We start from the raw sequence: 56,091 nt of genomic DNA, 5'->3' as shown, positions 1-56,091 counted from the left end.
TTCCTGAGCACGGTTCTCCAGCCCGGAAAATAACGTTCCATCATGCAGACATGAAAGGGGGGCCGGATCACACGATCCGGCCCCCCTTGTTTTTGTAAGGCTTGCCTGAAATCAGACGGCGATATCGTCGAACAGGCCTACGCCGCATCGTACGGCCATGGCCTGCCGGTAGGCTTCAACCTCCGGCGGATACACGACACCACGGATCAGCGACATGCTGTGCAGATGCGCATAAAGATGAATGTCATCCGTGGAGAGTTCACCATTCACGGCCTCGGGCGAACGGATGAACGGCGCCAGTTCCTTCAGCATCGCATTCAGCTGCGTGAGTTCATCGGTCCTGTCCTCCAGCAGGGCGCTGAACGAACCCACGGACGGCTCCTTGCGCCGGATGAAGCCAGCACGCGCGGATGTCGTCGCGAATTCCGGCAGAGGAGCCGCCGCAGCGCGGGGCAGGAACAGGCGATAGAGCGGCGTTCCCGCCTTCTTCAGCCAGGCCGCGATCTCGGGGCGGGTCTCCCCCGTCAGGACAGGAGTTCCGATCGCATCGATATGGGCGACGATATCCATGCTCTCGGGCATGAAGGTCCCGTTTTCCTCAAGGATGGGCACAACCTTGCGGCCGACCATGCGAACCGGGCCATCAACATCGTCATTGAGCAGGATGCGCTGCTCATACGGGATGTTCTTGAGCCCGAAGATCATCCGCGCCTTGGTGCAGAACGGGCAGTGTTCATAGATGTAAAGGATATGGGGTGCGCTCATGCTGCCCTCCTGTGTCTGGTGGATCATTTCTGCGGAACAGGACGCCTTTTCAGGCTTCCCCGACCGAGGAAGAAAGAAGAAGCGGGTCAAAATCTATGGCGGCGAGCGCCTGACGCCATTTTTTCGCGTGGTCGGTCCCGAACACGATCTCGTCAGTCGCAGGAGCCACGAACCAGGAACTGTCACGCAGAATTTCCTGTTCAAGCTGCCCGGGCGCCCAGGCCGCATGTCCAAGCGCCATCATCGCCTGTTTCGGCCCCTGTCCGGACGCGATCTCGCGCAGAATGTCCAGACTGGCGGTCAGGGTGGTGTGACCATCAACGTCCAGACTGCCCTCCCCGGCCCAGTCCGCCGAGTGCAGGACAAATCCCCGCGCATGTTCGACCGGCCCACCCATGCAGACACCAATCCGGCGTTCGGGAGGGCTCGGTTCGATTCCCAGCTGGGCAAACAGATCATCCAGCCCCGGCTGGGACAGGCGCTTATTAACGATCAGCCCCATCGCGCCATCCTGCTCCGAATGGGCGCAGAGATAGATCACCGTCCGCTCAAAGAACGTCTCCGCCAGTGCAGGCGCGGCCACGAGCAGTTTTCCCGTAAGACCGAGTTCCATGAGACCGGCGTCTGTCAGGTTGTCATTCCGTCCGTCGAGTGTTTTCTTCATGCCTGCCAACATGGGTGCATCCCTTCCTGTATTGCAAGCGTTTGCCTTCAGGAGTGTTAATGACATCCAATGTCACTGACCTGGGTATCCCGTGCCGCCCCTGCCGGGTGCGGACTGTCCGTCTGGAGATTGCCATGCCTCTCACCGTCCTCGTCACCGGCGCCACCGCAGGCTTCGGTCACGCCATCGCAACGCGCCTTGTGCGCGAAGGTCACCGTGTCATCGCGACCGGCCGCCGCAAGGAACGTCTGGAAGCTCTCAAGGATGAACTGGGCGAGAGCGTCCTCCCCTTCACGCTCGACATGACCGACCGTGAGGCCCTGCGCGCCCTGCCCGCCGCCCTGCCCGAGGAGTGGCAGGACATCGACGTGCTGGTGAACAATGCCGGTCTGGCACTCGGCATGGAGCCGGCGCAGGACGCCGAGCCCGATAACTGGGAATCGATGATCGCAACCAACGTCTCGGGCGTCGTGGAACTGACGCGCGCCCTTCTGCCGGGCATGGTTCAGCGTAATACGGGCTACATTATCGCACTGGGCAGCACGGCCGGGACCTATCCCTACACCGGCGGGAACGTCTATGGCGCGACCAAGGCCTTCGTACACCAGTTCACCCAGAACCTGCGCACGGATCTGCTTGGTACCCGCATCCGCGTGACGAATATCGAGCCCGGCCTGTGTGGCGGCAGCGAGTTCAGCAATGTGCGTCTGGGCGACGATGCCAAAGCGGCCGCCGTTTACAAGGACACGACGCCCCTGACGCCCGAGGATATCGCCGGGACTGTCTCGTGGCTCATCGGCCTGCCCTGGCACGTGAACGTCAATTATCTGGAAATGATGCCGGTCTGTCAGGCATCGGGGGGACTTGCGGTGAACCGTCATGTCGGCTGAAACCGGGCTTCCTTCCCAACTTCGCATCACGGACGGAAAGAAGTTCCGTCTGTCCTCCATCTCTACGAACGACAAGCTCGGCCGCCAGAAGAACTCATCCCGCACCCGCATCCGTGACTGCGTGGACAGGATGTCCGTCCTGCAGCAGCGGCTGGCGGCCTATGCCACCCACGGCATTCTGGTTGTGCTTCAGGGCATGGACACCGCCGGAAAGGATGGCGCGATCCGTCATGCCTTCTCCGGCCTGAATCCGCAGGGTGTGCATGTCACGTCTTTCAAGGCGCCTGTCGGGATCTCAACGCGTCATGATGATCTGTGGCGCATCCATCTTGCCGTGCCGTCGCGCGGTGAGATCGGCATTTTCAACCGCAGTCATTACGAAGATGTCCTCGTGGAACGCGTGCATCCGGAGATGGTGCGTGCCCGCGGTCTCAATCCCGATCTGCCGGGATTCTGGGATCACCGTCTGGGCGATCTGCGCAATTTCGAGAGCTATCTGCGGCGACAGAACATCCTCGTCCTCAAGCTGTTCCTGCATATTTCGCCAGAAGAGCAGCGACAGCGCCTGCTCAAGCGGCTGGACCATCCGGAGAAACGCTGGAAGTTCAGCCCGTCGGATCTGAAGGAGCGCGAGTTCTGGCCGCATTATACCGCAGCCTATGAAGAAGCCATCCGCGCGACCGCAACGCCGGACGCCCCCTGGATCGTCATTCCGGCGGACCATAAATGGCTCGCCCGCGTACTCGTGGCCGAAGCCCTGCTGGATACGCTGGAAAGCCTTCACCTCAAGGAGCCGGAACAGAAAATGTCCGATGCGCTCAAGGACGCCCAGCAGGCCCTGCTCAAAGGCGCGGCCAAGACCGTCTGATCCTGATCATGTCGCTTCTCTCCCGTCTCAGGCGCCTGTTCTCTCCACCGGCCGGGTCCTCCGGTCTGGCGGAGATCGCACGCAGCACGACTGTTCTCGAAACCTGTCCCATCCGACCGGTTTCCGCGCCCTGCGCCTCTGCCCTGAGCCATCCGGAACGCAACCCGTTCCGGGACTGGGAGAGCATGCCGGTTACGATCCGTCAGTTCACCCTGCGCGACATCGTGCTGGACCAGCCGCTGATGACGCTGCTGCATGCAGGCCATCCGGTCGCTGACACCGCCTATGTTCAGGATCCGGAGGCCGTGCGGAACCTGCGGCTGCGTCCTGCGGACGTCATCCGCTGCGCGCCTTTCAAGGGCATGACCGCAAGCTGTGTCGATCACTGGGCCTCGAACTTCTATCACTGGGTCGCTCATACGATCCCGACCCTGCATGTCCTGTCCCGGGCAGGCAGGCCCATCCGCCTCGTCCTGCCCGAACATATGCATCCGTGGCAGTTCGAGACGCTTGAGCTTTTTGGCCTGACCGGGGACGCCCATATCCGTCTGCAGCAAGGGCGGCAGTACGCCTTCAGTGCCCTCGACTACATCACCTTCGTCAATGGCAGCGCCGATTTCGCCGTCTCGGACCTGTCCCGCGATGCATATTCGCGGCTGCGTCAGGCCGCAGGTGCCACAACGCCATCTGCCGGACGACGGCTCTATATCGAGCGTGGCAGTTCGGCCAACCGGCACGTTCCCAACGAAGCCGAACTGGCGGGAGCGCTCGAAAAAATCGGCTTTGAACGCGTGCATCCCGAAACGCTGTCGCTATCCGAACAGATCCGCCTGTTCAGCGACGCCGGGATGGTTATGGGGATGCTGGGGGCCGGCATGGCCAATATCGCCTGGTGCCAGCCGGGAACGCTCGTTTACGAACTCGTCCCGTCCCATCACATCAACCCCTGCTTTGCCGCCATGGCGACACAGGGGGGGCTGAAATACTGGGCGGATGTGTTCGAGACAGGGGCGGCGCGGGAAAACCACACGGACGAGGCCGCCATCCCGCTTCCGGTCGCAGACATCCTCGACCGGGTCCGGGAGCTGGTGGCCCTCCTGCCCGACGCCTGAAACAACAAACCCCGCCGGAGACCTGCTCCGACGGGGTTCTGCGTTTCAGATCCTGAAAGACGGATCAGGAACGGCGCTTGCGGCTCGAACCGTCACCGCGCGGGCCATCACCGGCTGCGGGCTTCGGACGACCATAGCCCGAACCACCGCGGCCCTTGTAGCCGCCGCCGGCACCACCGCGCGGACCGCCCTTGAAACCACCGCCCGAACGGCCACCGCCGCCAAAGCGCTTGCCTTCACCGGGGTTACGACCACGGGGACCCATGCCACCGGCAGGAGCTTCGGACGGCTCGATCGTCACTTCGTCGGCTTCCGCACCGGCGAGGCAGGACTTGAAGCGGGCTACGCTTTCATCGGCGATCTGGAAGTAGGTCTGTTCCTGATCGATGCGGATGCTACCGATCTCGCGCTTCTGCACACCACCCAGACGGCAGATCAGCGGGATCAGCCACTTCGGATCAGCGCGTTCAGTGCGACCAACGCCCATCTTGAACCACTCGCCGGACATGGTGTGTTCTTCGCGCGGTGCACGCTCGCCACGCTCCGTACGGCGCGGAGCCTCGACGGACATCGGGCGGATCTGCTCAACCTTCGGCAGACGCGCCCGATACAGACCGACCAGTGCCGCTGCGAGCTTGGTGGCGTCGTACGTCTCGACCAACTGGTTGACCAGCTCGTCGGACATGTCGTCCACGGCGTTCGTCAGGATCGGATCGTGCATCAGCCGAGTCTTGTCCTGCTCGGCAATGGCATCAGCCGTGGGAACGGCTTCCCACTCGGCCTGGATCTTCGCCATCTGAAGCAGACGCTCGGCCCGGCGACGCTGGTTCAGCGGAACCATCAGCACGCTGGTGCCCTTGCGCCCCGCACGGCCCGTACGGCCCGAACGGTGCAGCAGGGTTTCGGCAGCCGTCGGGATGCTGGCATGAATCACGAGATTCAGGGCCGGAACGTCAATACCGCGGGCCGCAACGTCCGTCGCAACACAGACGCGGGCCTGACCGGAGCGCAGGCTCTCGATCGCACGGCTACGCTCGTTCTGGCCCATCTCGCCGGAAATGGCGACGGACGCAAAACCACGCTCAAGCAGCGTCGCCTGAACCTGATTGACCATCATGCGGGTGTTGCAGAACACCATGGCCGTCGGGCTTTCGTAGAAACGAAGCACGTTGACGAGCGAGCGCTCGATTTCCTGCGGCTGCGTGATGACGCAGCGATAGGTGATGTCGGAATGCTGCTTTGCACCCGACACCGTGTCGATGCGCTCGGCATTCTTCTGATAGCGGCGCGCCAGAGAGGCAATCTCGCGAGCGATCGTCGCGGAGAACAGCAGCGTGCGACGCTCGGTCGGAGCGGCATCGAGCAGCTTCTCGAGCTCGTCACGGAAGCCCATGTCCAGCATTTCGTCGGCTTCATCAAGGATGACACAACGAAGGGCGGACAGGTCGAGGGAGCCACGCGACAGATGGTCGCACAGACGGCCCGGCGTGCCGACAACGATATGGACGCCGCGATTCAGTTCGCGGGCTTCACTGCGGGCATCGGTGCCGCCAATGCAGCTCGCGATGCGGGCGCCGGTTTCGGCATAGAGCCATTTGAGTTCGGACTGGACCTGAAGCGCCAGCTCACGCGTCGGCGCGATCACAAGCGCCATGGGCTGAGGGGACGGCGGAAGGCGATCGGCATCTCCGAGCAGGGTCGGAGCGATGGCCAGGCCGAAGGCGACGGTCTTGCCCGACCCCGTCTGCGCGGAAACCAGCAGGTCGCGCTCGTCCAGCCCCGGCTGCAGAACTGCTTCCTGAACAGGAGTCAGCTGTTCGTAGCCACGTGCCTCAAGGGCGCGCTTAAGGGCAGGATGGGTATCGGGAAAAGGCATATTTTATGAACACTCGGCAAACGTCACGCCGACGACAGGATGCGGCGGCTGGAATGCCGCTGCATAAAGACTTCCAGCCGAAAATGCCAGAAAGAACGTATGGAAGGCTTTTTCTTGTTCTTCCCGTTCCATCCGGCACGCGGAATACAGTCCGTGCCCTGTTCAGTTCCTCGGCCTGCGCCCGATCACCGCATGCACCGTATCGCGCCATGCCGTGAGATCCTCGGGGGGGACAACCTCCCCCGTATCCAGCTCGGCCAGCCCGGCGCGGGACATCAGCACACTGGCCAGGCGGACCCGATCGGCCGGCTCAAGCGCCTGCCAGATCGCGACAGCCTTCACCGCATGGAACTGGTCGGAAAACGTCAGGATCAGCGGTGCACCGGGCTTGAGGACACGCACGACTTCCGTCAGCACGGCCAGCGGCTGCGTCAGATAGGCCAGCCCGTCGCACAGCGTCACGGCATCGAAGCTGTCATCCTCGAAAGGCAGCGTCGTGACCTCGTTGAGATCCTGCACGATCCGCTCGCCCAGAACGGAATTGGAATCCAGAGCACCCTTGGAGATTCCGAGCCCGACTACCCGCTGGAACGTCGCTTCCTCGGGATAATGGCTGAGCGCGCCTGCCATCAGATCCAGCACCGCACCGCCAACCGGCAGGGCCGTCTGATACAGGGCCGTCACGGCCGTTCGCGCGCCCATATCCATCAGCGAATCCGGCACGCGCTGGGCGTAGAAAATCGTGTCGGGCTCGCTGTTGGCGCGCGTGAACGCCGCTGCGTGCATTCCTTCAAGCTGTTCCGGGCCGCTCATGTCCACTCCTTCTGATCCAGCAGCCGAAATGAGGGCATGTTCTCCGTGCGTCAACCCGCAGGATGCTTTATGAGAAGCGCCATCATGACCCTCTCCTTCACGAAAATGCACGGTCTGGGCAACGATTTCGTCGTGATCGACGGCCGCCAGAACGATCCCGCCCTCGACACCGCGACGATCCGCCATCTGTGCGACCGGCGCTTCGGAATCGGCTGCGATCAGCTTGTCCTGCTGACAATGCCGACGCTGTCAGGGGCCGACGTGCATGTCCGTTTCTTCAATCCGGACGGTTCGGAAGCCGGAGCCTGCGGCAATGCGTCGCGTTGCGTGGCGAAGTTCGTCGGCGGCGCTCCGACGCTCCAGACGGCGGCCGGCCTTCTCCCCACGGCACAGGATGGCGATCTCTTCACGGTCAATATGGGCACTCCCCGGCTGGACTGGCAGGACGTGCCGCTATCCCGCGCCTGTGACACGCTGCATCTGCCGCTGCATGATGCGGCAGCCTGCTCGATGGGAAATCCACACGCCACGCTGTTCGGTGACGCCTCCCGCGCGGAGGCGCTGGGTCCGGACCTCGAACGGGATCCCCTCTTCCCGGAACGCGCCAATATCGGTTTCGCGCAGATCCTCTCCGCGACACGTATGCGTTTGCGCGTCTGGGAACGCGGCGCAGGACTGACGCTCGCCTGTGGGTCTGGAGCCTGTGCCGCCGTCGTAAATGCCGTCCGCCGCGGCCTGACGGAACGGACCTGCATGGTCACGATGGATGGCGGAGACCTGCGCATCACATGGCGTGAAGACGGCCATGTCCTCATGACAGGCCCCGCCGTCACGGTCTTTCACGGGACGACCGCGTGACTGCTTCTGTCCTGACATTCGGCTGCCGCCTCAATGCTCATGAGAGCGACGGCATGGCCCATCACGCGCGCGGCCAGGACGACACGATCATCGTTAACACCTGTGCCGTGACGACTACGGCCGAGCGACAGGCCCGGCAGGCCATCCGCCGCGCGCATCGCGAAAATCCGGACGCAAAAATCGTTGTGACAGGCTGCGCTTCCGATATCGCCCCTGACCGCTGGGCCGCGCTGCCGGGCGTTGTTCGTGTGGTGCCCAACGAAGACAAACTCAAACCCGCCATCTGGGGTGACACCAGTGTCGGTCTCCCGCCGTCCCGCCACGCGCGCGCCCTCCTGCAGGTCCAGCAGGGCTGCGACCACCGCTGCACCTTTTGCATCATCCCTTATGGCCGCGGAGACTCCCGCTCCACCCCCGTTGAGGACGCCATCGCGCGCGCCGAAGCGCTTGTCGAAGCCGGGCATCAGGAAATCGTCCTGACCGGCGTGGATATCGCCTCATGGCAGGGGTCAGAGGGCAAGGGGCTGGGCGCGTTGTGTCGCGAACTGCTGCACCGCGTGGACGGCGTGCGGCGACTGCGCCTGTCTTCCATCGACCCTGTCCTTCTTGATGCGCAAACCGGCGATGCGGATTTATGGTGGCTTCTGGAAAACGAGCCCCGCCTGATGCCGCATCTGCACCTGTCCCTGCAGGCAGGATCGGATCTTATTCTCAAGCGCATGAAGCGCCGCCATGATACGGCCGGGGTCGCCGCAACGCTGCGCCGCGTCCGCTCCATACGCCCGGAGACAGGCGTTGGTGCCGATCTGATCGCGGGCTTTCCCACGGAAACGGATGCCCTCTTTGAGGAAACCCGCGCCTTTATCGAAGAACAGCAGATTCCTTTTCTGCACGTTTTTCCTTACAGCGAACGCCCCGGAACACCCGCTGCCCGAATGCCGGCCGTCCCCAATGCCGAGCGCCAGAAACGCGCGGCCTGTCTGCGCGACATTGGCGAGGCAAACCGTGATCGTTTCCTGCAGCGCCTCATCGGCACCGAGTTCGATATTCTGGCCGAGACGCCGGATCGCGGCCATTCGCCGGAATTTGCCGCCGTACGCCTGACCGGAACCGCCCCTGCGCCCATCCGGGGCAGTTTTGTACCCGTTCGCGCCACGGGGCTGGAAAACGGGACACTTCTGGCTGAAATCCGCAGCTGAAACGCGCTCAGATCTCCCTATGCCCTTGACGTTCGGCCCGACCTGTCCGAACTCCCATGCATGGCTGGATTTTTCTCACGACTCAAACAGGGTCTTTCGCGGTCGAGTTCGCGTCTCGGCGCCGTTTTCACGCATCGCAAGCTGGATGAAACAGCTCTTGAAGAGCTCGAGGACGAGCTGATCGCCGCCGATCTCGGACCGGCCGTGGCCGAGCGTGTCATCGAGAACTTCCGCAGTACGCGCTTTGGCAAGGATGTCACCAGCGACGAAATCCGCGAGACCCTCGCGACCGAGATCGCCCGCGTCCTTGAGCCCGTTGCCATTCCCTTCGAGCCCGACCCGAAGAAGAAACCCCATGTTGTGCTCGTCGTGGGCGTCAACGGTGTCGGCAAAACCACGACCATCGGCAAGATGGCCCGTCATTACACGGAAGAAGGCGAATCCGTGATGCTGGTGGCTGGCGATACGTTCCGTGCCGCTGCCGTCGAACAGCTTGAAGTCTGGGGCAAGCGCGCCAACGTGCCCGTCATCGCTGGCAAGCATGGCGCCGATGCTGCGGGTCTGGCCTATGACGGCCTCAAGCGCGCAACCGAAGCCGGAACCGACCTGCTCCTGATCGACACTGCCGGGCGCCTGCACAACAAGGGCGCACTAATGGAGGAGCTGGCCAAGATCATCCGTGTCATGCGGAAATTCGATGAAACAGCGCCTCATTCCGTCCTGCTGGTTCTGGATGCAACGACCGGACAGAACGCAATAGAACAGGTGCGGGTCTTCCGTGAACTGGTGAATGTAACCGGACTGATCGTGACCAAACTGGATGGTTCCGCCCGCGGTGGAATTGTGGTGGCCCTCGCGGAGCAGTTCAAACTGCCGGTTCACATGGTCGGTGTCGGGGAACAGGCCGAGGATCTGCGTCCTTTCTCGGCTCAGGAATACGCAAAGGGTCTGGTGGGAGGCTCCAACGATCTGGCAGCCAGACTAATGGAAACCTCAACCGACGAAGCGCCTTCCACGTAAGGCTCCAAATCCTGCGGCCTGCAGATCAGGTCGCAGGCGCATCCTCATCCGAGGACATCCATTCCTCCTGAAGATACGCGATACGTTTTTCAATGGATTTACGCTCGCGTCGCGCGATTTCCGCGTTCCAAAGCCGGCCGCTAATGGCCGATGCTTCCGCCACGAGCCAGGCTGCCCCAGCCGCAAGCCAGTCCAGCGCCAGAGTCACGGGCTGCGTGATCTGCGCGATACACGTCTCCCAGTCCCCGTTTGCGGCCCAGGCCTCGTGCAAAGGATGCACCATGGCAGCGCCGACATAGAACAGCACAATCATGATCCGCTGACCATCAGCATTGGGATCAACAAGCTTCAGGGCGACCAGAGGAAGCAGCAGAACACCTGCAACCAGCAAACTCCCGGGAACATACGAGAGCAAAAGCCCGATGATGATCCCGTGCCACCAGCGGAACCCGGGGGCCCGGAGCGATCCCGGGTCTGCCTGTCTAACGGACGTCATGCGTCTTCCTCACTGACAGAACTCCAGCCAGATACTCACCATTGCCACGGCGATGCCCGTCAGAAGTGAAAAGAATTCTCCCGAATTGCGTGCTTCACGATCATTGGCCGCCCTGCGCTCGGGCGCTTCATCGAGAACACGCATCAGATTGCTGATTTCCGCTTCGGCTTCCTGGGCCTGGCGCTGATCCAGCCGAAGACCCGTCGGATCATTGACGGTCGCCAGGAACGTGCCGAGATTTCCGTCTTCCGCCGCCTTTCCAAGACGCACGCGCCGTCGGGCACGCGATGTCTTGCTCCGCCACTGACGCAGTTCCGTTTCCAGCAGCGGCAAGGCCCGCTGCGCCAGAAAACTGAGCGGCGTCCTGTCGAATTTCCTCTGTACGGCCGCAAGCACGGTCAGATCAGCGAGCCAGCCCGGCAATCCTGCTTTCTGCGACTGAGAGAGCGGAATGATCCCCTGACGCGCGCAGTTCGCTTCAAGAAAGGAGCGCATCTGGTCATCCAGAAAGCCACTCCGTCCCAGAGCTTCGTCCGGCAGATCCTCAATTCCCACATGCCGGTTCAGCCATTGCAGTAGTCCTTCCGGCAGGGAAATCCGGGCCTCCAGACATCTCTTTGAAAGGCAGGGCAGGAATCTGTTCAGCTCATAGGGGAAACGTCTGACCAGATCCGCCCCTCTGGTTCCGATGCGGCGTGCCGCCACGGACAGGGCGGTAATCTGATGGCTCTGCCGCTGAGGCAGATGGGCGGACATGAAGGCATCAGGATTGGCCGCCATGAAACTCAGGATATTCCGGACAGTCCGCTCTTCATCCGGAGTGGACGGCTGAACCGTTGCCTGAACCACCATCTGGGGAAGCGCCTCAGGCCAGAACCAGGTGCCCCCCCAGAACATGGGTGCGGCAGGATCGAGGACGGAAATCGCATGCGTGATGACCATCGTGGCAGGATCAACCGCCTTGCTGCCACCGGCCGGAAGAAATGAGGCACTCGCCTGCTCGATCAACCCCGCCATGACGGAGAGTTCAAGTTCGCGGCCCAGCCAGTTACTGACGACTTTCCTTTGCAGCAATGCGGAAAATTCCGCAGGATGCCGCCCCGCATACCAGGCGAGGGCCTGCGGCGTGTAGACGGCATTTCCGCCTATCATGAGGGGGATGCGCGCGGGAATAACCGGACGGACCGTAAAGACCTTGCTGGGCGCGATCGTCACAAGATCGCGCGGCGAGGGCCGGCTGACGGGATCATCGGAGAGCATCGCCGTCAGGAGCGAACGCAGTCCGACGGGCACGTTATGGCCGTCCATGTAGGCGGCGGGCGTGCCGACTTCAAAACGTCGCCTGAGAATATCCGTATCGGAGAGGCCTTCAAGAGGGAGCTTTCCGATAGCGAGCGCAAGAATGACTACCCCCAGCGAAAAAACATCGCAGTCCGTCGTCCCCTCGCCCCGGGCGGAGGGGCGACAGACCGCTGAAGACAGGGGTTCGAAAAGAACGGGCTGTTTTTCACCCGGAGCGGCCACTCCCAGAGGCCCAAGCACGACCTTGTGCAGCCCCTGTCCGACGAACAGATTGTCGGGACGGATGCTGCGGCATGTCAGCTTTTCAGCTTCCAGCCGCTGGAGAAGCGAGGCCATCGGACGGATCACGCCGTCGATCAACTGGCTCTCCGTCCACAGGCCCAGTCCCTCCGCAAGCGAGGGACCGGGGGGATGGGGACAGAGGAGCCATAAGGCGCCCTGAGAATATTCGTGGGTCTGGATCGGAATCACGCTCTCATGACGAAAGAACATGATTTCCGTAAGACGGGGAGAGGGTGCGAAAGGAGCCAGGGCCAGATAGGACGCCCCGGATGCCGTTACGTCCTGAGCACTATAGGTCGCACAGCCACCGAGATCGGGCTGTTTGCGGTCCAGGCTGATCAGATACCGCTCGGCGATGAGCAGTTCCTGGCTGTTATCTGCCTGTGTGTCGGCCATTGAAGTCCCGTTGTTTCCCTATCCGGTCTTTTGTGCCGGACAGGGATTGAGACTTCGTTAATGCAGGGCCGATTCCGGAGTTAAGGATTTAGTCCTCGAACGGATCGCGCATCAGGATGGTGTCGTCGCGTTCCGGACTGGTGGAGAGCAGCGTCACAGGGGCTTCAATCAGTTCCTCGATGCGACGGACATACTTGATGGCCTGTGCCGGGAGCTCGGCCCAGGAACGAGCGCCTGCGGTGGTTTCCTTCCAGCCCGGCATCGTCTCGTAAACCGGCTTGACGCGGGCCTGTGCGCCCGGAGCAGACGGGAAGGTCTCGATCTTCTGACCGTCCAGTTCATAGCCGACGCAGATGGAAATCTCGTCCAGACCATCCAGAACGTCGAGCTTCGTCAGGGCAATGCCGCTGACGCCACCGACCCGAACAGCACGACGAATCAGAACCGCATCGAACCAGCCGCAGCGACGCGGACGACCGGTGACGGTGCCGAACTCATGCCCACGCTCGCCAAGAGTGCGACCGGTCTGGTCGTGCAGCTCGGTTGGGAACGGCCCCTCGCCCACGCGGGTCGTGTAGGCCTTGGCGATCCCGAGCACGAAGCCGACGGAAGACGGGCTGACACCACTGCCCGAAGCTGCCACGGCTGCAACCGTGTTGGAGCTCGTGACGAACGGATAGGTGCCGTGATCGACATCCAGCATGACGGCCTGCGCACCTTCGAACAGGATGCGACGACCGGCACGGCGCCCTTCGTCCAGACGATCCCAGACCTGACAGGAGAACGGCAGAAGGCGCGGGGTGATCTCGGCCAGGAAGTCCTTGAGCTGGTCCTTGGTGAACGTCTCGGCGCCCAGACCGGCGAGCAGCGTGTTGTGGTGCAGGAGCAGTTCGTCCAGCTTCCAGTCCAGCGTCTCGGGCTCGGCCAGATCGCAGATGCGGATGGCGCGACGGGCCACCTTGTCTTCGTAGGCCGGACCGATACCGCGGCCGGTCGTGCCGATCTTGTGGTCGCCACGGGCGGCTTCGCGGGCCCGGTCGAGCGCACCATGCACCGGCAGAATCAGCGGCGCGTTCTCAGCGATCCACAGCGTCTCGGGCGTAACCACCAGCCCCTGAGCCGTCACGCGGTCGATTTCCGTCATCAGTGCCTTGGGATCCACGACGACGCCGTTGCCGATCACGCCGATCTTGCCACGAACCAGACCGGACGGCAGCAGGGACAGCTTATAGACCTGATCGCCCACGACCAGCGTGTGACCGGCGTTATGACCACCCTGAAAGCGGACAACGATATCGGCGCGGCTGGCGAGCCAGTCGACGATCTTGCCTTTACCCTCGTCCCCCCACTGGGTTCCGATCACGGTGACGTTGGACATGAGCTGACTTCCTAGAGCTGACGATACAGGGGAAAACGAAAGAGGACGGTGGATCAGAGCGGCTGGGCCGCACCATCCTTCCAGACATGGGTACAGCGCAGATGCCGCGCCTGGGCCGCCAGATCCTCGTCATGGGACAGGGCGGACACCGTGGCATATCCGGCTTCATGCAGACTGGAGAGGCTACGCACATCAAGATCGACCGGCACATAGCAGCGCGGACGCGTCGCAGACACCGGGGCCGCACGCAGAAGGGCCTGCGGACGAAGCGTCAGGCCACAGGCAGGCTCCTGCCCGGCGAGATAGCGTCCGCCACGCCCCAGTTCTTCACGCGAACTGGTCGAAAACACCGTCACACACAGTCCGGTATGATAGCGCCAGCCCCGGAAATCGACGGGATCGATCGTCAGACGCAGATCCGGGCTACGCTCGCGGATCGCCGACACGGATGCTGCCAGACGCTCGAAATGCCCGGCAATTTCCTCAGGATAATCCAGCTCCGCCAGCAGATCCAGCGCACGATCGGCAGGCCCGGCAGCGCGCAGCATGACCGCCAGCATTCCGGCAATCGGACCGCCCAGTTCGGCCACCGCACTGGCGTCCTTGCGGTCCAGCGCATGCAGCAGCGGCTCACGATCGGCTTCGGGAATGACGCCTTCGATCAGGCCCAGCGCCAGAGCGGGCATGGACAGATCGAAGGACACGCCTTTGATCCCCAATTCCGCAAGTGCCTTCGCTCCGAGCGCAATGACTTCCGCATCGGCCTGCGCGCTGTCGGGACCAATCAGTTCGATTCCAGCCTGCGAGACCTGACGATCGGCTTCACGGCCTGGCGTACCGACAACAATGCAGCTTCCTGAATAGGACAGGCGCAGCGGACGTGGCGCGTCCTGAAGGCGGATGCTCGCAATGCGGGCGATCTGCGTCGTCATGTCCGGACGCAGCGCCATCATGCGGTGCGAGTTCGGGTCCATCAGACGGAAGGTCTGGGGGGCAAGGGATTCGCCGGAGCCACCCAGCAGAGAGCTTTCAAACTCCAGCAGGGGCGGACGGACGCGCTGATAACCGTGACGGGAAAAGGCCTCCATCACGCTAGCGATGCCCCGGGCTTCCGCTTCGGCTTCACCGGGAAGAAGATCGGCAAATCCGGACGGCAGGAGCGCGGCGCTCGGGGTCTCGGAATACAGGCTCATGCGGAGAACTCCGCGCGGGTCTGCTCATGGGCCCAGTCCAGCCAGGGCAGCAGCGCCTCGATATCCGCCGTCTCGACCGTGGCACCACCCCAGATCCGCAGACCAGCCGGGGCATCACGATAGGATGCAAGATCGTAACCCGCGCCTTCCTGCGCCACGAGGCCCGTCAGATGCTTGACGGCCTTGCCCTTCGCTTCGGCAGACAGACTTTCAAACCACGGCGCCGTGATTTTCAGGCAGATCGACGTACTGGACCGAGTCTCTTCCCTGGCAGACAGAAAGGACACCCAGTCCGCTGTCGCGATCCATTTCGTCACGGCAGCCAGATTCTTCTGCGAACGGGCCTTCAGGGCGGGAAGACCACCAATCTGTTCAGCCCAGCGCAGACCGTCCAGCGCGTCCTCGACGCAGAGCATGGATGGCGTGTTGATCGTATCGCCTTCGAAGATGGCCTCGATCAGGCCCTTCTTGTTGGCCAGACGGAAAATCTTGGGCAGCGGACGCGGAGACGGCTGGGACAGACGAGCAGCAACACGCGGGCTGAGCGCCACCATGCCATGCGCTGCCTCGCCCCCAAGCGCTTTCTGCCACGACCAGGTCACGATATCGAGCCGGTCCCACGGCAGATCCATCGCAAAGGCAGCAGACGTGGCATCGCAGATGACGAGGCCTTCGTGTTCGGCCGGAATGGCACTCGCATCCGGGATGCAGACGCCCGACGTCGTGCCGTTCCATGTCAGAACGACATCGCGGGTCCAGTCCACTTTCGTCAGGTCCGGCAGTTCGCCATAAGGGGCGTCCAGAACCCGCAGATCCTCGATTTTCAGAACGTCGCGCAGGTCCTGCGCCCAGGTTCCGGAAAAGCTTTCGAAAGACAGGACATCAATCCCGCGCTCACCGGCAAGGGCCCACAGAATCATTTCCACGGCCCCGGTATCGGAAGCCGGGACAATGCCAACACGCCAGTCCGATGGAATGCCGAGCAGGTCTTTGGAGCGTGTAATGACTTCCTTGAGACGCGCGCGCCCTTCCGGCGCACGATGCGAACGGCCCAGCAGGGCCTGGTCCAGGCCGGACAACGACCATCCGGGGCGCTTGGCGCAGGGACCTGAGGAGAAGAACGGGCGGGAGGGTTTGACAGTCGGCTTGGACATGCTCGTTCCGGGCTGATCGGTCCTGAGGTCATTCCGGCAGGAAATGACCGCTCATGGTGCGAGAGAGGGGACTCGAACCCCTATGCCTTTCGGCGGTCGATTTTGAGCCGACTGCGTCTACCGTTCCGCCACTCTCGCGCGGGCGGCCCGAACCCTAATGCATTCCCGGCAAAAGTGCCAGACTGCAAAATCCGGGCCGCAGAATGAGGTTTTTAAAGCCCCAGCATCAGAAGCAGATTCTGGATCGCTGCCCCCGAGGCTCCCTTCCCCAGATTGTCCAACCGTGCGGTCAGAACAACCTGTTCGCCATTATGATGGACGCGCAGTTCCATGTCGTCGGTATTGGCGAGAGTGTCGGCCTCAAGCCGTGTTTCGGCGGGGACAACATGTACATGGGCGCATCCGGCGTAAGCGTCCTGGAGCACAGCTTCCAGTTCCGCGGCCGAAGGCTGCCCCGGCAGATCCTTCAGGTGCAGCGGAATGGAGACAATCATGCCCTGCGGGAAATGCCCGACCGACGGCACGAACAGCGGCTGGCGCGTCAGACCCGAATAGTGCCGGATTTCAGGCAGATGCTTGTGCTTGAGGTTCAGCCCATACAGGAAGAAGGCCGGACCGCCGTTCTTCTCGTGCTCCTCGATCGCGACACGCCCTGCTCCGCTGTAGCCGGAGACAGCGTTGATGGAGACGGGATGATCGGCCGGGAGCATCCCTGCCCAGACCAGAGGCCGCATCAGGGCAATGGCGCCCGTCGGATAGCAGCCGGGATTGGCGACAAACCGCGCATTCCTGATGACAGCAGCCTGTTCCGCATCCATTTCCGGAAAACCATAAACCCAGCCATCAGCGATCCGATGCGCGGTACTGGCATCCAGAATTCGGACGTTCAGCCCTTCGGCCAGCGCCACCGTTTCCCGGGCAGCGTCATCCGGGAGACACAGGATGGCGATATCAGCCTGTTCGAGCATGGAGCGCCGCGCGGCGGTGTCCTTGCGCAGGGCCGGGTCGATGGACAGGATCTCCAGACCATAGGAAGCCGGAAGCGCCTCGATCCGCTGGCGGATGCCCAGACCTGTCGTGCCTGCTTCCCCATCAATGAAAATGCGTGCCATGCGCCGTCCATCCTGTCTGAAAATCCGTTTCGCCCCGGCAGATGCCTGAAACGTCCGGCAGTCGTTTTACGTCGGGAATGTCATGCTGTCACCCGCTGCCACCCTTCGCGGCGCTTTCATCCATGAAGCCACGCAGGTATGAACCTTTGCAGCACGATAACAGCAGGATGTTTCCATGACCCAGTCCTCCTCCCGGCAGATCGACCGCCTGCTGGATGTCATGAAGCGCCTGCGCGACCCCGAGAGCGGTTGTCCCTGGGACGTGGAGCAGACCCCGGCCACGATTGCCCCCTTCGCCATCGAGGAAGCCTATGAGGTCATGGACGCCATCGCCCGTGACGACCGCGATGCCATCCCCGACGAACTGGGTGACCTGCTGCTTCAGGTGGTCTTTCAGGCCCAGATGGCCGAGGAAGCCGGGCAGTTTGATTTTGAGACCGTTGCGGGCACGATCGCCGACAAGCTGGTGCGCCGTCATCCGCATGTTTTCGGCGATGCTGCGCTGGATGACGATACTTGGGAGCGGGAAAAGGAAGCCGAGCGTCAGCGCAAGGCTGAATATGGCACGCTTGCGGGTGTCGCCCTGCCCCTTCCCGCTCTCATGCGCGCCGCCAAGCTGACGCGCCGTGCGGCCCGCGTCGGTTTCGACTGGGACGACGCCGCTGGCATTCTGAACAAGGTCCACGAAGAGATCGACGAACTGAAAGCCGAAATTGGCGGAGACCGTGACCGGATCGAGGACGAACTGGGCGATGTCCTCTTCACGGTCGCCAGCCTTGCCCGCAAACTGGATATCGACCCCGAAGCCGCCCTGCGGCGCAGCAACGACAAGTTCACCCGTCGCTTTGAAGCCATGGAAACCATGCTGGCCGAAAAGGGACAGACCATGGCCGAACAGGATCTTCCGACGATGGAAGCCCTCTGGCAGGCCGCGAAGAAGCTGCCCGGCATGAAATGAGACCCGGATTTTCGGTGCGGGCGTCTAATCCGTATGTAACAGGCGTTCCATTCTCAATGTAACATCCGCACGGTTCATGACCTTATACAATCCGTATCACTCGGTTACATTGCTCCTTATCCTTTATTAACTTTCTGATCCGAAAATGACTTCGTTCCTATCCCACGGAGTCTTTTCCCCATGACAAGCATTTCCTCCATCGGCTCGTCCGCCATGAGCAGCCTTTACAGCTCGGGCACCGCGTCCTCCTCCAGCGCCTCATCGTCGTCCAGCGGCACCTCCTCCACACAGGAAACCACCACGACCAAGCTGAACGCCGATGGCTCCACGACGACCATCGTCGAAGACGCCCAGGGCAACATCATCTCCGAGACGACGTCCGGCGGCTCCTCGAACTCCGGTTCCAGCAGCGACACGAGCCACCTGCTCAGCGTCTCCGCTTAATTCCAGACTGCGGGCAGCCGGTGACGTCCAACGCTGCCCAACCGCTTTCCTGCTCTCTATATTTTAAAGAAACTGCATTCTGACGCCGTACTTTAAATCCTTCAGATCCATTCCGAAGGAAAAACATCCATGGCGTCGTCTTCCGCCCGGCCGTTATTGCAGACCCTGACCGGTATTGGTCTCGCCATACTGGGACTGGCCCTCTTCCTGCCGGGGCTGCGGCTCATCGCACTGGGTGGTTCATTCTATTACGCCGTGGCCGGTCTGCTCATGATCCTGTCCGGTATCATGCTGACCATGGGACGGCGTTCCGGTCTGGCACTCTATGCCGCCCTGCTGGCCTATACCCTGATCTGGGCGCTGTGGCGCGTCGGGCTGGATGGCTGGCGGCTCATTCCGCCCCTGGCCCTTCCCACCGGCATCGGTCTGTGGGTGTTCGGCCCCTGGGTCGGCGGACGACTGATGGACAGTCGGAGCCATGTCCGGATCAATGGCACCGTGCTGGGTGGCATGGGGAGCTGTCTCGCGCTGTTTGTCTTCATGTTCGCCTGTGGCTGGTACATCACGGGCCAGCGCTACCAGCAGTTCAATCCTTTCCCGGGATCAACGGGGGCCAGCCTGTCCGGAAGTGACCAGATGGCCGCCAATGACTGGCAGTTCCATGGCGGCACACCGGCCGGAGACCGTTTTGCAGCCCCGACGCAGATCAACGCACAGAACGCCCATAACCTGAAAGTCGCCTGGGTCTATCATAGTGGCGATCTTCCCCGCCCCGGCGAGAACTCCCGTGGCCGCGAGTTCAGTTTCGAAGCCACGCTCATCAAGATCGGCAACCGTCTGTTCTTCTGCACGCCGCACCGTGACGTCGTGGCGCTGGATGCCACAACCGGCAAGGAGGTCTGGCACTACCGGCCCGGCGGAGAGTTTGGCGCAAACATCTATCAGGCCTGCCGTGGCGTCTCCTACGCCAACATTCCGGGCGCCACGGACTGCACCCATCGCATCATCTCGACAGTTTCAGGCTCTCCGCCGACGCTTTTCGCACTTGATGCCGAGACCGGGCAGATCTGTCACAGCTTCGGGCATGACGGAAAGATTGATCTCCGCGACGGCATGGACGCCATTCCGCCGGGCTTCCATTTCATCACCTCCCCGCCGATGGTTCTGCACAACCGGATTGTCACGAGCGGCTGGGTCTATGATGACCAGTCCGTTGATGAGCCCTCCGGTGTCATCCGCGCCTTTGATGCCACGACCGGGCAGCTTGCCTGGGCGTGGGACATGGGTCGCGTCCCGGCCAACAGTCCGCTCGGCCCCAACGAAACCTTCACACGCGGAACGCCGAATGGCTGGGGCGTCTATACGGCTGATGCCGGGCTGAACATGGTCTATGTGCCGCTCGGCATTGCCACGCCGGACTATTATGGCGTCAAGCGGCGTCCGTTTGACGAGAAATACGACACCTCTCTTGTTGCTCTGGACCTGACGACTGGCGAAGAGCGCTGGCATTTCCAGGCCGTGCATCATGATCTGTGGGATTTCGATCTTCCCGTCGGCCCGTCTCTGGTCGATCTGCCGGACGCCAGCGGCACGCTGACCCCGGCCCTCGTTCAGACCACGAAGCAGGGCGAACTCTTTGTGCTGGATCGGCGGACGGGCCAGCCGTTCTACCGCGTACAGGAAAAACCTGTTCCGGACGGCGACATCCCCAATGAACGCTATTCCCCGACCCAGCCCTATTCGGTGGACATGCCGAACCTGCGTCGTCCCGATCTGACGGAAGACGATCTGTGGGGCGCAACACCATTCGACCAGCTTGCCTGCCGGATCGCCTTTCATTCCATGCGCTTCAAGGGCCTCTACACACCGCCCAGCGAGCAGGGCACGATCGGCTTCCCCGCCTTTGATGGCGTGGCGGACTGGTACGGCGGAACGATCGATCCAACGCATGGCGTCCTGTATATCAACACGACGTTCATCCCCTTCCTCATGACGCTCGTGCCACATGACAGGGCCGTTCAGGAAGGGCTGTTCAAACCCTGGCATGGCTGGAACCAGCCCTATCCGGAGCCGGTTTTTACCAACAACCCACAGCATGGCCTGCCCTATGCCGCCGTCATTAAGCCCTGGCTCGGACTGTTCGGCGCTCCGTGCCTTGCGCCACCCTGGGGCAAGATGCAGGCAATCGACCTTGTTCATCGCCGCGTCATCTGGGAGCGTGCGCTGGGCACCACGAAGAATGTCGGGCCAACGAACATGCTGCGGATGCCAGTCGGCCTTCCCACCAGCATCTTCTCCATGGGAGGGAGTGTGACGACGCCCAACGGCCTCGTCTTCATGGGCGCGCTGGCGGACCAGAGCTTCCATGTACTGGATGGTCATGACGGGCACACTCTGTTCAGAACCGAGCTTGATGCGGGCGGTAATGCCACGCCCATGACTTATATGGGCGAGGACGGGCGGCAGTATGTCGTGCTGGCCGTGGGCGGACATGGCGGGCTGAAAACACGGAACAGTGACGAGGTTGTGGCCTTCGCGTTGCCGAAATAAGCCCGAAAAGGCGTTTTTCATCCAAAAAGATGCGCCGGGCCTGCGGGTCCGGCGTTTTCATGTGGGCTGAACCTGCTAGAGAGCATCCCCATGACGGATGATCTCGCCCCATTCGATTTTGAACTGCCACGCGATCACATCGCGACAGAGCCTGCCCGCCCGCGTGACAGTGCAACTCTGCTGCATGTCCGACCCGGTCTGCCACCCGAGCCGCGCGTGATCCGCGACCTGCCGGATTTCCTGCATGAAGGGGATCTGCTGATTGCCAACAATACAGCTGTCATCCGCGCCCAGCTTGCGGCCACACGCGGCGAGGCAAAGATCGGCCTGACGCTCGACCGGATTCTGGCTGATGGAAGCTGGCATGCCCTGGCGCGCAATTCCCGCAAGCTGAAGCCGCAGGACATCCTGCATTTCGGTGACGATCCGGTCACGGCCACCGTGATCGAGAACGAAGGCGACGGCGCGGTCAGCATCCGCTTTTCAGTGGAGGGCGAGGCGTTCGACGCGTTTCTCGAACGTGTTGGCGCGCTGGCCCTGCCCCCTTATATCGAGCGCCCTTTCGGCCCGACGAAGCAGGACGATGCGGATTACCGCACCATTTTCTCGCAGTATCGCGGTGCCGTGGCAGCACCCACGGCCGGCCTGCATTTCACGCCTGAAGTGCTCGCAGCCCTGGATGCAAAGGGCATCCAGCGGCGGACCCTGACGCTTCATGTTGGCGCGGGCACCTTCCTGCCCGTCCGCTCCACCATCGCCGAGCACAAGATGCACGCGGAATGGGGCGAGATCGATGCCGAAACCGCGGCTGCCATCAACGAGACCCGGGCGCGTGGCGGCCGGCTCGTGGCAGTCGGCACCACGTCCCTGCGCCTGCTGGAAAGCGCGGCCTGCGATGACGGCACCGTGGCCCCATGGCGTGGCGAGACCTCCATTTTCATCAAGCCCGGATACCGCTTCAAGGCCGTGGACGTGTTGATGACCAACTTCCATCTGCCGCGTTCGACGCTGTTCATGCTCGTCTGCGCGTTCAGCGGCACCGAGACCATGCGTGAGGCCTATGCCTACGCCATCGCCAACGGATTGCGGTTCTATTCGTATGGCGATGCCTGCCTGCTGGAGCGCGCGCCATGAGCGATCACAAGACCGATCACGCCACCAAAATGACCTGGGCGCCCGAAGCGACCTGCGGCATGGCACGCGCGGGCTATCTGCACACGCGCCACGGCACGGTCCCGACCCCGACCTTCATGCCGGTTGGAACCGTCGGCACGGTCAAGGGCATGACGATGGATGCCGTGCGCTCCACGGGTGCGGGTATCGTTCTGGGCAATACTTATCATCTCATGCTGCGTCCGACGGCGGACCGCGTGCAGAAACTGGGCGGCCTGCATAAAATGATGGACTGGCCCGGCCCAATCCTGACCGATTCCGGCGGATTTCAGGTCATGTCCCTTGGCGCACTGCGCAAGCTTGACGAAGATGGCGTGACGTTCCGCTCGCATATCGACGGCAGTAAGCATCGCCTGACGCCGGAAATCTCGACCGACATCCAGTTCAAGCTCGACGCGACCATCACCATGGCGTTCGACGAATGCCCGGCCCTGCCCGCCACGCCGGAAGTGCTGCGCAAATCCATGGAAATGTCCATGCGCTGGGCTGCCCGCTCCCGCGAGGCTTTCGTGGCACGCGAAGGATACGGACAGTTCGGCATCGTACAGGGCGGGACCGAGCGTGATCTGCGGGAATATTCCATCAAGGCCCTGACCGATATCGGCTTTGAAGGTTATGCGATCGGCGGTCTGGCCGTGGGCGAAGGTCAGGAACTGATGTTCTCGACGCTGGACTTCACCACGCCGATGCTGCCGCAGGACAAGGCGCGGTATCTCATGGGTGTCGGCACGCCGGACGATCTGCTGGGCGCGGTCATGCGCGGCGTGGACATGTTCGACTGCGTGATGCCTTCCCGCGCAGGCCGCACGGCCCGCGCCTATACCGAGCGCGGCACGATCAACCTGCGCAACGCCCGTTTCGCAGACGATACGCGCCCCCTGACGCCCCATGACGACACCCCCGTCGCCGGGCGCTACAGCCGCGCCTATCTGCACCATCTGTTCCGCGCCAACGAGATGCTCGGTCCGATGCTTCTGACCTGGCATAACCTGGCCTATTACCAGCGCCTCATGCGCCAGATTCGCGCCGCCATCGTGGACGGCACGCTCGATGCGCTGGCCGTGAAACTGCGGGAAGACTGGGCCAAAGGCGACTGGACCGAAGACGAATGGCCTATGCCTGATCTGGCCCTGTAAGCTGGGGCTTTGCCCCAGACCCCACAAAGGGACGCGGTCCCTTTGATCCCGATTCCTGAATTGGGGTGAAGGGGTTTCGATCCCTTCCGGGTGCAGGGCAGAGCCCTGCAATACGGCACGTCGCGCTCCGCAATCCCGCCTTATCCCGACAAACTGTCACAACACTCCCATGCCGCTCTGCGTTAACCTCGCAGAAGGAGCAGACACGGCATGCACAATCTCATTACGTTGACGGCTCAGGGACTGGTGGGCGAAGAGAGGCTTCAGCTTGAAGAGCTGGCGCTCGCATTCGTGCTGTCGTCTCTTGTGGGACTTGAGCGTGAAATCCGGCAGAAAAGCGCCGGTTTACGGACGCATACGTTGGTCGGTGTTTCCGCCGCCCTGTTCATGCTGATTTCCAAATACGGCTTCATGGACGTTATCGATGCGGGGCGGATCGTGCTGGATCCGTCCCGCGTGGCCGCACAGATCGTCTCGGGGATCGGCTTCATCGGGGGCGGTGTGATTTTCATGCGCCGCGATGCCGTGCGGGGCCTGACAACGGCTGCGGCCATCTGGTTTACGGCGGCTCTGGGAATGGCCTGTGGTGCAGGGCTGCCCATTCTCGCCATTGCCACGACAGCCGCCCATTTCATCGTCATGGTGCTGTTTCCGAAGCTGCTGAAACAGCTTCCCCGCTCGGGAGAACAGTCAACCGAGCTGACAATTTCCTATGAAGACAGCCGCGGGCTGCTCCGAACCATTCTGGTGAGCTGCACGGAACTGCGCTTTGCCATTGATGGCGTGCGCCTCGAAGAAGAAAGCCGGAATGCTGAACAGATTCTGGATGAGGCGGACCGTGAAGGAACGGCCCCTGCTGCTCCGCGTCCGCGCCTCGTCACCTTGAGCATGCTGGTCCATGGCAAACGGCCCGTTTCCCATCTCATTACGGGACTGGGCGCGATTGATGGTGTTCATGAGGTCAGGAAGATCGATCCTGACCATGACTGAACATCAAGACTTTTACCGGGCCCTCGGCAGCGCCTTTTCATACCGGTCCCAGTGCGTCGCCAGTTCCTTCACGACTACGCTTCCCACCGTATAGGCGGCATCGACCGAGGCCTGAAAACCCGAAAAACCGGTCTCATGCGCTTCGTCCGACAGAAGCTGTGCGGCGCTCTGTCCCGGCGGCGGCATGTCGAAATTGCTGGCCGTGCGCAGGATCAGCGCACGCTTCGGATCAACGCGCCCCGCCTTCCCCTGAAGCGCCAGAGCCTGACAGAATGCCACGTCCTCTTCCGCCGTCGTAGCCATGACGCCCTGCCCGTCCGTCCAGTATTTCACCCAGCGTTCGGCCCACTGGTTCATTTTTGCGCCGACCCAGAAGGTTTCGCCTGAGATCGTGTCGCCAAGCTGGACGGAAGGCGGCTTCTGGGCGGCGGCAAAGCCAGTGTAACGTAGGCGCGATGCTTTCAGGCCGTCATTATCCGGCAGGGAAATGTCTTTCGTCAGGCCATAGGCCCATTGCACGAGTGCCGGATCGAGCGTGTATTCCATGTCCCCCATGCCGGAATGGAGCGGAGGACGGGGCTTTTCATCCGGCGTGCTGCCCTGAACGGGCGTAAAGCCATCCGGCCAGGACGCAGGGATTTCGCGCGGGTCCACCAGATGGGACAGACCACCATTGATGACGCGCGGCGCCCAGACGGCCGAGCCGATGGTCCCGAAATTCGGATCAATCCCGCCAATCCCGGCCAGCACGAAATAGGCATGGCGCAGGTCGAAACGCGGATCGAGCACAAGCGCCGTGATGGCGGATGCCATGTGTTCCGGTCCCTCACCGCTCGCGATCCCGAGAACATGCAGGTCCGGATTGTAATGCATTACGTCATGATCGGTGCCGGGTGCCGGGATCGTCTTCTGCAGTGGCAGTTTTTCGATCCAGTTCTGGTATTCGCCCGCCGTATCCCCTGTGTCCTTGCCGATCTCGAAGGTTGTGACGACAACGACACGCACGGGGATCGGCGCGTGAGCCAAGGCAGAGCCAAGAACACCGAGGGACAGGAGCGCGCCCCCGAAAACGCTTGAGACAAATTTCACTGGTAAAGTCCCTCATGTGTGACGGTGGCTTCAAATGTGCCAAACCGCTGTTCGAGCGCCCATTGCAAACGGGCTTTTTCGCTGGATTTCAGGAAAGTCGTGCAGGAAGCGGATACAGCAGGTAGCGTCCGGCAGGCGGACACGAACTGGCCCGGATGATGATCGGTCCAGAGGCTTTCCCCCGGCACGAACGCATATTCCAGCCCGGTGCGGGACAGGGCTTTCAGATCGGCATAGGACAGGTCGTAGGTCTGGGCTGCGCGGACATATTCCTGCGTCAGGTCTCCGCGGGAGACGCCCTCGTCATCTGTGGACAGCGCGACGGGCACGCCTGCCCGGCGATAGAGCGGAAATGGATGGGCCGCGCCTCTGATGCCGAGGATTTCGTCATTGCTGGTCAGGTTGACTTCCACCATCACATGGCGCCGCGCCATCTCGGCCAGAAGCGATGCGGGATCGTCCTCAAGCGCCACGTCCACGCCATGCCCGATCCGGCTGGCTCCCGCCACGTCAATGGCTGCGCGAATGTGGTGACGCAGACCGTCCGTGGGAACGAGACCGGTCGTCAGCTCACCGGCATGCAGGCTCAGCTTCACGCCCGGATAAACACCGTTCAGGAAATGGAACATCCGCATGTGCAGGTCATAATCGCGCATGGCGGTTGGATCGTCCTCGGGTGCCACGATGTTCAGCCCGACGAAGCGCGGATCGGCTTTCACGGTCGCATAACCGCCGTCGAGCTGCGCATAGACGGCCTGCGCTGGTAAGGTACGCAGGGTCTGGAACAGGTAGCGCACCGTCACTGCACATCCCGGATGGGCCTGCGGGGTTCCGCATTTCAGGACGTCTTTTGCCTGCGCTTCCATCTGATCCGTCGCGGCCCGGGCCTTCTGTACCAGCGCTGGAATTTCCGGCATGAGCGCCTGATGCGCGGCCGCGAAGTCATCGCCTTGCAGCGGATGATGGAAGCCTGCGCCAATCATCCCGCCGATCCCGGGAGAGATCATCAGTTCCAGATAGGTCACATGGTCGCGGGCCGCACGGTCACGCGCTTCAGCCAGCATGTCGCCCGAATGTGCATTATCAATGGAGCCAAACCGGGCGAATGTCGCGAAGAAATGGTCATGCCCGGACGCATCGCCGGGAGTGGGCACAAAGTCGCGCATGGACAGCGCATCGATCAGGACATTTTCCGATTCCGCGTGATGCGACAGTTCGGCGGCGGGAAGCTCACCCTCTCCCGGATGCGTACAGGCATGGTCAAGGAGGCGTTTTTCCTTCAGCGACACACACAGACCATCCCGAGCGGCCCAATCCAGCATGTTTTCGGCATAGATTGCGCCAACCAGATGGTTGTGCAGATCCGCCCCTTTCGGAAAGGCACGGAGAAACATGTTCACCCGGACCGGATCGTTCCGGATCCGGTCATAAACCTGTGCCACAGACTGCGGAGCCGCATGTACAGCCGGGATCATCGTCAGAACAGAAGTCATACCCAGAAAAACGGCAGGCAGAACACGAAAGAAAGGATGTCGCATGGCGCGACGATGCCGCCCCGTCCCCGACGTGGCAAGCCATTTTCAGATCGTGACAAATCCTGTCTGCATCAGCCGTTCCGGACAGCAGAAAAGCTGGTCCGTCTGCGCCCCTGATGGCATAACGGCTCCCCGTTCACCGGCGAGACCCGTCCCTTCCATGCCAGCTTCCCCGAAACCCCACACAGGGCCTGAAGCCCGGATTGCGGACCATGCCCGTCATCTGGGTTTCGATGCGGTCGGGTTCTGCAAGGCCGAACTTGGACCGGACGTGGCCCGGAACCTGCGGGAGTTCGTCGCACAGGGCCATCACGGTACGATGGAGTGGATGGAAACGCGTATCGAGGAACGCGCCCATCCGAAAGCCCTGTGGCCCGAAGTCCGGAGCGTGATTTCACTCGGCCTGTCCTATGCCCCGGCCCAAGGACCGACGACCGATCCCGAGTGCGGCAATATTTCCGTCTATGCCCGCAACCGGGACTACCATGACGTCATCAAGGGCATGCTCAAGCATCTGGCGCAGTTCGTTGTGAAGCTGGGCGGCCCGGAGACGCAGGTGAAGGTCTTTGTCGATACGGCACCCGTCTCCGAGCGGGCACTGGCGGAGAAAGCGCATCTTGGCTGGACGGGCAAACACACCTGCCTCGTCTCGCGCGAGCACGGGTCATGGCTGTTGCTGGGCGAGATCTACACCACGCTGGAACTGACGCCGTCCGGCCCCTCAGGTGGGGGCTGCGGCTCCTGCACGCGCTGCCTGACTGCCTGCCCCACAGATGCTTTTACTGGACCGGGGAAGATGGATGCACGGCGCTGCATCTCGTATCTGACGATCGAGCATAAAGGCCCGATCCCGCATGAGCTGCGGCCGAAAATCGGCAACCATATCTATGGCTGCGATGACTGTCTGGCCGTCTGCCCCTGGAACCGCTTTGCGGAAAGCGCGCGGCACATCAAGCTTCAGGCCCGGCCGGAATTGATTGCCCCGAAACTCGACAAACTGGTCCGACTGGATGATGCGACATTCCGGACGTTTTTTTCCGGCTCTCCGGTCAAACGGATCGGGCGCAACCGCTTCGTGCGCAATGTCCTGATCGCGATCGGCAACTCCGCCGATCCGACGCTCGTACCTTCTGCGCGGGATCTGCTGAGTGATCCGGACCCTGATGTCTCCGAAACCGCCCACTGGGCTTTGAGCCGCCTTGAGGAACAATCGGCATGAGTGATCTCGTCAAACGCAGCCTGTCTCTGTCAGGACACCGAACGTCCGTGGCGCTGGAACCCGAATTCTGGACAGTGCTGGATGCGATGGCGGCAGTCCGTCAGCAGAGCTTTGCGTCTCTGGTGGCCTCTCTCGATGCTGCGCGACCACCAGAACGCCCGCTGGCCTCGGCCCTGCGGGTTGCAGCGCTGACGCATCTTCAGAAAAGCGTTCAGACGGCCGGTTAGCTCCCGACCTTGTCCGCCGGAAGGCCCAGCCAGTCCGGGTGTTTGCGCTCGATCCAGCGCAGGACGCGGCCCTGAAGGCGGCGGAAGAGCGGAATATCCTGCGAAAGCAGCATCACGCCGACCGGCAGCATCCACAGCCCCAGAACGGGCAGGATGGACAGAACGCCGCCCAGCATGAACAGCACGCCCGCCGGAATCCGGACCCATTTGTGATCCGGCTCCCGCAGCCAGTTCAGCACTTTCTGCAGCCGCTCGGGCAGACGCTGGATCAGAAGATCCATCAGTTCGTCATCAGAGCGGAAAGGGGTCGAAGTGGCAGTCTGGATCGGGGTGGGCATGAAAATATCCGTCATGAAACGAGCTGAAGAACCTGCGTCTCAAAAGCATGAGACGGCGATAAGTTCGTAATTCCCACCTTATACCACACCGTAGGCCCGGACGGTTGGCCCATCCGGAGCACCCCGCCTGCGATCTGTCATTTGCCGCTGTGAGCGGGCGTGCTAGATTGATGTCATGGCTATCTGGGGCAAGATGTTCGGTGGTGTCGCGGGCTTCGCGGTTGGTGGTCCTTTCGGAGCACTGATGGGCGCAGCGCTGGGACATGCGGCCGATAACGGTTCACTACTCAAGCCCTCAACGGGCGGCTGGAGCGAGCGTTTTCCCGCGAATGGCCGTCCCGATCCCAACAGCGCAGCCTTTTTCGGCGCCGCCAAGATCGCTGCGGCCCTAGGCAAGCGCGACCAGCTTTACGCCATCGGACTTGTTGCCCTGTGTGCGAAGCTGGCGAAGATCGACGGGCCGGTGAACCGGCACGAAATCAACGCTTTCAAGACCTGTTTCCAGTTCCCGCCCGATAACGTCAAGGAAGTCGGCATGCTGTTCGATCGCGCCCGCGACCGGACGGACGATTTCGAGATGTATGCCCGCGAAATGGGCAAGGCATATGCCGATAATACGGCGCCGCTTGAAAACCTCATGACGGCACTGTTCCGCATCGCCCGCGCCGATGCCGGACCCAGCCGCGAACTTCACCCGAAGGAAATCGATTTCCTGCAGCGCGTACACCGGGCGTTCGGCCTTCCGCCAGGTGCGTGGGACCGGGCGGAAAGCGGCAACAGCCGCGCCGCCGGCGGAAACGAGCCGGATGCCTATCGCATTCTCGGCATTACCCGCAACGCGACCGATACGGAAATCCGCGTGCGCTGGCGTACCCTCATCCGCGAGCACCATCCGGATGTCCTGGCGCAGAAGCCCATGTCGGAAGCAGAGCGCCGGCGGGCTCAGGACCGTGTGGCCCGCATCAATGCTGCCTGGGACCGCATCAAGCGCGACCGGCAGCTTTGATCTTTCGCAATCCTGCGGAAACTTTCAGTCATCCGGAAGCGTAGACCAGTCTCAACCGGCAAGAGAGACGTGCCATGGGACTGATTCTTCTTGTAATCCTGATCCTCCTGCTGATCGGTGCGCTGCCGTCATGGCCGTACAGTTCGAAATGGGGCTACTACCCATCCGGCGGCCTTGGTCTGATCGTGGTCATCGTCGTCATTCTCGTCCTTATGGGACAGATCTGATTGCAGACCGCCGCTTTCGTTTTCCGGAAGCGGCGGTTTCTGCGTTCCCGCTCCGGCTTTTTTTTGTGGCTTAAATTTTTGTATTTTGCTAATTAGCGAATCATGAGTGATGTCTTCAAAGCCCTTGCCGATCCGACCCGCCGCGCCATTCTCGAGATGCTGAGGGAGCACGAGATGACAGCCGGGGAAATCGCCGGACGGTTCAGCCTGGCGAAACCCACACTGTCCGGGCATCTGGGCGTCCTTCTGAGCGCGGACCTCGTGCACCGGGAACGCGAAGGCACCACCCTGATCTATCATCTGAAACTCTCCGTTTTCGAAGAGGCGTGGCTTCGTCTCGCTTCGTCAATGAAGCTGGGACTGATGAAATCCGCCACATCAAAGCAGGAAGGGGACCTTTCATCGTGCACGACAGACCCGACCACCGATCCGGTCCCTTTCTCTCCGTCGCGCTGATCGCCACAGTCGTCGTCGCAGGACTGGCCATCGCCTATCACGCACCACCAGGCGCGACGGTGCCAATTCATTTCACAAGGGACTGGACCGCAGACCGGGTGGTTTCGCCTCTGCACGGACTGCTCGTCTGGACGGGGCGGATGACGGGGTTCTGGACCCTGATGGCCACCCTTCCCCAATTCATGCGCGCCCGGAATAGAAGGGAGGGTTTTGCCGCCTCCCTTCCAGTTTATGACACGCTCTGGATCACGCTGACGGTGATGATGGGCATTCTCGCGATCGCCTGCATGGAGTACGCCATGGGCAACCGGATCGTCATGGGCTCCCTGTCGGATGTCCTGCTCGGAGCCTTTTTCGTTCTGGCCGGGAACGGGCTTGGGAAGCTGCGTCCCAACGACATCATAGGCATTCGCACGCCCTGGACGAAAAACAGCACGCGGGTCTGGAACCGGACGCACAGGACATGCGGCCCGGTCTTCATTCTGCTGGGCATGTTGCTAATCGCTGCCGGACTGAGCCTGTTCGGTCTTCCCGTCACACCGGTTTTCAGCACGGCCGCCATTCTGGCTGTGGCGGCCTTTTCCTGTGGGCTGTCCTGGCTTTACTGGCGTCTCGATCGCAGAACACCGTGAAAGTCAGGACAGAACCCGGACGTTCTCAGCCCGGCAGGGCGGCTTTCACACCCTTCTCACGGATGATTTTCCGCAGCGCGATGACCTTCTGATCCAGTTCGGACGTGTCCAGATCGCGCCAGCCGTCGAAAGCCGGGAGTTTCAGGGCACTTTCAAAATCATCGGCTCTGGCCAGCTCCTTCTGGGCCTCGCCATAAGTCGGCTCGGACGATTCATATGTTCCGCCCTTCTCGTCACGTCCCCGGAGCATCTCGAGATAGGATGCAATCCCGAACGCAATCCGCGACAGATCGCGCTTGCCTTCGATGGCCCGGCGCACGGTTTCCGTCCAGAACACCTGGATCTTGGAGCAGCCGTCACTCGCGATCCGCAGCGTCTGATCGGACATGGCCTTGTTCGAAAAGCGGCTGATGACGCTGTCCCGGTAACCCTCAAGCGTCATGCCCGGGGGAGCCTTCAGGGTCGGAATGACGTCCTTGTTGAGGTAGTTCTCCAGATTGCCGCGCAGATCCCTGTCCTCGATCGCGTCATCCACGTTCTCATATCCAACAAGAATACCCGGGAAGCAGAGCGTGATGTGACCGGCATTGAGCATCCGGATCTTGACGTGTTCCCAGTCCGTCACGTCATCGACGAACTGCACGCCTGCCTTTTCCAGCGGAGGACGACCATTGACGAACTGGTCTTCCAGCACCCACTGGTGGAAATCCTCGGCCACCAGAGGCAGATCATCGTCCAGCCCGCTGGCCGCGTTCAGCTTCTTGGCGATTTCCGCCGAGACGGTCGGGGTGATGCGATCGACCATACCGTTAGGGAAAGTAGCGTTTTCTTCAATCCACTTCGCCAGTTCCGGATCGCGCGCCTTCGCATAGCCAAGGAAGGCCTTGCGGGCGACATTACCGTTATGGCGCAGGTTGTCGCAGGACATGACCGTAAACGCCTTGCCACCGGCGTCCCGCCGACGGCGCAGGGCCTCGACGACATAACCGAAAACGGTGGATGGCTTTTCCGGATTCTGAAGATCGGCCTTTACCGCTGCATTCTCCAGATCAAACGCACCGGTCGTCTCGTTAATGTTGTAACCGCCTTCCGTGATCGTCATGGAGACAATGCGGATCGCCGGGTCCACGAGATGCTTCAGCACGGCTTCCGGATCGGCCGGGGCCAGCAGGTAATCACGCAGCGCGCCCATGACGCGCACAGTGCTCTTGCCGGACGGTGCCGTCTCGGTCAGGGAATACAGGCAGTCCTGCTTTTTGAATTCCTCGGCCTTTTTCTTCGAGCGGTCACTCCCCGTCAGGCCGACGCCCACGATCGCCCAGTCCGGCGCATGTTCAAGGATCTGCTCGACGTAGAACGCCTCATGGGCCCGGAAGAAGTTACCCACACCGAAATGCACGATCCCCGGCTTGATCCCGTCGATGTCATAGGGGGGAGCCTGGACACTGGCAGGAAGAGACTTGAGGGTTTCGCGCGTAATCATGGAATTCTCCGTGGTTTCGGGCCGGTCGCTGACGGGGACCGACAAGGCCGGGCATGTGCCATCATAGCCCCGGAACAACGTAAAAACCGAATGACGGTTTCAACAGGGGCCATTCCGCCCTTCTGGCTGCCATCCGCGGGACGGCCTGTTCAGAGGCCTTTTGCAGCGCTCGCATCGGAGCGCATGACCACCCCGACGGCCCGTTCGAGATCCTCCCGGAACAGGGACATCACAAAGCGCATCTCAGGGCGGGTCTGCTCTTCCAGCCGTGGCAGAAGGTCGAGAATCTCCTCGTCTTCGGACTGCTGTTCGTGCTGGTTCCGCTTGGCCCGCAGCTGCTCTTCACAACTATGTGCCAGCGCCCGGAGCGCGTGACTCAGCCCCTTGTACAGGGGCAGCAGGCCTGTATTCCCTGCCGCACGCCCCGTCGCAATGGCGCGTGCCACCAGCATCGTGTCGTTCAGCAGCCGCCGCATCAGTCTGGGGAGTGCCGCCAGAACGGGATCGCGCTTTTCCAGCTCCTTCCAGCGCTCGCGCCGTGCCTCGGTCACAGCATCCTCCAGTTCGGTCAGAAGAGCCACACAGTCGTCATTCTGGCGCTCGATCGCCGTCCATCCCGTGTTCTGATCCAGGGCACTCTTGAGAAGTTGATCCATACGCCGCAGCAGACGGCCAGCCGTATGAAAGGCCTGTTTACGCGCGCTGCTGTGCAGGATGAAGAACGAGACCACGATCGAGACCGCCACCCCCACCACGATGGCCAGAAGCCGCGTGATCATCGGCAGAAACGGACTGCCCTGACTGGGAAAGAGATACACGATCATCAACGTGATGCAGGCGAACCGGAGTGTCGGCTGGATGGCCGTCAGAAATACCAGTGGCGCCAGCATGAGCCAGAACGGAACCCAGCGCAGCCCCGTCGTAATTTCCAGCACCACCGCGCACACACCGGCCAGCGCGCCGATCACCGTGCCACTAATCTGGTCACGGGCCGTTGTCATGGTCTGGCTGATGCTGGATTGCGTGACGATCAGCGCGGTCACCAGCGCCCAGATCGTCTCCTGCAGATGCATGAGCGAACCGACGATCCAGGCCACCACCACTGACACCAGAACGCGGATGGTCTGGCGCGTCGCGGGGCGCATCACTTCGCGCCATCTGCTGTTTCGGGGCGGCACGGACAGCCATTTCCGGCTCAGACGTGTCAGAAGGTTCATGGCAGCTTTCAGCGCAAGGGAGCGATATCAGTTCCCAAGGAAGGGCACCGGCACCCAGCGCAGTCCGTCATCATCCTGAACCAGCAGCAGCACTTCCGTCTTCTTGCGCTCATGCAGACGCTGCACGGCCTTGGCGAAATCGTCCGGCGTGTTGATCTGGTCCTGCCCGACCTGGGTAATCACGTTCCCTTCCTCAATCCCGCGCGATGCGGCGGGGCTTCCGGCTGCGACGCGTGAGACGAGAACGCCGCGCTGATCGTCGGTCAGGGCATATTGCGTGCGGGCATCCGCATCGATCGAGCTGACCGTTACGCCAAGCTCGCCCAATGCCGCATGACGATGTTCGGGCTGATGCGTGTCCGAAGGCGGCATGTCCGGCGGCGTGGGCGACTGGCCCAGCGTAATCGGCAGCGTCTTGAGCGTGCCCTTGTGCCAGACCGTCAGCTGCGCCTTCGCACCAGGCAGGATGGACGCGATGATGCGCGGCATGGTCTGGCCGGTCACGTCCTGATCGCCCACACGGGTGATGATATCGCCAACCTCAAGCCCGGCTTTTGCAGCAGGGCCTTTCGGATCGATCTCCGAAATCAGCGTACCCTTGCCGTTGGAACCGTCCGGCTTGTGGAAATCGAGCGTCTCCGCAATGTCGTTCGTCACGTCCTGGAACTTCAGCCCCATCCAGCCACGGGAGACATGTCCCGTGCGACGAAGCTGGTCGATAATCCCGCGCGCATCATCAGCCGGAATGGCAAAGCCGATGCCGATGGAATCGCCGCCCGCCCCACCATAAATCAGCGTGTTGATACCAATCACTTCGCCGGACAGGTTGAACAGCGGCCCACCCGAATTGCCGCGATTGATGGCCGCGTCCGTCTGGAGGTAATCGTCATACAGGCCGTGTTCGACGTTTCGCCCACGCGAGGAAATGATGCCCGCCGTCACGGTCCCGTTCAGGCCAAACGGATTGCCGATCGCCAGAACCCAGTCCCCGATCCGCGCCTTGTCGCTGTGCCCGAGCGGAACAGTCGGAAGCGGATGCTTCGGCTTGACCTCCAGCACCGCCAGATCAACCTGACTGTCCCGCCCTACAATCCGCGCCGGCATTTCCGTCCCGTCCTGAAGCGTGACGCTGACCTGATCAGCGCCTTCAATGACGTGGTTGTTCGTCACGATGATGCCGGACGCGTCAATAATGAAGCCTGAGCCCAGAGCCTGCTGACGGCGCGGCGGCTGGTTCGGGGCCGGTTTATGCTTCAGGTAATCATGGAAGAACTTTTCCAGCGGTGAGCCCGGCTGAAACGGGGGCACCTGCGGGCCGTCCGGATCACTGGAATCCGGACCCTTGTCATCATTCTTTGACGGCTTGAGAACCGCGGATGTCGAGACATTGACGACCGAGGGAAGCAGCCTGTTCGCCAGATCCGCGAAACTCGACGGCACGGAGCGCGGCGCCGGGGTCGGCACCGAAGACGGCTGGCTTGAGGTCGGCGGCGCGCTTTGGGCAAAGGTGGGGCTCACACTCCAGCCCCCCGCAAGGGACAGGGCCAGACCGGAAACAGCAAGACAGGCAGCACGACGGGCGCCGGAACGGACGAGCAGGTTTTTCATACCTGCACGCTAACGCAGAACGTGGGCCTTCGTCACCATCCCGCCGTTCAGGATGCGTTTTCGGCCCGCTCATGCTAGGGTCAGAATCCTTTCCGATACGATATTTCCCTGATGAGAGCCCGGCATGACTGACACCACGCCCCCGAACGACATGCCGCCCGGCTCCCCTGAGACCAATGTTCCCAGCGCTGAGACCCGCATTACCGACATCCTGAAAAGCGAGCAGGACGCCCAGGGCTCGAACGTCCTGTCCTTTGCTGCTCTGGAGAGTGTGTCGGTTCGCAACGGTCATGCCCATGTCTCGCTGGCGACGTCGCGCGACAACGCGTCGCGCGTGGAGCCACTGCGGCCGCGCGTCGAAGCCGCAATTGCGAGCCTGCCCGGCATCACGGGCGCCACGCTGTCATTCACCTCCCATCGTCCCGCAACGCCGGCCGCAGCCAATGCCCCGGCTCAGGGCGGGGGGCACCGGCCTTTCAATCTGGGCGACAAACGTCGCAATGCTGCAAGCCGACACGCGCCTGAAACGCTGCTGCCCGGCGTCAAGGCCGTTATTGCCGTCGCATCGGGCAAGGGCGGCGTCGGCAAGTCCACCACGGCCGTCAACCTCGCGGTCGGCCTCGCACATCAGGGCCTGAAAACCGGCCTTCTCGACGCAGACATCTATGGCCCGTCCCTGCCCCGGATGCTGGGGCGCAATGCCCGCCCGGAAGTTGTGGACGGGACGATCCTGCCGATCGAAGCCTGGGGCCTGAAAAGCATGTCCATCGGATATCTGGTGGACGAGAACCAGGCCATGATCTGGCGCGGCCCGATGGTCATGGGCGCGCTGACGCAGTTTCTGGGGGAAGTCGAATGGGGTGAGCTCGACGTCCTCGTGATCGACATGCCGCCCGGTACCGGAGACGCACAGCTGACGCTGGCCCAGAAGCTTGGCCCCAAGCTTGCTGCCGGTGGCGCGGTCATCGTCTCCACACCTCAGGATATTGCGCTGCTGGATGCTCGACGTGGCGTGGCGATGTTCGAGCGGATGGAAACGCCCATTCTCGGCGTGGTCGAGAACATGTCCTATTTCTGCTGCCCGAACTGCAATCACCGCACGGAACTCTTCGGACATGGTGGCGCCAAGGCCGAAGCCGAGAAAATGGGGGTCCCGTTCCTGGCGGAAATCCCGCTGCTGGCCGATATCCGCGCGAGTGGCGATGAGGGAACCCCGATCATCCTCTCCGCACCACAGAGCGAAGCCGCACAGGCCTATACGAGGCTCGCGCAGGCTGTCGCCCGCTCCCTGTCTTCAGAATACAGCACGAAAGAACGGCCATGATCCGTCTTCTTCTCATCGGCGCCTGCCTGACATTGGGCGCCTGCTCCCAGACGGTCACGCATCGTGGCCTGTCTTCCGATGGTTACGGCTTCACGCAAGACTCTCAGCATCTGCCGCCACCCGCAGACCTGATGACTCCCATCCCGCACTAAAATCCTGCGCAGGCACAGAGAATCGCTCTCCGGAGCTTGACCTAATACGCCCCGGCATGGAAAAAGCCGCTCTGCGGATGCCGGGTTAGCACAGTGGTAGTGCAGCGGTTTTGTAAACCGAAGGCCGGGGGTTCAAATCCCTCACCCGGCACCAGCTTTTTCCAAAAAGCGACCAATACCCCGGGCGACTGGAAAATGTTGTTCAAACCGGGACTTGCAGGCTGAAACTGCAGCCTCCCAAAGGCTGCGAACTCCTAAAAATCAGTAATGCACAAGTATCGTAGTCACATAGAGTGGAATGTGGGTATTCCAAGAATCCTCTTGACAGATTTGTGCTGAGATCCGGATTGCGACCACGATTCGTAGCCAAAATTATCAAACCGAATCAGAGACTTAGAAACATATCCCCGAGAATTCACCCGAATCGAACAGCCCTGAAGAGAGACTCCACCCCTGTGGATAACTCTGTTCGTAAAAAAATCAGCAGTCGATGTGATGAGAGTCACACGAATCCGGTCTGAATCTCTCAAAAAACCCGCATAAATAAAAACAGATGAGAAAATCTGCTTTTACCTGATGTTTACAATCCTGAATATTTTACGACGCAGGCCAGAAAAAATGAATGGCCAGAGATATCAGAACAAGCGCAATAGCTATTGCCGTCCATAGAAATAGATTTGGTGTTCTTTCTGGTACATCTTCGACTGGATTGGCCGCCTGTGCTTCTCTTGCGGCGAGCATCAGGCGTTCGAGATCGTTTCCGGCTGGTCCCGGAGCGGACTCAGGATGCGCCATCCAGAACCGCCACCATTTCCGACCACTCGCGCTTGGTCAGACCGGAATTTTCCTGCGTGACCGTTTCACCGGCCAGACGGCGGCGCACCACCTTCAGCATACCGGCAGAAAGCGTAAAGGCGCCGAGACGATATTCCTCGAAGGCCGCCGCCGTTGCCGGAACCCACGCCTTGAGAATCTCGATCATCTTTTCTGCATAGACGCGGATTTCGTACTGCGCGTGCGGGTCGGCCCGCAGGGCAAGGAAGTGCATCAGGTTGTGCAGATCGATCTTCCAGTACCACTGCGTATACGTGTTCAGGGTCAGGTTGATCCGCGCGAGCTCACGCGCCAGACCCGTGCCTTCAGGATTCAGAAGGCTTTCGTAGTCATCATAGCACTGGCTGGCATCGCGGCGCAGGATCTCCAGAACCTGATGCGCCGTATCGGCATCCAGGGCGTCGCTCCGCCCCTGCCGGTTTGAACTGCTCTGCGCGGCGACCTGATCCATCGCTGGCAGATAGAACTCGCGGTCCAGAATGGAATAACGTGCCGAATACTCGTTCACGCTTGCCATGCGATGACGGATCCACTGACGCGCCACGAAAACGGGCAACTTCACATGGAACTTGATCTCGCACATCTCGAACGGCGTGGAGTGACGGTGACGCATCAGATAACGGATCAGCCCCGCATCCTCGGACACCTTCTTGGTTCCACGACCGTAAGACACCCGCGCGGCCTGCACGACCGCACCGTCATCGCCCATATAGTCGACGACGCGCAGGAAACCATGATCCAGCACCTCGAAAGGTGTGAAAAGCAGGTTTTCCATCGCCGCCACGGTCGGACGGGAGGTCAACTGGGGTTCGCTGCGCTGCGCTTCGATTTCAGCGCGCTGTTCGGATGTCAGTGCCATGGCGGCGGCTTTAGCATGGGCTTTTGCCCGGCGTCATCCGAATGAATCGGATTGACACGATTCCGGAGGCTTAATTTTTTTCATCCCCGCCTTTTCCCTTGCGACCGGACACGCGCACTCCTATGTTCATCGGTGCAAGGGGTTCGTCCCCGGCTATGGCGATAAACGGTAAGTGGAATAAGTGTTGTGGACCCGGGGGCAGTGCCCGGCGTCTCCACCATGAAAAACCCCTCGCAAAAGGGGTCTGTGGGGACGAAACAGGCTCGACGCGCACGGTAAAGACTTATCTTTTGCCCGGCATTGTACCACCGTCATCGGGCTAAACTTACAAGTGCCAACGATAACTCAGAGGTGCTCGCTGTCGCTGCATAAGCGATAAGCGCGGTTCGGGAGGGCACCGGGCAACAGAAGCCCTCCCACCTCATCATGTCCACGACATTCAGAGCAAAGACGGCTTGCCATCCGCGCCCGTCTGTCGCATCCCTGAGCAAGTTGACCGAAACATCAGGCTTGCGACCATGAGCGACGACGATCACAACGGCCAGGACGGCTTCGAGCACGAGCTTCCCGAGAGCCTTCTCCCTTATGATGACTGGGTGGAAGACGCCTATCGTGAAGTCATGCTGCGTGCGATCGAGCATGTCGCAGCTGAAGGCCTGCCGGGCGCCCACCACTTCTATCTGACGTTCCGCACGAACCGCCCGGATGTCATCATCCCGGCCCGTCTGCGGGCGCAGTATCCCGAAGAGATGACCATCGTCCTTCAGCACCAGTTCTGGGATCTGGCGCTGGACCGCGAGAAAAACGTGATTTCAGTTGGCCTGTCCTTCGGCGGCGTCGGCAGCATCCTGTGCATCCCGGTGAACGCCATCACGGCTTTTGCCGATCCCCATATCCGCATGGCGCTGCGCTTCAGCCATTCCCCGCTGGACGAGGATGAAGACGTCGAAATTCCCGAAGGCGCCGTGGAGCCGGACGATATCGATCCTGCCCACCATCCTGAAGTCCAGCCGGAAACGGCTTCGTCCGAAGACGTGAAGAAAGACGCGGAAGTCGTCAGCCTGGCCGCATTCCGCAAGCGGCCGCCGACCTGAGCATCCGCCCTGCGGGATTTCGAAAACGGATTGGCCAGACAGTGTTTTTCCGGCCTATACTGGCCGGAACGTCGCTCTCATGAGGGATCCCCATGCGCTTTACCGTCGATCGCCTTGACCATATCGTGCTGACTGTCCGGGACCGGACCCTGTCTGCATCCTGGTATCAGCGTGTTCTGGGAATGGATATCGACGAATACGGCCGTAACAACCGTGTGGCACTGAGCTTTGGCGGGCAGAAGATCAATCTGCGTCCCGAAGGCTCGGAAGGCTGGGAAACGGCGGGCGATGCCGCGCCGGGAACGTCCGACCTGTGCTTTACGACAGCCATCGCCAGCGAACATATCGTCCGGCATCTGGAAAAATGCGGGGTGGAAATCGTTGAAGGCCCGGTGGCGCGCCTGGGGGCACTGGGTCCGATCACCTCCGTCTATTGCCGCGACCCGGACGGCAATCTGATCGAACTTGCCTCCTATAACGGCTGAGGGCGGCAGAGCGCACGCCCCGCCGCCTGCTGCGTCACCAGTTCTTGGAAATCAGCCAGAACTCTTCGGAGGTCAGCGTGATGGCATTGCAGTCCTTCGTTTCGGCCGCAGCCTTGGCGAGGGCATGAATGCGCTCGATCATGATCGTCTTGCGCTGATGCGCTTCGGACGTTTCCTTGACGGTCGATAAGGTCTGCAGAGCGGACTCGGACGCTTTGGCGACACGCGCGGCGTCAATGGCGGCATAAGACATGAACTGTCTCCCTGAATGTCAAAACCGGGAGGCAGCCTACTCCACGCGGGATCGGATACCAACTCCGCCACCCCCGCACCCGCCGCAGGATGGCCCTAGACGGGCGTTGCCGCCACTGCCGCCTCATAGGCGTCCAGCACATCCGCAGCCGGACCATCCATGCGGACTTCCCCGCTCTCCATCCAGATGATGCGCGTGCACCATTGACGCAGCACCGTCAGAGCATGGGATGTCACGACCAGGATCTCCGCCGCATCGACCATCCCTTCCAGCCGCGCCCTGGCCTTGTCCTGAAACTTCTGGTCACCGGCCATGAACCATTCGTCCATCAGCAGGATGCGGGAGCGCGGCACCGTTGCCAGCGCGAACCCCAGCCGGATGGACATGCCTGAGGAATAGAGCCGCACCGGAAGATCGAAAAATGCTCCCAGATCGGAGAACGCCTCCACATCCTTTTCCAGCTCCTGCGTTGCTGCCCGGCTCAGTCCCATCCGGCAGGCGAAGAGCTGAATGTTTTCCCGCCCCGTGAGCTCGCTGTTCATCCCGGCTTTCGGATCAATGAGGGCATGGGTATCGCCTTCGATATCCAGGATGCCATCATCCGTTTCGTAAATCCCCGCCAGAACACGTAGCAGCGTCGATTTTCCCGCACCGTTATGCCCGACGAGACCGACCCTTTCCCCCTCCCCAATCGTGAAACTGACTTTGGAAAGAGCCTGGACTTCCACGACCTCGGTTGCATTGCCGCTCATCCGCATCCTCCCACCGACCGCTTCCGTCTTCCCGGCCACAGTGCTTCGGGCGCGGGACAGCAGGGTCTTTTTCAGGGAACGGGAGCCGCCGTGGAGTACGGGGAAAGACAGGGACAGGTCTTCAAGACGGATATGAGCCATGATGTCAGATCCAGAAAACCAGGCGCGACCGCACCCGAATGAATGACCGCACGGCAATCAGCCAGAACACGGCGCTGGTGGCCAACGCAATGCCCCAGATCTGCAGAGACGGCACATGTCCCAGAAGAGGCTCGCGCACGATTTCCAGCAGTGGATAGAACGGATTGTACAGAAGGTAAGCTGCCCTGGGTCCGAGCTGCTGCGGCATCCAGATGACCGGCGTGACATAGAACACGATCTGCAGCAGCGCGCCGATAATCGGTGCGACATCGCGGAAACGCGCACAGAGCGAACCGAACAGCATACAGGCGGCAAAACCGTCCAGACCCCACAGAAGAAGCGCGGGGATCGCGAGAAGGGCGTCCATCCCCGGCCAGAGATGATAGAGGGCGAACACGCCAAGCGGCACGACGATGTTATGGGCGAAGACGATTGCATTACGCACCACGACCCGCACCGCATACAGCAGGAACGGCAGCCGAACGGACCGCACCATGTCCTCGGCATCAAGGAAGCATGTGCAAGATTCCTGGATCAGGCTGGAGAATCCGACGCTCCACAGGGTAAGCGACAGCGACAGGAACGGCAGATAGGACGCAAGCTGCATGTGAAACAGTTTGCTGTAGAGCACCCCCATCGAGGCGACCATCAGGGCAGAGGTAATGGTCAGCCAGAACGGCCCCAATGCGGACCCTCGGTATCGAAGCCTGATATCGAGCCAGCCCAGCCTGACACCCAGCCGCCACAGACGCCGTGTTTCCTTCCAGTCAGCCCAGGCCCGGGCCGCGGGACTGCCCCGCAGAGCGTCACGACTGACCTGCCTGTGCGGCGCATCGTTACGTGCGACATCTGAAGCTGGAGAAGATACACTCATATCGTCCGCCTACCCGATCCCCCCACCCCCGGCAAGAAGGCGGACGGGGGAAGTTCATATTCGGGAAATGAATCCCCGCTACACTCCTTTCCGCAAGCCGTTCTCTGTCAGAAAATCTGTTCTGCAGAGCCCTTTTTCCTAGTTTCGCCGTAATCCCCGTGTATGCTTGTCATATTGAGACAAGTTTTCCTCAGGTGCCCAGACCCGATGCCCAGACCCGTCTTTCCGTTCCGGACCACTGTCCGCACCCTGTCTCTCATCCGTGCGGGTGCTGCTTTTGGTCTGGTCGGACTGCTCGCCGCCTGCGCCGGCAACAACGCTGACATTGGCGGCGGATCGGAGCTTCCGGTTTCACAGGAAGCAGCGAATTACCGCGCCCACGCGAAATCCTATTATGCCCCCCCCGGCCCGCCCAGCGACCCTTGGGGCCCTTACATCCAGGAAGCCTCCAACCGCTTTGATGTGCCCGAAGCTTGGATCCGGGCCGTCATGCAGCAGGAATCCGGCGGGCACCTTTTCGATCATAACGGCAATTTCATCACCTCGGTTCCCGGCGCCATGGGCCTTCTTCAGCTCATGCCGCCGACCTATGACGACATGCGCCAGCAATACGGACTGGGCGAAGATCCTTACGATCCGCACGATAACATCCTCGCGGGGACAGCCTATCTCCGGCAGATGTATGACATCTACGGATCTCCCGGCTTTCTCGCGGCCTATAACGACGGCCCGGGAAGCCTTGACCGCTATCTCCGCCGTGGACGCGCTCTTCCCCGCGAAACGCGCCGCTATGTGGCTGCCATCGGACCGCATATCGCTGGCATCACGCCGCATAACCGCTCAGCTGCCGACCTTCTGGTCGCCCAGCACGATCCCAACTCCCAGGTCATGCTGGCCCAGAACACACCATCGGCAGACATAGCCCCAGTAACTTCCGCCTCCGAGCGGCAGGCCGTCAGTGCGGCATGGAACCACCGGGAAACCGCCGACACATCGTCTGACGATTCAGATTCGGACACTCCGGCCGCGACACCCCAGACGGCTCCTGTCCAGGTCGCATCCGCCGCAGGATCCGAGGCCCCCGCGAGCATCAGCGCAGCCTGGGCCGCGCGTGGATTTACGCCGACACCGACCCGCCCCGCCGTCCGGCAGGCGTCCGTTCCTGATGACGAGGTCGCGGACAACCGGGTTACGGCACAGGAAATCCCGATCGGGCATCATCTGCAGCCTCAGCCGATCATGGCTGTCATGCCAGCCAGCCGGGTGCAGCCCCGCATTTCCCTTCCGGCAATCTCCACGTCCTCCAGAGCGGCAACGGGCAACTGGGCCATTCAGGTCGGCGCCTTCGCCAATGCGAAGCAGGCAAGCATCGCCACGTCTGCAGCCCATAGCAAAGGTGGCGTCGTGGTGGCTTCAGCCCGATCGCAGGTTGAGAGCGTGAAGGGAGGTCGTTCGCATCTCTATCGCGCCCGCCTGACCGGTCTGACGCATGAAAATGCAGTTGCAGCCTGTCGCCGTCTGTCGCACGGTTCTCCATGCGTCGTGGTTCCGCCCGGCGCATATTGATGCGTTTTCCGGGCCTTTCCGCCCGCTTTTCTGACAGGGATACACCACCCCGATGCGCCGCTTCTTTGCAACGACCGCTTTCTGCGCTGTCGCCCTCGCCGGCGCCCTGACCACCGCTCCGGCGCATGCTGCCCTTGAAACCGGCACCCACGCTCCGGATTTCTCTGCTGCTGCCAGCCTCGGCGGCCACGAGTTCACCTATCATTTGGCGGATGCGCTCAAGACCGGACCCGTCGTCCTGTATTTCTATCCGGCAGCCTTCACCAAGGGCTGCACGATCGAAGCCCATGAGTTTGCGGATGCCATCCCGGACTTCAAGGCACAGGGCGCCACCGTCATCGGCATTTCCATGGACCCGATCGACAAGCTGAACCGCTTCTCGGTCAGTGAGTGCCGCAGCGTTTTCCCGGTCGCAGCCGATCCGACCGGTAAGATCACCCTCAGCTATGCCGCCAAGATGCCCCTGCTCCACATGGCAAGCCGCACGTCCTATGTCATCGCGCAGGACGGCCATATCGTCATGAGCTATGCCTCCATGTCTCCTGACGAGCATGTTTCGCGCGCCCTGGCCGCGGTAAAGGCCCTGAAGCGGCATCCGTGAGTACCCGTTCTCCGTCCACAGTTCCGGACCTGTTCGGGCAGCACCATGTTGGCGATTCACATCCGCTGAAGCTCGCTGATGACATCACCAGCACGGCGATCTATGGCGGTCCGCAGGACTGTTACCGTTACACCCTGCGCCGTGTCTGGGACGAAAGCCGTCCCATGATCATGTGGCTGATGATGAATCCGTCTGTCGCGACCGAGTTCGGCGATGACCGGACGGTCGCCAAGTGCCAGCGCTATGCACGCGCCTGGGGCTATGGCGGCATGTTCGTAGGCAACAGCTTTGCCTATCGCTGCACGGACCAGAAGCGGCTGCTCGAAGTGCCCGATCCTGTCGGGCCGGACAACGATGCCCATCTGCTGGACATGGCCCGCCAGGCCGATCTTGTGGTTCTGGCTTATGGCTCCCCACAGGCCAGAGGCCTGCGCGCGCGGGGGACGGAAGTCGCCCGCATGCTGGCTCATCACGGCATCAGGGTGACAGCCCTGCGTCTAAGCAAAAGCGGGCGTCCGGAACACCCGCTTTACCTGCCCTCAGCCCTCACCCCGCAGCCGCTCGATCCGGATATGCTGGACTGAACGGCGTTTCTGGCGGGACGCAGGCCTGACGGTCAGTTTCCGGCCTGGTCCTGCTCGTGAATGCTCCAGACGAGCACCACATGCTGGTCATGGTTCGGATAGGTCGCCTGAGGCTGGATTGAACCGGACGCTTTCTTGCTCTTGTACAGGGCCTGAATGGCCTGCATGTCCGCGGATAGAAGCTCGTTCGTAACGGGGCCGCCGGCCCGAAGCTTTGTCGCCGCTTCCAGATCAGCGGTCGAAACCTTTTTGTTCCCTTGGAACTCTACCCTGTCGAGCACCAGAGCGGTCGGAGTTGTTGCGCCGGCAGCCTGCTCCTCGATGACCAGCTTGACGGAGACGGCCTTGCCGGAAATCCGCAGCTGTTCTCCGAGGCTGACACCCACCTTCCGGGCCGAATACAGATCGCCTACGCGCTTCTGCGCAGCGGCCAGCTCATCGCGCGTGACCATGTCGCCCGCGTGATGACCGAAGGCCTGCAGAATATCCGCCGTCGGAACCTGGCTGTTGCCCTGAACGGCCACCGCCATCAACTTTAGCGGAACAGTTGGCGCCGGGATGGCGGCGTGAGCCTGCTCGGTGATAATCATTCCGGTAACAGGGACCACGGCAAGCGAAACGCCAAGAAAACTCCGGGCCAGCAGGGAGCGAATGGACATCTGGCAATCTCCTGTAATGAAAAAAATGAGAAATTCTCTGACTTTTACGCTACAGGACTTCTCTGCTTTGGCAAATCTTCCTCTGAACCCCGGTTGGAGCAACATCTTCCGGACCGATGCGTTCAGTACCCTCGAACCCCGGTGGCGCCTTCTTTTCGACGCCTTTCTTCCAATACTGGCGCCTCGGGACCCATTCTGCCCCTGACAGGATCTTCAGGGATACACCGCTCTCAGCAGCTCTGGACCACCACCAGGCTCCCGTTTCACCAACTCCATTGCAAAGGCCCCGCCCGCTTCATGCCTGTACTCGCTTCTTTCGCCCGGACTTCTTCCCGAATCCGTTCCGAACACCTGCGGTCTGTCCTGATGGGGCTTTTTTCCGTTTCCATGCTGTCTGCCGCCGTCGACAGCGCTCAGGCGCAGTCCGATCCTGACCCCAACAGCGCCCGCCACCGCGTTTCCAGAGCTGCTGCCCTGTCGTCTCCTGCCCCCCAGAACAGCGAGACACCGGCCAATGGGGGCAGCAACACGCCCATCATGCAGAACACCGTCTCCGGCTTCGCCCAGACGGAAGGGGATCCGGGACCGTATTTTTCCGCGCCCATGGGATCGCAGCATTTCCTGGGAGACTGGGGCGGCGTGCAGCCGTGGCTCCTCAAGCGCGGCATCCACCTCATGGCCGCCATCAACGAGGAGTTTGCCGGTAATTTCACGGGCGGCAAGGAGCGTGCCTATTCCGACGCCGGACAGTTCGGCATCGAACTGGATATCGACTGGGACAAGCTCGCCGGTGTACGGAACTTCTGGACGCATACCCTGATCGTCAACGGCCATGGCCAGAGCGTTTCGCGCAATTTCGGCGACTCCATCGCTGGCGTGCAGCAGATCTACGGCGCCCGAGGCAACGTGGTGGCGCACATGGTCGCGATGTATGGCGAGATGTCCTTCGTTCATAACCGCATCGATGTCAGCGCGGGTTGGATTCCGGTCGGCAGCTTCTTTGCCGCCTCCCCGCTGTTCTGCGACTTCATGAACGTCGCCATGTGCGGCAATCCCGCGCCGAACAAATATACGGAAGGCAATCGTGACTGGCCGTCGGGCAATCTGGGCGCCGTCGTCCGGGCCATGCCGACCATGGACACCTATATCATGGCAGGCCTCTTCGCGGTCAGCCCGCATTCCTATAACGGCGGTATCTCGGGCTGGTCCTGGGCGCAGTCGGGCCTGGGCAAGTTCTCCACCCCGGTTGAAATCGGCTGGACCCCCAGGTTCGGCCACAATCAGCTTCAGGGGCATTATGTCATTGGTTATTCCTACGACAATTCGCGCTATCTGAACCTGTACGAAGACATTCACGGCAATTCCTGGCAGCTCACGGGACAGCCCCGCCGCTACGAGGCAGGCCGTAACAGCGCCTGGCTCATCCTCGACCAGATGCTGGTTCGCAATGGCCCCGGCAACACGAACGGGCTGATCGCCATGGCAGGCGCGATGTACAGCGATGGCAAGACCGTTGCGATGCGTGACCATGAATGGGCCGGTCTGGTCGATACCGGCTCCGCCTGGGGCCGTCCGCTCGATACGGTCGGCGCGATGTACCAGCATTTCGACATGAGCCACACGGCGGCCCTGCAGCAGGAATCGTCCCTGGCGCTTGGTCTGCCCTATCAGGACAACCAGTGGGGGGCGGTCTACGGTCCGCAGAGCCACGAGAACGTGTACGAACTGTTCTATTCTGCCCATATCGCCCGGGCGATGGCGCTTCAGCCGGACTTCCAGTACATCCAGCGCCCCAGTGCCACGACGACCTTCCATGATGCTGCCGTTCTGGGCGTTCAGTTCACCGTCGTTCTCTGACACGCGGAACACAGCGGTTTTTCTGCAAGGCGGGGCCTGAAGGGTCCCGCTTTTTCGTGTCCGGTCACCTTCGGTAATCACAATTTAGTTGCGAATAACTCGCATTATACCGATAACCCGCTAGACTGTTCATTGTTCCGAGGTTTTCGTGCGCGCATCGCTTTCTGCACCGTTCTTACGCCCATTGCGGGCTGCGCGCCTGTCCTGCCTGCTTCTGGCAGGAACAGCCTTCCCCGTTCTCGCAGCCGATCCTGTCCCGGCCACGCCGACCGCCACGGCACCCAAAACCAAGCCAGCCGCCAGGCCTGCCACTGCTGCCGCGCAGGTTACACCTGACGAGGAGATCGTGGTCCGGGCCAGAAAGCGGGACCAGATGCAGGTCAGCAGCGGAGGACAGCTCGGGGCATTGGGCAACAAGAAAGGGCTGGACGTTCCGTTCAACATCCGCAGCTATAACTCCAGCCTGATCCTGAACCAGCAGTCCCAGACACTGGGCGAAGTTCTGGAAAACGATCCCACCGTCCGCACCACTTTCGGCTACGGCAATTTCTCGGAAATGTTCGTCATTCGCGGTTTCGCCGTTGATGGCGACGACGTGTCGATCAACGGCCTGTACGGCATCACCCCTCGTCAGCTCGTCTCGCCCGAACTGTATGATCAGGTACAGGTTCTCAACGGTGCCAGCGCGTTCCTCAACGGCGCAGCACCGAGCGGATCAGCCATTGGCGGCAATATCAATCTGCTGTTCAAGCACGCGACGAACGCCCCCCTCACCCGCATCACGGGTGATTACACCAGCAGCGCCATGGGCGGTGGCAGCATCGATGTCGGCCGTCGTTTCGGCGAGGACAAGGCCTTTGGCGTGCGGCTGAACGTCGCAGGCAAGAGCGGCGAGGATGCCGTCACGGATGAATACCGCCATTCCACAACGCTCGGCGCGGATTTCGACTGGCATGACCGCAGCAACCGCACCCGCATCACCATGGATATCGATTACGAAAACCAGGGTGTGAATGGTGGGCGACCCGCGATCTTCCTGGGCAGCGATGTCACATCCGTTCCGCGCCCCGCTGCGCCCTCGCACAATTTCGGTCAGCGCTGGGCCTATAACGACCTGAACTATGTCTTCGGCATGCTCAACGTCGAGCATGACCTGACGAAGAACGTCACGCTCTATGGCGCCTTCGGGGCCCTGACCAGCAACGAGAAGGGTAATTACTCCAACCCGACCGTCACCGATGCCGCCACCGGCGCCGGAACCGCCGGTGCCATGTATGTGCCGTACGATCAGACCAATGAGAGCACCCGTGCAGGTGTTCGCGCCCATTTCCGCACCGGCCCGGTCCGCCACGAGATCAACGCCGGCGGCTCCGGCCTGTGGGAAGACAGCGCAGCTGCCTATGCGATGGCGCTTACACCCGGTACGACCAACATCTACAACACGCCACAGTTTGCCGCCCCCGCCGAGACCTTTGCCGGTGGCGTCGTCAACGATCCGCAGACGATCAGCCGAACCCGCCTGTACAGCCTGTTCTTCTCGGACACGATGTCGTTCTTCCATGACCGAGTCGCCCTGACAGGCGGCTTCCGATACCAGAACATGCTCATCAACGGCTATAATTACAGCACGACCGGCCAGGGCGCGATGAGCAGCCATTATGACCAGGACGCCATCACCCCTGTCGTCGGGCTGGTCATCCATCCGACACGTCGGACGTCGTTGTATTTCAACAGGATCGAGGGCCTCTCGCAGGGGCCGACGGCGACCGGAAACGTTCAGAACGTGGGGGAGATCTTCCCGCCCTATAAATCCACCCAGTATGAAGTCGGCGCGAAATACGACACGGGCCGCTTCAGCGCCGCGCTTGCCGTTTATGAGATTTCACAGCCCAATGCCTATTCCGTGGCGGTCGGCAATACGGGTGAATTCGCGTTTCGCGAAGACGGTCTGCAACGCAATCGCGGTATCGAACTGACGTTGAATGGGGAGATCCTGCCCGGCCTGCGCTTCAATGGCGGAGGCACGGTGATTCAGGCGGATCTGCGCCATACGGCAGGCGGCCTTCAGGACGGCAACACGGCCATCGGCGTGCCGAACTACACGATCAACGGCAATCTCGAATACGATCTGCCGTTTCTCAAGGGTGCTACGGTCGTGGGGCGCGTAGTCAACACCGGCAAGCAGTGGGTCAACACGGCCAATACGCTGCACATTCCGGTCTGGACACGCTTCGATCTGGCGGGACGCTATACGTTTGTGACACATCACACGCCCGTCACGCTGCGCTTCGGCGTCGATAATTTGGCCAATACGCGCTACTGGTCTTCGGCCTTCAACGGCTATCTGATGCAGGGCATGCCCCGCACCTTCAAATTCTCCTTCACGACAGATCTGTAATCCGTCTCACACCGCCGAAAACGAAAAACGCGCCCTCCTTTGCAGGAGCGGCGCGTTTTTCATGTCAGGTCTTCCGATCAGCAAAGATCAGAACGTGATACCCGTCTCGAAATCCAGAAGCAGCGGGTTTTTGTAGCGGTTCGTACCGCCCGTGCTCCAGATATACTGCGCACCCGGACGGATCACGAGCCAGGGCGTCGGGCGCCAGCCATAGTTCAGCTCAAGCGCATGCTCGCCGGACGGCTTGTTAATGCCTTCGGCACCGGCCGCCTGCATCTGACGCGCCCAGATGGTCAGCTTCGGGTTCACCCACAGCATCTTCATGCCGATGCTGATCGTATCGTTCGGGCGGCTGCGGAACGTACCCTTGCGGGTCACACCCCAGGTGATGAAATACGGTGCGACGGATGTGCGCGGATCACCCCACGTAAAGGACGTGAACAGCGTCGTGCCGCGGTTCGGATCGGCCTCATCACGCTGAAGCATGCGGTCGAACTGGAACCAGCCACCAAACCGGCCGCGGACCTTTTCACTCGGCGCCGAAATCAGATACTGCGCTGGCACACCGAAAGTTCCAAGATGGGAATAGACATCACTGACTTCGGACGTATCCCAGTAGCCGCCGATTTTGATGTTGGTCTGGAGCGGACCGCTGTAATCGTCCTTGCCGCCCTGATGCCAGCCAAGCTGGAACGGCAGATAGGTGCCGGTCGCATCGTGGAGGTTCAGCTTCCAGCCGTTATGCGTGTTCGAAATCACCGGATCGACCGAATACGCACCGAACTGCACCAGATAATGGTCGTTTCCGGCCGGATAGAACTTTACCCAGGCGCCCGGATGAGCCGTGGGATACCAGCCATAGCCCGAGTTCATCGCAATGGACTGCGGCATGCCGCAGATCGCATTGGATTCGAACTGGCAATACTGGCTCATGCCCCAGTAGACCGAAGACTGCTCGAAATCGTTTTCGGTGTTGATCTCACCGACCTCAGTCGTGACGTATTTGTTCCAGGGCATTTCCCAGGACAGACGTGTCAGACGCACCGTCTCACCCGAGCCGAAAATCTGCTGCGGGCTGTCCAGCGCCGGAAGCGTAGCGCCGATGCCCAGACCCTGACGGGCTGTGATCAGCGTATGGAACATGCCGAGATTCAGGCCTGTCAGCTTCTTGAGGTTGAAGTCGACATTGATGCCGAACTCATCCGCATAACGCACGGCCTTGGTCTTGCCGCCCATCGGATTGCCGGCGCTGTCCTCAAGATAATGTCCACCGATATTGATGCCCTTGTCGGTCAGCCAGGTGCGCCAGCCACCCCAGTCACCCGTCATGGTGCTCTGGGTCAGCCAGTCATGGAACGATGCCGGGAAGAAACGGCTTTCCGTCGTGTCGGACGTTTTCGCTGCGGTCTCGACGCCTGTCTTTGTCGGAGCCGGTTTAACCAGCAGGGGAACCGGAGAAATGGATTTCGTCCGGATCTGCGGGGTGCCCATGGTCGCCGTGCTGGTTCTGGCAGCAGCTTTCTGATGGCCGTCAACAACGCCGGCTGGTGTCGTCTGTGCATGGCCAACGGCAGTAATGCCAGGAAGCACCGCTGTCATGGCACAGGCCGTCAACAGCGCTTTCGTCCAATCCTGCCCGAACTTCCCCATCTTCCAAACTGTCTCCATGTGACACCATTACAGCCGACAGCACCTGAGGCTGTTGCTGGCCCCTGTCATACAGTCCGGAAACGGTCCAGAATAGAGTGTGGAAGACCTCTGTTTTCGTAATATGCCTTTCTCGACACAGTCCCGAAGCAGACCACGAAATTTTTATCCGGAGATTTCTCCCGGATTACAAAAAGTTTAACGCTACAGTTTCCGGGGCTTATTCTCCGATCACAGTTACGTGTTCCCGATCCCATCGCCGAGTCAGAGGCTCCAGAAGCGCCAGAACCACCACGACGGCAGCCGCAACTTCACACAGCGTCCGGAACAGCCCGGCATAAAGCGCAGCCCCGCCGCCACCCGCCACGACCTCGGGTGGAAGTGCCGCCTGATTGGCGATGATGCTGCCCACATACATGGCAATGCCCCACAGCAGATAAAGCGCCCCCATCATGAAACCGCTCAGCCGCGCGGGCGAATATCGTGCGATGATGGCCAGTCCCAGACCATTCGTCAGCAGTTCCGCCAGAGACAGGAAGCCGTATCCCACTACCATGATCCAGGGAGACACCAGCCCGTCCGCATGAGCGGCCGCCGCCCACCAGACCGCAAATCCGATCGAGACCATCGCATAACCGAGAAGCATTTTGCGGGCGTGGGATGTCTGTTTCTGCTGCTGGCCCATCCGGTTATACAGGAACGCCAGAACCGGGCTGAGGACCATGATCCAGACGGAGTTGAGCACCTGAAACTGCCCGGCTGACATGTGAAAGAGCGTCACGCCCCCGATGCGGTAGTCACCGGAAACCCCACGCAGGGCAAACAGCGTCAGGGATGTCATCATCTGCTGGTAGAACACGAGATAGATCGTGCCCTGCAGACACAGCAGATAGGTCAGCCGAAGCCCCGGGCGCTCGGTCTGAGGTGCCCGCACATAGAGCGCAACCCAGATCGCCGCCAGTCCAGCCCCCGCCGCAATCACGCACAGACGCGCCAGCGTATCACTGCCCAGAACCCAGGCATTGAAGGCAGTCAGCAAAGCAAGACCACCCGCAACCATTCCGAACCGCGACAACGGGACCGGCTGTTTTTCCGAAACCGGCGTCGTCGGCTCAAGCCAGCTGGAGCGCAGCACATAATAGAGCAGCCCAATCCCCAGTCCGACCGCGCAGGTCGCGAAGGCGACCGGCGCCCCGTAATGGATCTGAAGCCACGGCGTGAGCAACATGGAGACGGTCGAACCGACATTGACGGACATGTAATACAGCGTGAAGGCCGCATCGAGCGCAGCGTCATCACCCTTGTAGATCCGGCGGATCAGATTGCCGGCATTGGGCTTGAACAAGCCGTTTCCCGTGGAAATCAGCGCCATCGCCACCAGCAGCAGCGTGTGGGACTGAAGCGCTGCGGCCAGAAAGGCATAGCCGCAGGTCAGGGACAGAGCCCCCATGACCATCGTCCGCCGCGCACCCAGCACGCGGTCACCAATGACGCCACCAATGACAGGCGTGATGTAGGTCAGCGCCCCGAAGGCGCCCATCATAAGATTGGCGGCTGCATCGGCCATTCTGAGCTGTTCGACCATGAACAGCGTCAGGACAGCCTGCATGCCGTAATATCCGAACCGCTCCCACAGTTCGATGGCCAGAACGACGGTAAACGCCCTGCGGCGCAGTCCCGGAGCAGAAGCCCCGGCCGGAGAAAAAGAGGAGGCGGTCATGCAGAACCCGTCAGAAACCAGAAGACGGGCCGCATCTTAGGGCAAATGCCACTCTCCGGCGAGGATCAGTGCATGCGTACTGATAATGCCCAGAACCGTCACGAAGATCAGCGCCACAATACCGCCGACGATGTCACTCCACGGCCATTCCGGCAGTCTCGACCGGACGCGACGCACCATCCCCATCTCTTCAGCTCTCCTGCTGGCTGAAGAAGGCCTCCAGCTCGGGGGAGACAGTACCGATATGCACCTGCAACGTCACCAGCAGATCACCGGCCGGATGCTTTTTATCGCCCGCGATCCCCCGTCCGGACAGACGCAGAACCTTGCCGCTATCTGAATGCTTCGGAATCTTGACCGAAACATCGCCCTTGGGCGTCGGGACGGCGATCTTCCCGCCCAAAATAGCTGTCTTCAGGTCGAGGTTCTGCGTAATGCGCAGGTTGCGCCCCTCACGGACATACCGGCTGTCGGGCGTGACCGTGATTGTCAGAAGCGCGTCCCCCGGCACACCCGGCTGCCCGTCCATTCCCGGACGCCCCGGAGCACCCTTGCCGCGCACGCGCAGGGTCTGGCCATCTTCCACCCCTGGCGGAATACGGACTTCGGTGTGGCCACCCTCACCCAGCGTCAGATCCAGGGACGTCCCCAGAACAGCCTGCTGGAACGAGATCGTCACCGCGTAACGGCGGTCAGACCCCYTGGATGCACGACGACCTGCCGAGCCCCCCGGCTGGAAGTCGCCGCTGAAGCCTCCCCCGAACATGTCCGAAAAGAAAGAGCCGAGATCTTCCTGATTGAAACCGCCCTGAAAGCCCTGCGCTCCTCCACGCGGACCGCCCGCGCCCGGACCATACCCACCGCCGCCAAAGCCACCGCCGAACGGCCCGCGTTCCTGACCGTCGGCATCGATCTCGCCGCGATCGAAACGCGCGCGCTTTTCCTTGTCACCAATGATGTTATAGGCCTGCCCGACCGCCTTGAAGCGCTCTTCGGCCTTCTTGTCGTCCGGATTGTGGTCCGGATGGTACTGTTTGGCCAGTTTCCGATACGCGCTGCGGATTTCCTTGTCCGTCGCCGTTTTCGAAACGCCCAGTACCGAATATGGGTCGCTCATGTCATCTCCCCGTCTTCTTCAGGTCCCTCATCCAGCAGGGAAATCAGGACCGCAATGACTTCATCCTGCGGGAACCCGGCCCGCACACCGTCTGAGATCAGGGCCTGCAGCTTCGGGCGAAGATAATCCTCTGCGGGATGTCCGTCGTCTGCCATTTCTGATCCTCCGTTATTCCCAGATGTGTGATCGCACGGGGCTGGGGTCAATGTTTCAGAACAAACTCTGCAATATCAGACACTACGGCGCCATCCAGCGGAAGCGATCCATCCGTAGCCGGAACCGCGTCCAGATCCGCCAGGATGGGTCGCATTCGGCAGCAGAACAACCTGCGCCTTCGGATCAGCCGCCTTCAGCAGCGGCAGGTCTTCAGTTGCGCTGACCTGACGATCCGCCGCCCCCTGAACGATCAGAACCGGTCCATGATAAGCCTTGAGTAGTGCTACGGGGTCATGATGGAAAAGATCGATCATGTAGTCCTGAACGGCGGGATGAAACGGCTGGCGCAATCCCGGATGCAGCATCTGGACATCCACATGATGCCCGGCTTCGAGCGCATCAATCGCCCCGTCGATCTGCGGCAGCACTGTCTGCGCTGAAGGCAGAGCATGAAGCTGGCTACGCAGCACTTCACCCAGAGGTCGACCAGCGGTGGACAGAAGAATGAGTCCGCAGATATCGGCCTGTCCCTGCGCAGAAGCCAGAGCGACAAGCCCACCCTCGCTATGTCCTGCGAGCCAGATACAGCGTACATCAGCCTTACGCCGGATGACGGCAATCCAGTTCCGCACATCGGTGGCATAATCCGCAATCGTGACGTGATTACCATCCGCTACGGCCTGTTTGCTGCCGAACATCCCGCGCTTGTCGATCCGGACGGAAGAAATGCCGCGTTTCGCCAGCCCATCCGCAATCTGCCGCAGTGTGGCAGGCTTTGGCCCAAGAGCCGAGTTTCCATCCCGGTCCGTTGGCCCGGAGCCCGGAATCATCAGAACTACGGGCGTATCGGCCCCCGCATTCACGAAGGTCCCTGCCAGCGGCCCCAGAGGACCGGGCGCTTCAATGGCCGTGCTCTCAGCCGCAAAGGCATGAGACGACAGTCCACCAAGGCCCGACAGGAGCAAGAGGAAACGAAACACTACCGGCTTCATTCTGCGTCTCCTGTTCAGGTGCCCCCGCGCACGCTGCCTTATCGGGTGAATGCTCTGACGAAGGCGTTCTGCTGTTTGACTTCGACGGGGAGTCTGGTGTCGGTGAGGGCCTTGCCCTGCCATCCGGCGCCGAGTGCGATGTAGAGGGCGACGGCGTTGCGGACGCGGGCGAGGCGGCCGACGACGGCTTGGTCCTCGGCGGACAGGGCGGTCTGTTCGGTCGTCAGCACGTTCAGATATCCGGTCAGACCGGCCGTGAACAGCTTCTGCGCGCGGTCGCGGGCGAGGCCGGCATCGACGGAGGCCTGGTTCAGCTCCTCGACCAGCTCGGCATTATGCCGCCAGTCGCCCATCGCGTCC

General features: G+C 61.5%; 55 protein-coding genes, 2 tRNA genes, 1 other RNA gene and 1 pseudogene (1 of these 59 only partly in view). 30 read left to right on the top strand and 29 right to left on the bottom strand.

All coding sequences use genetic code 11. From position 1 onward, the window contains the following. Window positions 1-33, top strand: partial view of a S9 family peptidase gene (locus tag KP701_RS11515; protein ID WP_215747286.1) — the 3' portion only. 2,187 nt of this gene lie to the left of the window's left edge; only the last 33 of its 2,220 coding nucleotides appear in the window; its start codon lies beyond the left edge, outside the window; it ends in the stop codon at window positions 31-33. A 78-nt stretch (window positions 34-111) separates the two neighbouring features. On the opposite strand, the gene grxB is transcribed toward KP701_RS11515, so the two are convergent. Next, window positions 112-765, bottom strand: coding sequence for a glutaredoxin 2 (gene grxB / locus KP701_RS11510; protein WP_215747285.1), 654 nt, complete (start codon window positions 763-765; stop codon window positions 112-114). A 49-nt stretch (window positions 766-814) separates the two neighbouring features. Then, on the bottom strand, window positions 815-1,429 hold the full coding sequence (locus tag KP701_RS11505; RefSeq protein ID WP_215747284.1) for a YqgE/AlgH family protein: 615 nt from the start codon (window positions 1,427-1,429) through the stop codon (window positions 815-817). Between the two features lie 134 nt (window positions 1,430-1,563). On the opposite strand from KP701_RS11505, the gene KP701_RS11500 reads away from it, so the two are divergent. From KP701_RS11500 to KP701_RS11490, 3 genes are read left to right on the top strand one after another with little or no spacing between them, the layout of a single operon-like run. After that, window positions 1,564-2,319, top strand: a complete 756-nt coding sequence (locus KP701_RS11500; RefSeq protein ID WP_215747290.1) for an SDR family NAD(P)-dependent oxidoreductase — start codon at window positions 1,564-1,566, stop codon at window positions 2,317-2,319. Further along, window positions 2,309-3,187: a polyphosphate kinase 2 family protein gene (locus tag KP701_RS11495; RefSeq protein ID WP_215747283.1), complete on the top strand. Its 879-nt coding sequence runs from the start codon at window positions 2,309-2,311 to the stop codon at window positions 3,185-3,187. The genes KP701_RS11500 and KP701_RS11495 overlap by 11 nt, the downstream gene beginning before the upstream one ends. An 8-nt stretch (window positions 3,188-3,195) precedes the next feature. Then, entirely contained in the window at window positions 3,196-4,299 is a 1,104-nt protein-coding gene (locus KP701_RS11490) for a DUF563 domain-containing protein (protein WP_215747282.1), read from the top strand. A 64-nt stretch (window positions 4,300-4,363) separates the two neighbouring features. Here KP701_RS11490 and KP701_RS11485 read toward each other — a convergent pair whose 3' ends face one another. Both KP701_RS11485 and KP701_RS11480 read right to left on the bottom strand, forming a co-directional pair. Further along, window positions 4,364-6,175, bottom strand: a complete 1,812-nt coding sequence (locus KP701_RS11485) for a DEAD/DEAH box helicase (RefSeq protein WP_215747281.1) — start codon at window positions 6,173-6,175, stop codon at window positions 4,364-4,366. 162 nt (window positions 6,176-6,337) lie between these two features. Further along, window positions 6,338-6,988, bottom strand: coding sequence for a class I SAM-dependent methyltransferase (locus tag KP701_RS11480; RefSeq protein ID WP_215747280.1), 651 nt, complete (start codon window positions 6,986-6,988; stop codon window positions 6,338-6,340). An 84-nt stretch (window positions 6,989-7,072) separates the two neighbouring features. Between KP701_RS11480 and dapF the strand changes: the two genes are divergently transcribed. The 3 genes from dapF to ftsY are packed head-to-tail and all read left to right on the top strand — an operon-like array spanning window position 7,073 to window position 10,065. Then, complete coding sequence (gene dapF / locus KP701_RS11475) at window positions 7,073-7,846, top strand: diaminopimelate epimerase (protein WP_215747279.1); 774 nt, start codon at window positions 7,073-7,075, stop codon at window positions 7,844-7,846. After that, a complete protein-coding gene (locus KP701_RS11470; RefSeq protein WP_215747278.1) occupies window positions 7,843-9,045 on the top strand; it encodes a MiaB/RimO family radical SAM methylthiotransferase in 1,203 nt (400 codons plus the stop codon). Before dapF ends, KP701_RS11470 begins: the two co-directional genes overlap by 4 nt. Before the next feature lie 60 nt (window positions 9,046-9,105). Beyond that, window positions 9,106-10,065, top strand: a complete 960-nt coding sequence (gene ftsY / locus KP701_RS11465; RefSeq protein ID WP_215747277.1) for a signal recognition particle-docking protein FtsY — start codon at window positions 9,106-9,108, stop codon at window positions 10,063-10,065. A gap of 25 nt (window positions 10,066-10,090) precedes the next feature. On the opposite strand, the gene KP701_RS11460 is transcribed toward ftsY, so the two are convergent. The 7 genes from KP701_RS11460 to argC all read right to left on the bottom strand — a co-directional run bounded on the left by KP701_RS11460 (window position 10,091) and on the right by argC (window position 17,378). Next, window positions 10,091-10,561: a hypothetical protein gene (locus tag KP701_RS11460; protein WP_215747276.1), complete on the bottom strand. Its 471-nt coding sequence runs from the start codon at window positions 10,559-10,561 to the stop codon at window positions 10,091-10,093. A 9-nt stretch (window positions 10,562-10,570) separates the two neighbouring features. Next, on the bottom strand, window positions 10,571-12,541 hold the full coding sequence (locus KP701_RS11455; RefSeq protein WP_215747275.1) for a hypothetical protein: 1,971 nt from the start codon (window positions 12,539-12,541) through the stop codon (window positions 10,571-10,573). 88 nt (window positions 12,542-12,629) lie between these two features. Beyond that, a complete protein-coding gene (locus tag KP701_RS11450; RefSeq protein ID WP_215747274.1) occupies window positions 12,630-13,919 on the bottom strand; it encodes an adenylosuccinate synthase in 1,290 nt (429 codons plus the stop codon). Between the two features lie 53 nt (window positions 13,920-13,972). Continuing rightward, the gene (locus KP701_RS11445; RefSeq protein WP_062454985.1) at window positions 13,973-15,112 is read right to left on the bottom strand and encodes an ATP phosphoribosyltransferase regulatory subunit; all 1,140 of its coding nucleotides are present in this window, start codon (window positions 15,110-15,112) and stop codon (window positions 13,973-13,975) included. Further along, window positions 15,109-16,266, bottom strand: a complete 1,158-nt coding sequence (locus tag KP701_RS11440) for a phosphoserine transaminase (RefSeq protein ID WP_062454987.1) — start codon at window positions 16,264-16,266, stop codon at window positions 15,109-15,111. Before KP701_RS11440 ends, KP701_RS11445 begins: the two co-directional genes overlap by 4 nt. Window positions 16,267-16,320: 54 nt before the next feature. Further along, window positions 16,321-16,404, bottom strand: a tRNA-Leu gene (locus tag KP701_RS11435). 74 nt (window positions 16,405-16,478) lie between these two features. Further along, window positions 16,479-17,378 (bottom strand): N-acetyl-gamma-glutamyl-phosphate reductase, encoded by a 900-nt coding sequence (gene argC / locus KP701_RS11430; RefSeq protein ID WP_062454989.1) that lies wholly within the window; start codon window positions 17,376-17,378, stop codon window positions 16,479-16,481. Window positions 17,379-17,553: 175 nt separating this feature from the next. Between argC and mazG the strand changes: the two genes are divergently transcribed. The 6 genes from mazG to KP701_RS11400 all read left to right on the top strand — a co-directional run bounded on the left by mazG (window position 17,554) and on the right by KP701_RS11400 (window position 24,629). Beyond that, window positions 17,554-18,336 carry a nucleoside triphosphate pyrophosphohydrolase gene (mazG, locus tag KP701_RS11425; protein WP_062454991.1) on the top strand — a complete coding sequence of 261 codons (783 nt, stop codon included), beginning with the start codon at window positions 17,554-17,556 and terminating at the stop codon, window positions 18,334-18,336. Between the two features lie 180 nt (window positions 18,337-18,516). Then, window positions 18,517-18,780 carry a hypothetical protein gene (locus KP701_RS11420; protein WP_062454993.1) on the top strand — a complete coding sequence of 88 codons (264 nt, stop codon included), beginning with the start codon at window positions 18,517-18,519 and terminating at the stop codon, window positions 18,778-18,780. Between the two features lie 129 nt (window positions 18,781-18,909). After that, on the top strand, window positions 18,910-21,330 hold the full coding sequence (locus tag KP701_RS11415; protein ID WP_215747273.1) for a glucose/quinate/shikimate family membrane-bound PQQ-dependent dehydrogenase: 2,421 nt from the start codon (window positions 18,910-18,912) through the stop codon (window positions 21,328-21,330). 90 nt (window positions 21,331-21,420) lie between these two features. Continuing rightward, the gene (gene queA, locus KP701_RS11410) at window positions 21,421-22,464 is read left to right on the top strand and encodes a tRNA preQ1(34) S-adenosylmethionine ribosyltransferase-isomerase QueA (protein ID WP_215747272.1); all 1,044 of its coding nucleotides are present in this window, start codon (window positions 21,421-21,423) and stop codon (window positions 22,462-22,464) included. A gap of 29 nt (window positions 22,465-22,493) precedes the next feature. Then, complete coding sequence (gene tgt, locus KP701_RS11405) at window positions 22,494-23,639, top strand: tRNA guanosine(34) transglycosylase Tgt (RefSeq protein ID WP_215747289.1); 1,146 nt, start codon at window positions 22,494-22,496, stop codon at window positions 23,637-23,639. A gap of 210 nt (window positions 23,640-23,849) precedes the next feature. Further along, window positions 23,850-24,629 carry an MgtC/SapB family protein gene (locus tag KP701_RS11400; RefSeq protein WP_215747271.1) on the top strand — a complete coding sequence of 260 codons (780 nt, stop codon included), beginning with the start codon at window positions 23,850-23,852 and terminating at the stop codon, window positions 24,627-24,629. A gap of 12 nt (window positions 24,630-24,641) precedes the next feature. On the opposite strand, the gene KP701_RS11395 is transcribed toward KP701_RS11400, so the two are convergent. Both KP701_RS11395 and KP701_RS11390 read right to left on the bottom strand, forming a co-directional pair. Next, a complete protein-coding gene (locus KP701_RS11395) occupies window positions 24,642-25,718 on the bottom strand; it encodes a purine nucleoside permease (protein WP_215747270.1) in 1,077 nt (358 codons plus the stop codon). Beyond that, a complete protein-coding gene (locus tag KP701_RS11390; RefSeq protein WP_215747269.1) occupies window positions 25,715-27,256 on the bottom strand; it encodes an adenosine deaminase in 1,542 nt (513 codons plus the stop codon). The genes KP701_RS11395 and KP701_RS11390 overlap by 4 nt, the downstream gene beginning before the upstream one ends. A gap of 157 nt (window positions 27,257-27,413) precedes the next feature. On the opposite strand from KP701_RS11390, the gene queG reads away from it, so the two are divergent. Further along, on the top strand, window positions 27,414-28,472 hold the full coding sequence (gene queG / locus KP701_RS11385; RefSeq protein ID WP_215747268.1) for a tRNA epoxyqueuosine(34) reductase QueG: 1,059 nt from the start codon (window positions 27,414-27,416) through the stop codon (window positions 28,470-28,472). Continuing rightward, on the top strand, window positions 28,469-28,699 hold the full coding sequence (locus KP701_RS11380; protein WP_215747267.1) for a ribbon-helix-helix domain-containing protein: 231 nt from the start codon (window positions 28,469-28,471) through the stop codon (window positions 28,697-28,699). Before queG ends, KP701_RS11380 begins: the two co-directional genes overlap by 4 nt. On the opposite strand, the gene KP701_RS11375 is transcribed toward KP701_RS11380, so the two are convergent. Then, window positions 28,696-29,037 (bottom strand): hypothetical protein, encoded by a 342-nt coding sequence (locus tag KP701_RS11375; protein WP_252345573.1) that lies wholly within the window; start codon window positions 29,035-29,037, stop codon window positions 28,696-28,698. The genes KP701_RS11380 and KP701_RS11375 overlap by 4 nt on opposite strands. A 175-nt stretch (window positions 29,038-29,212) precedes the next feature. Between KP701_RS11375 and KP701_RS11370 the strand changes: the two genes are divergently transcribed. From KP701_RS11370 to KP701_RS16565, 4 genes are all read left to right on the top strand, one after another. Further along, window positions 29,213-30,043 (top strand): TerB family tellurite resistance protein, encoded by an 831-nt coding sequence (locus tag KP701_RS11370; protein ID WP_215747265.1) that lies wholly within the window; start codon window positions 29,213-29,215, stop codon window positions 30,041-30,043. 74 nt (window positions 30,044-30,117) lie between these two features. Beyond that, window positions 30,118-30,270, top strand: a complete 153-nt coding sequence (locus KP701_RS11365) for a DUF3309 family protein (protein ID WP_080504750.1) — start codon at window positions 30,118-30,120, stop codon at window positions 30,268-30,270. 102 nt (window positions 30,271-30,372) lie between these two features. After that, window positions 30,373-30,726 (top strand): autorepressor SdpR family transcription factor, encoded by a 354-nt coding sequence (locus tag KP701_RS11360; protein WP_215747264.1) that lies wholly within the window; start codon window positions 30,373-30,375, stop codon window positions 30,724-30,726. Then, window positions 30,675-31,358 (top strand): SdpI family protein, encoded by a 684-nt coding sequence (locus KP701_RS16565; RefSeq protein ID WP_215747263.1) that lies wholly within the window; start codon window positions 30,675-30,677, stop codon window positions 31,356-31,358. Before KP701_RS11360 ends, KP701_RS16565 begins: the two co-directional genes overlap by 52 nt. 25 nt (window positions 31,359-31,383) lie before the next feature. On the opposite strand, the gene KP701_RS11350 is transcribed toward KP701_RS16565, so the two are convergent. The 3 genes from KP701_RS11350 to KP701_RS11340 form a co-directional block, all read right to left on the bottom strand. Next, complete coding sequence (locus KP701_RS11350) at window positions 31,384-32,841, bottom strand: mannitol dehydrogenase family protein (protein ID WP_215747262.1); 1,458 nt, start codon at window positions 32,839-32,841, stop codon at window positions 31,384-31,386. Window positions 32,842-32,990: 149 nt separating this feature from the next. Beyond that, a complete protein-coding gene (locus KP701_RS11345) occupies window positions 32,991-34,058 on the bottom strand; it encodes an aromatic acid exporter family protein (protein WP_215747261.1) in 1,068 nt (355 codons plus the stop codon). Between the two features lie 27 nt (window positions 34,059-34,085). Continuing rightward, complete coding sequence (locus KP701_RS11340) at window positions 34,086-35,666, bottom strand: Do family serine endopeptidase (RefSeq protein WP_215747260.1); 1,581 nt, start codon at window positions 35,664-35,666, stop codon at window positions 34,086-34,088. Between the two features lie 124 nt (window positions 35,667-35,790). Between KP701_RS11340 and KP701_RS11335 the strand changes: the two genes are divergently transcribed. The 3 genes from KP701_RS11335 to KP701_RS11325 all read left to right on the top strand — a co-directional run bounded on the left by KP701_RS11335 (window position 35,791) and on the right by KP701_RS11325 (window position 37,296). Beyond that, window positions 35,791-36,990: an Mrp/NBP35 family ATP-binding protein gene (locus KP701_RS11335; protein ID WP_215747259.1), complete on the top strand. Its 1,200-nt coding sequence runs from the start codon at window positions 35,791-35,793 to the stop codon at window positions 36,988-36,990. Continuing rightward, window positions 36,987-37,142 (top strand): hypothetical protein, encoded by a 156-nt coding sequence (locus KP701_RS11330; protein WP_169795779.1) that lies wholly within the window; start codon window positions 36,987-36,989, stop codon window positions 37,140-37,142. The genes KP701_RS11335 and KP701_RS11330 overlap by 4 nt, the downstream gene beginning before the upstream one ends. 79 nt (window positions 37,143-37,221) lie before the next feature. Next, window positions 37,222-37,296: transfer RNA gene (locus tag KP701_RS11325), tRNA-Thr, on the top strand. A gap of 627 nt (window positions 37,297-37,923) precedes the next feature. On the opposite strand, the gene thyX is transcribed toward KP701_RS11325, so the two are convergent. After that, window positions 37,924-38,835 (bottom strand): FAD-dependent thymidylate synthase, encoded by a 912-nt coding sequence (thyX, locus tag KP701_RS11320; protein WP_062446731.1) that lies wholly within the window; start codon window positions 38,833-38,835, stop codon window positions 37,924-37,926. 94 nt (window positions 38,836-38,929) lie between these two features. Here thyX and ssrA point away from each other — a divergent pair. From ssrA to KP701_RS11305, 3 genes are all read left to right on the top strand, one after another. After that, window positions 38,930-39,256, top strand: a transfer-messenger RNA (tmRNA) gene (gene ssrA / locus KP701_RS11315). A 97-nt stretch (window positions 39,257-39,353) separates the two neighbouring features. Beyond that, window positions 39,354-39,929, top strand: a complete 576-nt coding sequence (locus KP701_RS11310; protein WP_215747258.1) for an SspB family protein — start codon at window positions 39,354-39,356, stop codon at window positions 39,927-39,929. A 92-nt stretch (window positions 39,930-40,021) separates the two neighbouring features. Then, window positions 40,022-40,414 (top strand): VOC family protein, encoded by a 393-nt coding sequence (locus tag KP701_RS11305; protein WP_011252963.1) that lies wholly within the window; start codon window positions 40,022-40,024, stop codon window positions 40,412-40,414. A gap of 34 nt (window positions 40,415-40,448) precedes the next feature. On the opposite strand, the gene KP701_RS11300 is transcribed toward KP701_RS11305, so the two are convergent. The 3 genes from KP701_RS11300 to KP701_RS11290 form a co-directional block, all read right to left on the bottom strand. Then, window positions 40,449-40,667 carry a hypothetical protein gene (locus KP701_RS11300; RefSeq protein ID WP_011252962.1) on the bottom strand — a complete coding sequence of 73 codons (219 nt, stop codon included), beginning with the start codon at window positions 40,665-40,667 and terminating at the stop codon, window positions 40,449-40,451. A gap of 95 nt (window positions 40,668-40,762) precedes the next feature. Then, window positions 40,763-41,560, bottom strand: a complete 798-nt coding sequence (locus KP701_RS11295; RefSeq protein WP_041111795.1) for an ABC transporter ATP-binding protein — start codon at window positions 41,558-41,560, stop codon at window positions 40,763-40,765. Between the two features lie 4 nt (window positions 41,561-41,564). Beyond that, complete coding sequence (locus tag KP701_RS11290) at window positions 41,565-42,434, bottom strand: ABC transporter permease (protein ID WP_215747257.1); 870 nt, start codon at window positions 42,432-42,434, stop codon at window positions 41,565-41,567. 207 nt (window positions 42,435-42,641) lie between these two features. Here KP701_RS11290 and KP701_RS11285 point away from each other — a divergent pair, with 207 nt between their 5' ends. The 3 genes from KP701_RS11285 to KP701_RS11275 are packed head-to-tail and all read left to right on the top strand — an operon-like array spanning window position 42,642 to window position 45,185. Further along, entirely contained in the window at window positions 42,642-44,000 is a 1,359-nt protein-coding gene (locus KP701_RS11285; RefSeq protein ID WP_215747256.1) for a lytic transglycosylase domain-containing protein, read from the top strand. Window positions 44,001-44,052: 52 nt separating this feature from the next. Then, a complete protein-coding gene (locus tag KP701_RS11280; protein WP_215747255.1) occupies window positions 44,053-44,601 on the top strand; it encodes a peroxiredoxin in 549 nt (182 codons plus the stop codon). Next, window positions 44,598-45,185 (top strand): DUF1643 domain-containing protein, encoded by a 588-nt coding sequence (locus tag KP701_RS11275; RefSeq protein WP_215747254.1) that lies wholly within the window; start codon window positions 44,598-44,600, stop codon window positions 45,183-45,185. Before KP701_RS11280 ends, KP701_RS11275 begins: the two co-directional genes overlap by 4 nt. A 32-nt stretch (window positions 45,186-45,217) precedes the next feature. Here the strand turns inward: KP701_RS11275 and KP701_RS11270 are convergent, their stop codons facing one another. After that, entirely contained in the window at window positions 45,218-45,844 is a 627-nt protein-coding gene (locus KP701_RS11270) for a POTRA domain-containing protein (RefSeq protein WP_215747253.1), read from the bottom strand. A 297-nt stretch (window positions 45,845-46,141) separates the two neighbouring features. Here KP701_RS11270 and KP701_RS11265 point away from each other — a divergent pair, with 297 nt between their 5' ends. Together KP701_RS11265 and KP701_RS11260 are read left to right on the top strand one after the other, a co-directional pair. Beyond that, window positions 46,142-47,701 carry a carbohydrate porin gene (locus KP701_RS11265; RefSeq protein WP_215747252.1) on the top strand — a complete coding sequence of 520 codons (1,560 nt, stop codon included), beginning with the start codon at window positions 46,142-46,144 and terminating at the stop codon, window positions 47,699-47,701. Between the two features lie 148 nt (window positions 47,702-47,849). Further along, window positions 47,850-50,099, top strand: coding sequence for a TonB-dependent receptor (locus tag KP701_RS11260; protein ID WP_215747251.1), 2,250 nt, complete (start codon window positions 47,850-47,852; stop codon window positions 50,097-50,099). An 87-nt stretch (window positions 50,100-50,186) separates the two neighbouring features. On the opposite strand, the gene KP701_RS11255 is transcribed toward KP701_RS11260, so the two are convergent. The 7 genes and pseudogenes from KP701_RS11255 to KP701_RS11225 all read right to left on the bottom strand — a co-directional run. After that, window positions 50,187-51,749 carry a carbohydrate porin gene (locus tag KP701_RS11255; protein ID WP_215747288.1) on the bottom strand — a complete coding sequence of 521 codons (1,563 nt, stop codon included), beginning with the start codon at window positions 51,747-51,749 and terminating at the stop codon, window positions 50,187-50,189. 217 nt (window positions 51,750-51,966) lie between these two features. Then, entirely contained in the window at window positions 51,967-53,466 is a 1,500-nt protein-coding gene (locus tag KP701_RS11250) for a peptide MFS transporter (RefSeq protein WP_215747250.1), read from the bottom strand. Between the two features lie 36 nt (window positions 53,467-53,502). Next, complete coding sequence (locus KP701_RS11245; protein ID WP_215747292.1) at window positions 53,503-53,646, bottom strand: hypothetical protein; 144 nt, start codon at window positions 53,644-53,646, stop codon at window positions 53,503-53,505. A 10-nt stretch (window positions 53,647-53,656) separates the two neighbouring features. Continuing rightward, window positions 53,657-54,583 carry a DnaJ C-terminal domain-containing protein gene (locus KP701_RS11240; RefSeq protein ID WP_215747249.1) on the bottom strand — a complete coding sequence of 309 codons (927 nt, stop codon included), beginning with the start codon at window positions 54,581-54,583 and terminating at the stop codon, window positions 53,657-53,659. After that, window positions 54,580-54,738, bottom strand: coding sequence for a hypothetical protein (locus tag KP701_RS11235; RefSeq protein WP_165919964.1), 159 nt, complete (start codon window positions 54,736-54,738; stop codon window positions 54,580-54,582). The genes KP701_RS11240 and KP701_RS11235 overlap by 4 nt, the downstream gene beginning before the upstream one ends. 75 nt (window positions 54,739-54,813) lie before the next feature. Then, window positions 54,814-55,731 (bottom strand): alpha/beta hydrolase, encoded by a 918-nt coding sequence (locus KP701_RS11230; RefSeq protein WP_252345572.1) that lies wholly within the window; start codon window positions 55,729-55,731, stop codon window positions 54,814-54,816. 38 nt (window positions 55,732-55,769) lie between these two features. Next, window positions 55,770-56,091 (bottom strand): annotated as a pseudogene (locus tag KP701_RS11225) (secretion protein); the annotation flags it as partial.

It is taken from the genome of Gluconobacter sp. P1C6_b, assembly GCF_018811945.1.
GTDB lineage: Bacteria > Pseudomonadota > Alphaproteobacteria > Acetobacterales > Acetobacteraceae > Gluconobacter.
Note: the sequence above shows the minus strand (reverse complement) of the source record. Positions and strands in the feature narration are given on the sequence as shown.

What these genes read in the sequence shown, in the direction of transcription:
- grxB (WP_215747285.1), bottom strand. Translation starts at nt 765, where the DNA reads ATGAGCGCACCCCATATCCTTTACATCTATGAACACTGCCCGTTCTGC.
- KP701_RS11505 (WP_215747284.1), bottom strand. Translation starts at nt 1,429, where the DNA reads ATGAAGAAAACACTCGACGGACGGAATGACAACCTGACAGACGCCGGT.
- KP701_RS11500 (WP_215747290.1), top strand. Translation starts at nt 1,564, where the DNA reads ATGCCTCTCACCGTCCTCGTCACCGGCGCCACCGCAGGCTTCGGTCAC.
- KP701_RS11495 (WP_215747283.1), top strand. Translation starts at nt 2,309, where the DNA reads ATGTCGGCTGAAACCGGGCTTCCTTCCCAACTTCGCATCACGGACGGA.
- KP701_RS11490 (WP_215747282.1), top strand. Translation starts at nt 3,196, where the DNA reads ATGTCGCTTCTCTCCCGTCTCAGGCGCCTGTTCTCTCCACCGGCCGGG.
- KP701_RS11485 (WP_215747281.1), bottom strand. Translation starts at nt 6,175, where the DNA reads ATGCCTTTTCCCGATACCCATCCTGCCCTTAAGCGCGCCCTTGAGGCA.
- KP701_RS11480 (WP_215747280.1), bottom strand. Translation starts at nt 6,988, where the DNA reads ATGAGCGGCCCGGAACAGCTTGAAGGAATGCACGCAGCGGCGTTCACG.
- dapF (WP_215747279.1), top strand. Translation starts at nt 7,073, where the DNA reads ATGACCCTCTCCTTCACGAAAATGCACGGTCTGGGCAACGATTTCGTC.
- ftsY (WP_215747277.1), top strand. Translation starts at nt 9,106, where the DNA reads ATGGCTGGATTTTTCTCACGACTCAAACAGGGTCTTTCGCGGTCGAGT.
- KP701_RS11460 (WP_215747276.1), bottom strand. Translation starts at nt 10,561, where the DNA reads ATGACGTCCGTTAGACAGGCAGACCCGGGATCGCTCCGGGCCCCCGGG.
- KP701_RS11455 (WP_215747275.1), bottom strand. Translation starts at nt 12,541, where the DNA reads ATGGCCGACACACAGGCAGATAACAGCCAGGAACTGCTCATCGCCGAG.
- KP701_RS11450 (WP_215747274.1), bottom strand. Translation starts at nt 13,919, where the DNA reads ATGTCCAACGTCACCGTGATCGGAACCCAGTGGGGGGACGAGGGTAAA.
- KP701_RS11445 (WP_062454985.1), bottom strand. Translation starts at nt 15,112, where the DNA reads ATGAGCCTGTATTCCGAGACCCCGAGCGCCGCGCTCCTGCCGTCCGGA.
- KP701_RS11440 (WP_062454987.1), bottom strand. Translation starts at nt 16,266, where the DNA reads ATGTCCAAGCCGACTGTCAAACCCTCCCGCCCGTTCTTCTCCTCAGGT.
- argC (WP_062454989.1), bottom strand. Translation starts at nt 17,378, where the DNA reads ATGGCACGCATTTTCATTGATGGGGAAGCAGGCACGACAGGTCTGGGC.
- mazG (WP_062454991.1), top strand. Translation starts at nt 17,554, where the DNA reads ATGACCCAGTCCTCCTCCCGGCAGATCGACCGCCTGCTGGATGTCATG.
- KP701_RS11420 (WP_062454993.1), top strand. Translation starts at nt 18,517, where the DNA reads ATGACAAGCATTTCCTCCATCGGCTCGTCCGCCATGAGCAGCCTTTAC.
- KP701_RS11415 (WP_215747273.1), top strand. Translation starts at nt 18,910, where the DNA reads ATGGCGTCGTCTTCCGCCCGGCCGTTATTGCAGACCCTGACCGGTATT.
- queA (WP_215747272.1), top strand. Translation starts at nt 21,421, where the DNA reads ATGACGGATGATCTCGCCCCATTCGATTTTGAACTGCCACGCGATCAC.
- tgt (WP_215747289.1), top strand. Translation starts at nt 22,494, where the DNA reads ATGACCTGGGCGCCCGAAGCGACCTGCGGCATGGCACGCGCGGGCTAT.
- KP701_RS11400 (WP_215747271.1), top strand. Translation starts at nt 23,850, where the DNA reads ATGCACAATCTCATTACGTTGACGGCTCAGGGACTGGTGGGCGAAGAG.
- KP701_RS11390 (WP_215747269.1), bottom strand. Translation starts at nt 27,256, where the DNA reads ATGCGACATCCTTTCTTTCGTGTTCTGCCTGCCGTTTTTCTGGGTATG.
- queG (WP_215747268.1), top strand. Translation starts at nt 27,414, where the DNA reads ATGCCAGCTTCCCCGAAACCCCACACAGGGCCTGAAGCCCGGATTGCG.
- KP701_RS11380 (WP_215747267.1), top strand. Translation starts at nt 28,469, where the DNA reads ATGAGTGATCTCGTCAAACGCAGCCTGTCTCTGTCAGGACACCGAACG.
- KP701_RS11375 (WP_252345573.1), bottom strand. Translation starts at nt 29,037, where the DNA reads ATGCCCACCCCGATCCAGACTGCCACTTCGACCCCTTTCCGCTCTGAT.
- KP701_RS11370 (WP_215747265.1), top strand. Translation starts at nt 29,213, where the DNA reads ATGGCTATCTGGGGCAAGATGTTCGGTGGTGTCGCGGGCTTCGCGGTT.
- KP701_RS11365 (WP_080504750.1), top strand. Translation starts at nt 30,118, where the DNA reads ATGGGACTGATTCTTCTTGTAATCCTGATCCTCCTGCTGATCGGTGCG.
- KP701_RS11360 (WP_215747264.1), top strand. Translation starts at nt 30,373, where the DNA reads ATGAGTGATGTCTTCAAAGCCCTTGCCGATCCGACCCGCCGCGCCATT.
- KP701_RS11350 (WP_215747262.1), bottom strand. Translation starts at nt 32,841, where the DNA reads ATGATTACGCGCGAAACCCTCAAGTCTCTTCCTGCCAGTGTCCAGGCT.
- KP701_RS11345 (WP_215747261.1), bottom strand. Translation starts at nt 34,058, where the DNA reads ATGAACCTTCTGACACGTCTGAGCCGGAAATGGCTGTCCGTGCCGCCC.
- KP701_RS11340 (WP_215747260.1), bottom strand. Translation starts at nt 35,666, where the DNA reads ATGAAAAACCTGCTCGTCCGTTCCGGCGCCCGTCGTGCTGCCTGTCTT.
- KP701_RS11335 (WP_215747259.1), top strand. Translation starts at nt 35,791, where the DNA reads ATGACTGACACCACGCCCCCGAACGACATGCCGCCCGGCTCCCCTGAG.
- KP701_RS11330 (WP_169795779.1), top strand. Translation starts at nt 36,987, where the DNA reads ATGATCCGTCTTCTTCTCATCGGCGCCTGCCTGACATTGGGCGCCTGC.
- thyX (WP_062446731.1), bottom strand. Translation starts at nt 38,835, where the DNA reads ATGGCACTGACATCCGAACAGCGCGCTGAAATCGAAGCGCAGCGCAGC.
- KP701_RS11310 (WP_215747258.1), top strand. Translation starts at nt 39,354, where the DNA reads ATGAGCGACGACGATCACAACGGCCAGGACGGCTTCGAGCACGAGCTT.
- KP701_RS11305 (WP_011252963.1), top strand. Translation starts at nt 40,022, where the DNA reads ATGCGCTTTACCGTCGATCGCCTTGACCATATCGTGCTGACTGTCCGG.
- KP701_RS11300 (WP_011252962.1), bottom strand. Translation starts at nt 40,667, where the DNA reads ATGTCTTATGCCGCCATTGACGCCGCGCGTGTCGCCAAAGCGTCCGAG.
- KP701_RS11295 (WP_041111795.1), bottom strand. Translation starts at nt 41,560, where the DNA reads ATGGCTCATATCCGTCTTGAAGACCTGTCCCTGTCTTTCCCCGTACTC.
- KP701_RS11290 (WP_215747257.1), bottom strand. Translation starts at nt 42,434, where the DNA reads ATGAGTGTATCTTCTCCAGCTTCAGATGTCGCACGTAACGATGCGCCG.
- KP701_RS11285 (WP_215747256.1), top strand. Translation starts at nt 42,642, where the DNA reads ATGCCCAGACCCGTCTTTCCGTTCCGGACCACTGTCCGCACCCTGTCT.
- KP701_RS11280 (WP_215747255.1), top strand. Translation starts at nt 44,053, where the DNA reads ATGCGCCGCTTCTTTGCAACGACCGCTTTCTGCGCTGTCGCCCTCGCC.
- KP701_RS11270 (WP_215747253.1), bottom strand. Translation starts at nt 45,844, where the DNA reads ATGTCCATTCGCTCCCTGCTGGCCCGGAGTTTTCTTGGCGTTTCGCTT.
- KP701_RS11265 (WP_215747252.1), top strand. Translation starts at nt 46,142, where the DNA reads ATGCCTGTACTCGCTTCTTTCGCCCGGACTTCTTCCCGAATCCGTTCC.
- KP701_RS11255 (WP_215747288.1), bottom strand. Translation starts at nt 51,749, where the DNA reads ATGGGGAAGTTCGGGCAGGATTGGACGAAAGCGCTGTTGACGGCCTGT.
- KP701_RS11250 (WP_215747250.1), bottom strand. Translation starts at nt 53,466, where the DNA reads ATGACCGCCTCCTCTTTTTCTCCGGCCGGGGCTTCTGCTCCGGGACTG.
- KP701_RS11245 (WP_215747292.1), bottom strand. Translation starts at nt 53,646, where the DNA reads ATGGTGCGTCGCGTCCGGTCGAGACTGCCGGAATGGCCGTGGAGTGAC.
- KP701_RS11235 (WP_165919964.1), bottom strand. Translation starts at nt 54,738, where the DNA reads ATGGCAGACGACGGACATCCCGCAGAGGATTATCTTCGCCCGAAGCTG.
- KP701_RS11230 (WP_252345572.1), bottom strand. Translation starts at nt 55,731, where the DNA reads ATGAAGCCGGTAGTGTTTCGTTTCCTCTTGCTCCTGTCGGGCCTTGGT.